This window comes from Phenylobacterium sp., from assembly GCF_036821595.1.
Taxonomy (GTDB): Bacteria; Pseudomonadota; Alphaproteobacteria; order Caulobacterales; family Caulobacteraceae; genus Phenylobacterium.
This window is the reverse complement of sequence record NZ_DAISJG010000018.1, coordinates 1-54052: the sequence shown is the minus strand read 5'-3', so window position 1 is coordinate 54052 and position 54052 is coordinate 1. Positions and strand designations below refer to the sequence as shown.

At 71.7% G+C, this 54052-nt stretch carries 53 protein-coding genes and 1 pseudogene (1 of these 54 cut by a window edge); 24 read left to right on the top strand and 30 right to left on the bottom strand.

Features of this window, described 5'->3' with window-relative positions:
• A protein-coding gene (locus V7Z97_RS10885; RefSeq protein WP_334163442.1) for a YybH family protein crosses the window boundary here: on the bottom strand, window positions 1-247 show its 5' portion. It extends 119 nt beyond the left edge of the window; the window shows 247 of its 366 coding nt (coding positions 1-247); it begins with the start codon at window positions 245-247; its stop codon lies beyond the left edge, outside the window.
• Window positions 244-1491 carry an FAD-dependent oxidoreductase gene (locus tag V7Z97_RS10880; protein ID WP_334163441.1) on the bottom strand — a complete coding sequence of 416 codons (1248 nt, stop codon included), beginning with the start codon at window positions 1489-1491 and terminating at the stop codon, window positions 244-246. Before V7Z97_RS10880 ends, V7Z97_RS10885 begins: the two co-directional genes overlap by 4 nt.
• 114 nt (window positions 1492-1605) lie before the next feature.
• Here V7Z97_RS10880 and V7Z97_RS10875 point away from each other — a divergent pair, with 114 nt between their 5' ends.
• A complete protein-coding gene (locus V7Z97_RS10875) occupies window positions 1606-2583 on the top strand; it encodes a LysR family transcriptional regulator (protein ID WP_334163440.1) in 978 nt (325 codons plus the stop codon).
• 3 nt (window positions 2584-2586) lie between these two features.
• Here V7Z97_RS10875 and V7Z97_RS10870 read toward each other — a convergent pair whose 3' ends face one another.
• Complete coding sequence (locus tag V7Z97_RS10870; protein WP_334163439.1) at window positions 2587-2994, bottom strand: MerR family transcriptional regulator; 408 nt, start codon at window positions 2992-2994, stop codon at window positions 2587-2589.
• Between the two features lie 173 nt (window positions 2995-3167).
• Here V7Z97_RS10870 and V7Z97_RS10865 point away from each other — a divergent pair, with 173 nt between their 5' ends.
• From V7Z97_RS10865 to V7Z97_RS10850, 4 genes are all read left to right on the top strand, one after another.
• Window positions 3168-3596, top strand: a complete 429-nt coding sequence (locus V7Z97_RS10865) for a hypothetical protein (protein ID WP_334163438.1) — start codon at window positions 3168-3170, stop codon at window positions 3594-3596.
• Window positions 3597-3958: 362 nt separating this feature from the next.
• Window positions 3959-5671: a DEAD/DEAH box helicase gene (locus tag V7Z97_RS10860; protein ID WP_334163437.1), complete on the top strand. Its 1713-nt coding sequence runs from the start codon at window positions 3959-3961 to the stop codon at window positions 5669-5671.
• Window positions 5672-5864: 193 nt separating this feature from the next.
• Window positions 5865-6917, top strand: coding sequence for a GGDEF domain-containing protein (locus V7Z97_RS10855; protein WP_334163436.1), 1053 nt, complete (start codon window positions 5865-5867; stop codon window positions 6915-6917).
• Between the two features lie 76 nt (window positions 6918-6993).
• Complete coding sequence (locus tag V7Z97_RS10850; protein WP_334163435.1) at window positions 6994-7794, top strand: enoyl-CoA hydratase/isomerase; 801 nt, start codon at window positions 6994-6996, stop codon at window positions 7792-7794.
• Here V7Z97_RS10850 and V7Z97_RS10845 read toward each other — a convergent pair.
• From V7Z97_RS10845 to V7Z97_RS10800, 10 genes are read right to left on the bottom strand one after another with little or no spacing between them, the layout of a single operon-like run.
• Window positions 7791-8063 carry a 2TM domain-containing protein gene (locus V7Z97_RS10845; protein ID WP_334163434.1) on the bottom strand — a complete coding sequence of 91 codons (273 nt, stop codon included), beginning with the start codon at window positions 8061-8063 and terminating at the stop codon, window positions 7791-7793. The two genes, V7Z97_RS10850 and V7Z97_RS10845, sit on opposite strands and share 4 nt — an antisense overlap.
• 55 nt (window positions 8064-8118) lie before the next feature.
• Window positions 8119-8520 (bottom strand): HesB/IscA family protein, encoded by a 402-nt coding sequence (locus V7Z97_RS10840; protein WP_334163433.1) that lies wholly within the window; start codon window positions 8518-8520, stop codon window positions 8119-8121.
• Complete coding sequence (locus tag V7Z97_RS10835; protein WP_334163432.1) at window positions 8520-8882, bottom strand: SUF system Fe-S cluster assembly protein; 363 nt, start codon at window positions 8880-8882, stop codon at window positions 8520-8522. The genes V7Z97_RS10840 and V7Z97_RS10835 overlap by 1 nt, the downstream gene beginning before the upstream one ends.
• A gap of 9 nt (window positions 8883-8891) precedes the next feature.
• Complete coding sequence (locus tag V7Z97_RS10830; RefSeq protein ID WP_334163431.1) at window positions 8892-10106, bottom strand: cysteine desulfurase; 1215 nt, start codon at window positions 10104-10106, stop codon at window positions 8892-8894.
• Between the two features lie 2 nt (window positions 10107-10108).
• Window positions 10109-11134 (bottom strand): Fe-S cluster assembly protein SufD, encoded by a 1026-nt coding sequence (sufD, locus tag V7Z97_RS10825; protein WP_334163430.1) that lies wholly within the window; start codon window positions 11132-11134, stop codon window positions 10109-10111.
• Complete coding sequence (gene sufC, locus V7Z97_RS10820) at window positions 11131-11877, bottom strand: Fe-S cluster assembly ATPase SufC (RefSeq protein ID WP_334163429.1); 747 nt, start codon at window positions 11875-11877, stop codon at window positions 11131-11133. The genes sufD and sufC overlap by 4 nt, the downstream gene beginning before the upstream one ends.
• Window positions 11877-12287, bottom strand: coding sequence for a hypothetical protein (locus V7Z97_RS10815; protein WP_334163428.1), 411 nt, complete (start codon window positions 12285-12287; stop codon window positions 11877-11879). The genes sufC and V7Z97_RS10815 overlap by 1 nt, the downstream gene beginning before the upstream one ends.
• Entirely contained in the window at window positions 12284-13753 is a 1470-nt protein-coding gene (gene sufB, locus V7Z97_RS10810) for a Fe-S cluster assembly protein SufB (RefSeq protein WP_334163427.1), read from the bottom strand. Before sufB ends, V7Z97_RS10815 begins: the two co-directional genes overlap by 4 nt.
• Entirely contained in the window at window positions 13753-14901 is a 1149-nt protein-coding gene (locus V7Z97_RS10805; protein ID WP_334163426.1) for a cysteine desulfurase family protein, read from the bottom strand. The genes sufB and V7Z97_RS10805 overlap by 1 nt, the downstream gene beginning before the upstream one ends.
• The gene (locus V7Z97_RS10800; protein WP_334163425.1) at window positions 14898-15341 is read right to left on the bottom strand and encodes an Rrf2 family transcriptional regulator; all 444 of its coding nucleotides are present in this window, start codon (window positions 15339-15341) and stop codon (window positions 14898-14900) included. Before V7Z97_RS10800 ends, V7Z97_RS10805 begins: the two co-directional genes overlap by 4 nt.
• A 155-nt stretch (window positions 15342-15496) precedes the next feature.
• Between V7Z97_RS10800 and V7Z97_RS10795 the strand changes: the two genes are divergently transcribed.
• Both V7Z97_RS10795 and V7Z97_RS10790 read left to right on the top strand, forming a co-directional pair.
• Window positions 15497-16147: an alpha/beta hydrolase gene (locus V7Z97_RS10795; protein ID WP_334163424.1), complete on the top strand. Its 651-nt coding sequence runs from the start codon at window positions 15497-15499 to the stop codon at window positions 16145-16147.
• Between the two features lie 5 nt (window positions 16148-16152).
• Window positions 16153-16530: a YybH family protein gene (locus tag V7Z97_RS10790; protein ID WP_334163423.1), complete on the top strand. Its 378-nt coding sequence runs from the start codon at window positions 16153-16155 to the stop codon at window positions 16528-16530.
• On the opposite strand, the gene V7Z97_RS10785 is transcribed toward V7Z97_RS10790, so the two are convergent.
• The 6 genes from V7Z97_RS10785 to V7Z97_RS10760 all read right to left on the bottom strand — a co-directional run bounded on the left by V7Z97_RS10785 (window position 16527) and on the right by V7Z97_RS10760 (window position 22546).
• The gene (locus V7Z97_RS10785) at window positions 16527-16730 is read right to left on the bottom strand and encodes a hypothetical protein (RefSeq protein WP_334163422.1); all 204 of its coding nucleotides are present in this window, start codon (window positions 16728-16730) and stop codon (window positions 16527-16529) included. The genes V7Z97_RS10790 and V7Z97_RS10785 overlap by 4 nt on opposite strands.
• Window positions 16731-16818: 88 nt before the next feature.
• Entirely contained in the window at window positions 16819-18390 is a 1572-nt protein-coding gene (locus tag V7Z97_RS10780) for a sensor histidine kinase (RefSeq protein WP_334163421.1), read from the bottom strand.
• The gene (locus tag V7Z97_RS10775; RefSeq protein WP_334163420.1) at window positions 18387-19097 is read right to left on the bottom strand and encodes a response regulator transcription factor; all 711 of its coding nucleotides are present in this window, start codon (window positions 19095-19097) and stop codon (window positions 18387-18389) included. The genes V7Z97_RS10780 and V7Z97_RS10775 overlap by 4 nt, the downstream gene beginning before the upstream one ends.
• Window positions 19098-19121: 24 nt before the next feature.
• The gene (locus V7Z97_RS10770) at window positions 19122-20642 is read right to left on the bottom strand and encodes a DUF4153 domain-containing protein (protein WP_334163419.1); all 1521 of its coding nucleotides are present in this window, start codon (window positions 20640-20642) and stop codon (window positions 19122-19124) included.
• A gap of 108 nt (window positions 20643-20750) precedes the next feature.
• The gene (locus tag V7Z97_RS10765; RefSeq protein WP_334163418.1) at window positions 20751-21506 is read right to left on the bottom strand and encodes a pseudouridine synthase; all 756 of its coding nucleotides are present in this window, start codon (window positions 21504-21506) and stop codon (window positions 20751-20753) included.
• Window positions 21506-22546 carry a lysine-2,3-aminomutase-like protein gene (locus V7Z97_RS10760; RefSeq protein WP_334163417.1) on the bottom strand — a complete coding sequence of 347 codons (1041 nt, stop codon included), beginning with the start codon at window positions 22544-22546 and terminating at the stop codon, window positions 21506-21508. The genes V7Z97_RS10765 and V7Z97_RS10760 overlap by 1 nt, the downstream gene beginning before the upstream one ends.
• A 69-nt stretch (window positions 22547-22615) precedes the next feature.
• On the opposite strand from V7Z97_RS10760, the gene V7Z97_RS10755 reads away from it, so the two are divergent.
• Window positions 22616-23509, top strand: coding sequence for an alpha/beta fold hydrolase (locus tag V7Z97_RS10755; protein WP_334163416.1), 894 nt, complete (start codon window positions 22616-22618; stop codon window positions 23507-23509).
• Here V7Z97_RS10755 and epmA read toward each other — a convergent pair.
• Window positions 23445-24449 carry an EF-P lysine aminoacylase EpmA gene (gene epmA / locus V7Z97_RS10750; protein ID WP_334163415.1) on the bottom strand — a complete coding sequence of 335 codons (1005 nt, stop codon included), beginning with the start codon at window positions 24447-24449 and terminating at the stop codon, window positions 23445-23447. The two genes, V7Z97_RS10755 and epmA, sit on opposite strands and share 65 nt — an antisense overlap.
• A 165-nt stretch (window positions 24450-24614) precedes the next feature.
• Between epmA and efp the strand changes: the two genes are divergently transcribed.
• The 3 genes from efp (at window position 24615) to V7Z97_RS10735 (ending at window position 27463) form a co-directional block, all read left to right on the top strand.
• Entirely contained in the window at window positions 24615-25181 is a 567-nt protein-coding gene (gene efp / locus V7Z97_RS10745; RefSeq protein ID WP_334163450.1) for an elongation factor P, read from the top strand.
• A 76-nt stretch (window positions 25182-25257) separates the two neighbouring features.
• Complete coding sequence (locus tag V7Z97_RS10740) at window positions 25258-26376, top strand: NAD(P)/FAD-dependent oxidoreductase (protein WP_442958025.1); 1119 nt, start codon at window positions 25258-25260, stop codon at window positions 26374-26376.
• A 49-nt stretch (window positions 26377-26425) separates the two neighbouring features.
• Complete coding sequence (locus tag V7Z97_RS10735) at window positions 26426-27463, top strand: mechanosensitive ion channel family protein (RefSeq protein ID WP_334163413.1); 1038 nt, start codon at window positions 26426-26428, stop codon at window positions 27461-27463.
• On the opposite strand, the gene V7Z97_RS10730 is transcribed toward V7Z97_RS10735, so the two are convergent.
• Together V7Z97_RS10730 and V7Z97_RS10725 are read right to left on the bottom strand one after the other, a co-directional pair.
• Window positions 27420-28730 (bottom strand): amidohydrolase, encoded by a 1311-nt coding sequence (locus V7Z97_RS10730; RefSeq protein WP_334163412.1) that lies wholly within the window; start codon window positions 28728-28730, stop codon window positions 27420-27422. The two genes, V7Z97_RS10735 and V7Z97_RS10730, sit on opposite strands and share 44 nt — an antisense overlap.
• The gene (locus tag V7Z97_RS10725; protein WP_334163411.1) at window positions 28723-29853 is read right to left on the bottom strand and encodes an anhydro-N-acetylmuramic acid kinase; all 1131 of its coding nucleotides are present in this window, start codon (window positions 29851-29853) and stop codon (window positions 28723-28725) included. The genes V7Z97_RS10730 and V7Z97_RS10725 overlap by 8 nt, the downstream gene beginning before the upstream one ends.
• A gap of 244 nt (window positions 29854-30097) precedes the next feature.
• On the opposite strand from V7Z97_RS10725, the gene tyrS reads away from it, so the two are divergent.
• The 4 genes from tyrS to V7Z97_RS10705 all read left to right on the top strand — a co-directional run bounded on the left by tyrS (window position 30098) and on the right by V7Z97_RS10705 (window position 33632).
• Entirely contained in the window at window positions 30098-31354 is a 1257-nt protein-coding gene (tyrS, locus tag V7Z97_RS10720; protein ID WP_334163410.1) for a tyrosine--tRNA ligase, read from the top strand.
• Window positions 31355-31365: 11 nt separating this feature from the next.
• Complete coding sequence (locus V7Z97_RS10715; RefSeq protein ID WP_334163409.1) at window positions 31366-31827, top strand: peroxiredoxin; 462 nt, start codon at window positions 31366-31368, stop codon at window positions 31825-31827.
• A gap of 232 nt (window positions 31828-32059) precedes the next feature.
• Complete coding sequence (locus V7Z97_RS10710; protein ID WP_334163408.1) at window positions 32060-33214, top strand: M23 family metallopeptidase; 1155 nt, start codon at window positions 32060-32062, stop codon at window positions 33212-33214.
• A complete protein-coding gene (locus tag V7Z97_RS10705) occupies window positions 33195-33632 on the top strand; it encodes a bactofilin family protein (RefSeq protein ID WP_334163407.1) in 438 nt (145 codons plus the stop codon). Before V7Z97_RS10710 ends, V7Z97_RS10705 begins: the two co-directional genes overlap by 20 nt.
• A gap of 3 nt (window positions 33633-33635) precedes the next feature.
• Here the strand turns inward: V7Z97_RS10705 and prfB are convergent.
• The 3 genes from prfB to V7Z97_RS10690 form a co-directional block, all read right to left on the bottom strand.
• Window positions 33636-34761 (bottom strand): peptide chain release factor 2 gene (gene prfB, locus V7Z97_RS10700; RefSeq protein WP_334163406.1). Its coding sequence is split into 2 segments (ribosomal slippage): window positions 33636-34691 and window positions 34693-34761, totalling 1125 coding nucleotides; the frame shifts between segments, so codons are not numbered across the junction.
• 48 nt (window positions 34762-34809) lie between these two features.
• Entirely contained in the window at window positions 34810-37191 is a 2382-nt protein-coding gene (locus V7Z97_RS10695; RefSeq protein ID WP_334163449.1) for a penicillin-binding protein 1A, read from the bottom strand.
• A gap of 131 nt (window positions 37192-37322) precedes the next feature.
• Window positions 37323-38510, bottom strand: a complete 1188-nt coding sequence (locus tag V7Z97_RS10690) for an N-acetylmuramoyl-L-alanine amidase family protein (protein WP_334163448.1) — start codon at window positions 38508-38510, stop codon at window positions 37323-37325.
• 416 nt (window positions 38511-38926) lie between these two features.
• Between V7Z97_RS10690 and V7Z97_RS10685 the strand changes: the two genes are divergently transcribed.
• The 4 genes from V7Z97_RS10685 (at window position 38927) to V7Z97_RS10670 (ending at window position 45370) form a co-directional block, all read left to right on the top strand.
• A complete protein-coding gene (locus V7Z97_RS10685; protein WP_334163405.1) occupies window positions 38927-41584 on the top strand; it encodes an Rne/Rng family ribonuclease in 2658 nt (885 codons plus the stop codon).
• A gap of 47 nt (window positions 41585-41631) precedes the next feature.
• Window positions 41632-43038: a M48 family metalloprotease gene (locus tag V7Z97_RS10680; RefSeq protein WP_334163404.1), complete on the top strand. Its 1407-nt coding sequence runs from the start codon at window positions 41632-41634 to the stop codon at window positions 43036-43038.
• A gap of 32 nt (window positions 43039-43070) precedes the next feature.
• Window positions 43071-43799 carry a DsbA family protein gene (locus V7Z97_RS10675; protein ID WP_334163403.1) on the top strand — a complete coding sequence of 243 codons (729 nt, stop codon included), beginning with the start codon at window positions 43071-43073 and terminating at the stop codon, window positions 43797-43799.
• 83 nt (window positions 43800-43882) lie between these two features.
• Window positions 43883-45370: an FAD-dependent oxidoreductase gene (locus V7Z97_RS10670; protein WP_334163402.1), complete on the top strand. Its 1488-nt coding sequence runs from the start codon at window positions 43883-43885 to the stop codon at window positions 45368-45370.
• On the opposite strand, the gene V7Z97_RS10665 is transcribed toward V7Z97_RS10670, so the two are convergent.
• The 3 genes from V7Z97_RS10665 to thiS are packed head-to-tail and all read right to left on the bottom strand — an operon-like array spanning window position 45367 to window position 47149.
• Window positions 45367-46155, bottom strand: a complete 789-nt coding sequence (locus V7Z97_RS10665) for an SDR family oxidoreductase (protein WP_334163401.1) — start codon at window positions 46153-46155, stop codon at window positions 45367-45369. The two genes, V7Z97_RS10670 and V7Z97_RS10665, sit on opposite strands and share 4 nt — an antisense overlap.
• 3 nt (window positions 46156-46158) lie before the next feature.
• Window positions 46159-46947, bottom strand: a complete 789-nt coding sequence (locus tag V7Z97_RS10660; protein ID WP_334163400.1) for a thiazole synthase — start codon at window positions 46945-46947, stop codon at window positions 46159-46161.
• A gap of 1 nt (window position 46948) precedes the next feature.
• Window positions 46949-47149 (bottom strand): sulfur carrier protein ThiS, encoded by a 201-nt coding sequence (gene thiS / locus V7Z97_RS10655; RefSeq protein WP_334163399.1) that lies wholly within the window; start codon window positions 47147-47149, stop codon window positions 46949-46951.
• A 253-nt stretch (window positions 47150-47402) separates the two neighbouring features.
• Here thiS and accB point away from each other — a divergent pair, with 253 nt between their 5' ends.
• The 4 genes and pseudogenes from accB to aat all read left to right on the top strand — a co-directional run.
• Complete coding sequence (gene accB / locus V7Z97_RS10650) at window positions 47403-47888, top strand: acetyl-CoA carboxylase biotin carboxyl carrier protein (protein ID WP_334163398.1); 486 nt, start codon at window positions 47403-47405, stop codon at window positions 47886-47888.
• A 5-nt stretch (window positions 47889-47893) separates the two neighbouring features.
• Complete coding sequence (accC, locus tag V7Z97_RS10645) at window positions 47894-49243, top strand: acetyl-CoA carboxylase biotin carboxylase subunit (protein WP_334163397.1); 1350 nt, start codon at window positions 47894-47896, stop codon at window positions 49241-49243.
• Between the two features lie 10 nt (window positions 49244-49253).
• Window positions 49254-50075 (top strand): alpha/beta fold hydrolase, encoded by an 822-nt coding sequence (locus V7Z97_RS10640; RefSeq protein ID WP_334163396.1) that lies wholly within the window; start codon window positions 49254-49256, stop codon window positions 50073-50075.
• Window positions 50072-50689: pseudogene (gene aat, locus V7Z97_RS10635) on the top strand (leucyl/phenylalanyl-tRNA--protein transferase); the annotation flags it as partial. The gene V7Z97_RS10640 and the pseudogene aat, both read left to right, overlap by 4 nt.
• On the opposite strand, the gene V7Z97_RS10630 reads toward aat, so the two are convergent.
• Together V7Z97_RS10630 and V7Z97_RS10625 are read right to left on the bottom strand one after the other, a co-directional pair.
• On the bottom strand, window positions 50662-51312 hold the full coding sequence (locus V7Z97_RS10630; protein WP_334163447.1) for a DUF2155 domain-containing protein: 651 nt from the start codon (window positions 51310-51312) through the stop codon (window positions 50662-50664). The pseudogene aat and the gene V7Z97_RS10630 sit on opposite strands and share 28 nt — an antisense overlap.
• 206 nt (window positions 51313-51518) lie before the next feature.
• Window positions 51519-51926 (bottom strand): NADH:ubiquinone oxidoreductase subunit NDUFA12, encoded by a 408-nt coding sequence (locus V7Z97_RS10625; protein WP_334163395.1) that lies wholly within the window; start codon window positions 51924-51926, stop codon window positions 51519-51521.
• Between the two features lie 187 nt (window positions 51927-52113).
• On the opposite strand from V7Z97_RS10625, the gene V7Z97_RS10620 reads away from it, so the two are divergent.
• Window positions 52114-54052 (top strand): hypothetical protein (locus V7Z97_RS10620; protein WP_334163394.1); only part of this gene is annotated, 1939 nt, incomplete at its 3' end.

Here is a 54052-nt window from a genome sequence, read left to right as displayed (position 1 = left end):
ATCCGCCGCGGATCGGCCAGACCTCGTCGGGCGTATAGGTCATGGCCGGCGTCGCGGCGAAGAGCCCCTCCAGGTAGCTGCGCAGGGCGGCCCGGCCGTTGAGGCCCTGGGCCGTCTGCGGATCCCTGTAGACGCAGGTCTCGGCGTAGAAGGCCGTCAGGCGCTCCACGTCCTTGTCGCTCCAGGCCGCCAGCCAGCGGGCGTTGAAGTCGGCGATGTCCAGGCGCGCGGCCCCGGCGACGCTCATGGCTTTTCCTCCTGGGCGCCCAGGACGCGGGCGCGGTGGTCCTCGGTGAACATCTCGGGCGGCAGGGTCTCCGGCCCGGCCATCACCGCGAAGGCGTGGGCCTTCAGGCCGGGGTCGGCGGCGGCGCGCTCGAAGAGGCTGCGCCGGCGCGCGCGGGCCGCCTCGCCGAACTCCATGTCCAGGGCCGCCTGGATCCGGGCCACGAAGCGCAGGCGCCGCATGCGCTCGGCGCGCTCCTCCCCGTAGGGTGCGAAGTCGAGCGCGGACGAGTCGTCCGCCGCCTTCAGGATGTCGCTGACCATGCGCACGTCGCGGTAGGTGATCGAGAGGCCGAGCCCGAGGATCGGGTCGTTCCAGCCGGCCGCATCGCCCACCAGCACCGCGCCGGGGGCATAGGGCCGGTCGGTCCAGGAATCGGCGTTGATGTAGCTGAACAGCGGACCGGCGGGGCGGCCCGCCACCAGGGCGCGGTTGTTCGGGCTGCAGTCCATGGCGAAGGCGTCGAGGAAGCGGCGCGCGCCGCCCTCCCCCCTGAACCGCCTGGTCTCGGACAGCGGATAGCCGCCGTAGATGCGCACGCGGCCCCCACCCTGCGGGAACGCCAGGAAGCCGAACTCGCCCTCGGTGCCGATCGCCTGGAGTTCGGGATCCCAGCCGTCGACGCCGTCGACGAGCAGGCCCGCGAACCAGTGGTGCGGGGTGTCCTGGTGCAGCTCTATGCCGAGCGTCTCGCGCACGTGGGACGTGCGTCCGTCGGCGCCGACCAGAAGGCGGCCGCCCGCGGCGCGCGCCCTGCCCTCGTGTTCGAAGCGCACCCGCGGCTCGGGGCCCGCCTCGAGCTCCAGGATCCGCACGCCCCGCAGCGCCGTCGCCCCGGAGGCCGCGGCCGCGTCGAACAGGGTCTGGCAATGGCGAGGGTGGCCGAGGCAGAGCGGCCCCGGCACCCCTTCCCGGAAGATCCCCAGCGGCAGGGGCGAGGCCTCCGCCTGCGAGGGATCGAGGGTCTCGTCATAGGTGACGTGGCGGGTGATGTGATGGCCGCCCGCGCCCATCAGCAGATCGTAGAGCCCCAGCCGCTGGACCTCGGCCACGCCCCAGGGCGCGATCCACTCGCCGCGCACCCGGTCCTCGTAGGCCTCTGTCTGCTCCAGGAGCAGGACGGACCGCCCGGCGCGCGCCATGACGGTCGCCAGGGCCGAGCCCCCGATGCCGCCGCCCACGATGATCAGGTCGTAAGCGTCCACGCCTGTCTCCTCCGGACGGTCTCCCGCCGCCTGGGACGAACGTTGGTTGGCGCGCCGCGCAGGGTCCAATCAATAGGCTTGGTCGATCTATAGGCGGGACTTATCAATCCCCCCATGGAGCGGAGGGACGCCATCGAGCTGCGCCTGCTGCGGGCCTTCGTGGTGCTCGCCGAGGAGCTGAACTTCGGCCGCGCCGCCGAGCGGCTGCACATGACCCAGCCGGCGCTGTCCGCCCAGATCCGGCAGGTGGAGACCCGGCTCGGCTTTTCCCTGTTCGAGCGCAGCACCCGGCGGGTGGCGCTCACCGCCCAGGGCGCGGCCCTGCTGCCGCCGGCTCAGGCCCTGATGGCCGAGAGCGGCCGCTTCTCGGAGGCGGTGGCGCGGGCGCAGGGCCGGCGGGAACGGCGCGTCGTCTTCGGGGCCGCGCTCTACACCCTGGAGATCCGGCAGCGGCAGACCCTTCTGGAGGCCTTCTTCCGACGATATCCGGACCGGCCCCTCACCGTCTCCCCCCTCTGGCAGCGCGAGGTCGTGCGGGCCCTGCTGCGCGACGAGGCTGACCTGGCGCTGATGCTGGGCGTGCCCGTGCCGCTCGACCAGTGGCATGCCGAGCCGATCGCCGAGGTCATGTTCCCCGACACCCTGCCGCGCATGGTGCTGGGCGAGGCGCGGACGGAGCTGCTGGTTCCCATGGAGTCGCCGCTCGCGGCTTACGACGTGATCCCGCCGGAGGCGCTGCGCGACCTGCCGGTGGCGATGGTCGGGGGGACCCACGGCAACCCGATCCTCGGGCCGCTGCGCGGCGTGCTCGGGCGGGCCGGAGCGCGGCTCATCGTGCCGCCCGAGCCGCACGCGATCGGCGTCGAGCGCTACGGCCGCCAGTTCCGCATGGCGGCGGTGTCCCTGGGCTGGTTCAACACCGGCGAGGCGAGCGATCCCGACATGGTGCGGCGACCGCTCGCCGGCCTCGACCTCACGACACAGCTCGCGCTCGTGCGCGCGCCGGGCCGCGGCAACCCCGCCGCCGAGCCGTTCTGGCAGGAGGCCCGCCTGCAGTTCCCCGACGCGCGCCTCGTGGGCGCGGCGGAGTAGCGGTCAGGCGGCGGCCTGGCCCATGGGCGGACCGCCGGCCAGCCGCTCGCACGCGGCGGACAGGGTCTGCATGGCGTCGTCCAGACGCGAGCGTTCGGCCTGCAGCGCGGCCAGCCGCGCCTTGAAGACCTTCAGCGCGACCGCGTTCTGGGCCTGCTCGCCCCCGTCCTCGTAGGTGTCGAGGATGTCGCGGATCTCTGCGAGGGAGAGGCCCACCTTGCGGCCGCGGACGATCAACTGGAGGCGCGCGCGGTCCTTGTAGGAATAGACGCGCTGCATCTGGTGCCGGCGGGGGAACAGCAGCCCCTGCTCCTCGTAGAACCGCAGGGCGCGGGCCGTGCAGCCGAACTCCCGGCAGAGTTGGGTGATCGAATAGGTGCGGAACGGCGCGAGGCGACGCAGCTTTTCCATGGGCGCTCCTCCTGTGCGTTATTGATGGCCCGATGCCAGAGTGCGGGCCCGCCGGTCGCCCGTCCAATCGATCTCTGCGAAGGATTGATCAGCAATCGTTATCAGTCACTGCATCCCGCCCTGGAACATCGCCAAGGCCAAGCACGTTGCAGGTTCGGATTCCGGAGACCGCCATGGCCAAGAAGAAGCGCAAGTCGAAGAGCCTGCTTCCCAAGCGGATCGCCGGGGTGAAGGTGCCCAAGGCGGTGCGCAAGGGCCGGTTCGGCGAGCTTCTGGCCTCGCGGACCGGCCAGGTGCTGATCGCCGAGGCGATCATGGCGGGCGGCGCCATCGCGGGCGCCAAGAAGGCCGGCGAAAGCCCGAAAGCCCGCCGTCTGGCCCACGAGACGGCCGAACGCGTGCGCCACGCAGGCGACAGCGGCAGCCGTGAGGTCGGCGCCGCGGGCGCCACCCTGGCCTTTGCGCTGGGCGAGGCGGCCCGCTCCTTCGCCGACGCCCTTCGGCACGGCGACGGCGACCACCAGCCGCCCTGGCGCGACACTCCGGACGACGGGGACGCGGAAAAAAAAAGACAGCCGGCTTCAAAGGCGGCCCCTCCCTGACGGCGCCGCCTGCCCTGCCCTACGATCCGCTCCGGCCGACGCTGGCCGGCAGGCTCGCCGCGGTGGGAACGCGAGGCCTCGTGCGGGTCGCCCAGTGGCGCGGCCGGCGCCAGGCTCAGGCGGCCTTCGCCCGTCCGCAGGAGCACGTCTTCCGCGGCTTCATCCAGATCAACCTGATCCGTCCCGGATGATCTCGGCGACAACGGAACGGGCCCGCATGAACTGCTGGGGCGGGAACGCGTTGACTTGAGCGTTGCTGATCGTATCTTCCGCGCGCGCAAGCGATCTCCGCTCGCGCCGCCGCGGTACGCCAGCCTTCTTCTCTCACTGGGATCGGCGGGCCCCCGCTTTATTCGTATGAAATGACAGAATTTTCCGAACTGGGCCTTTCGCCTGCGACCCTGCAGGCCGTCGCCGAAACCGGCTACACCACCGCGACCCCTATCCAGGCCGAGGCCATTCCCGTCGCCCTGCAGGGGCGTGACGTCCTGGGCATCGCCCAGACCGGCACCGGCAAGACCGCCGCCTTCACCCTTCCGATGATCGACCGGCTGAAGGCCGGCCGGGCCAAGGCGCGGATGCCGCGCGCCCTCGTCATCGCCCCGACCCGCGAGCTCGCCGACCAGGTCTCCGCCTCCTTCGAGAAGTACGCCAAGGGCCAGAAGCTCTCCTGGGCGCTGCTGATCGGCGGCGTCTCCTTCTCCGACCAGGAGCAGAAGCTCGACCGCGGCGTGGACGTGCTGATCGCCACCCCGGGCCGCCTGCTCGACCACTTCGAGCGCGGCAAGCTCCTGATGACCGGCGTCAACATCATGGTCGTCGACGAAGCCGACCGGATGCTCGACATGGGCTTCATCCCGGACCTCGAGCGGATCTTCAAGCTGACGCCGGCCGCCAAGCAGACGCTGTTCTTCTCGGCCACCATGCCGCCGGAGATCACCCGGCTGACCAAGCAGTTCCTGCGTGACCCGGTGCGGATCGAGGCCTCGCGCCCGGCGACCACGGCCGAGACCATCACCCAGTACATGGCCAGGCTGCCGGTTTCGGACCCGAAGGCCAAGCGGACCGCCCTGCGCGCGCTGATCGAGCGCGGCGAGGTCGTGAACGGCATCGTCTTCTGCAACCGCAAGTCGGAAGTGGACATCGTCGCCAAGTCGCTGAAGACCCACGGCTTCGACGCCGCCCCGATCCACGGCGACCTGGACCAGCAGACCCGGATGCGGACCCTGGAGAGCTTCCGGAAGGGCGAGCTGAAGCTGCTGGTCGCCTCCGACGTGGCCGCGCGCGGTCTGGACATCCCGGCCGTCGGCCATGTGTTCAACTACGACGTGCCGCACCACGCCGACGACTACGTCCACCGGATCGGCCGCACCGGCCGCGCGGGCCGCACCGGCGAGGCCTTCATGCTGGTGACCCCGGCCGATGCGAAGAACATCGACAAGGTCATCAAGCTGATCGGCAAGACTCCCGAGGAGATCGTGCTCGATCTCGACTGGGCGAGCCTGAAGGACGAGCCCCGCGCGCGCCGCGACGGCGACCGTGGCCGCAGCCGTGAACGCTCCGGCGCCCGCGACCGCGACCGCCGCCCGCGGGAGATCAAGGAGCACGGCCAGCGCGCCTCGATGGAGCCGTTCCAGCCGTCCGCCGAGGCGCAGGCCCCGGCCGGCGACGCTGAGGCGGCCAAGCCGGCCCGCCGTTCGCGCAGCCGCAAGGCGGCCGAGCCCGCTCCCGCGCCCGCCGCGGAGGCTGCGTCCGTCGCCGCCCCGGCAGCCGAGATGCACGCCCCGCGCGAGGACCGGCCGCAGCGGGAGGATCGTCCCCGCCGCGAGGATCGTCCCCGCCGCGACGAACGTCCGCGCGGCGAGCGTCCCGAGCGTGAGGCGCGCGCCGAGCGGCCCGAGGGCGAGCGCGGCCGGGACCGTGACCGCGGCCCCCGTCCGGAGCGGGACCGCGGCGACCGGCGCGATCGTGGGCGCGACCGCGAACGCGGCGACGGCGAGCGCGTGGTGGGCTTCGGCGACGAGACGCCGGCCTTCCTGATGCGGGCCCCCGCCCCCCGTCCCGCGGACGACTGAGGCGCTCGCCTTCCAGGGGAACGGCGGCGCGCGACTGGCGCGCCGCGGCTGGCCGCCCTCGCCTGCGGCGCGAGGACGGCGGGTCTTAACCGCCCCTCTTAACCGGCCGTTTGGCCTTCCCGACTAGGCTTCCTCCACGGAAGAGGGCTGGCCGCTCCGGCAGCGGAAACGGCCCGGTGTGGGAAAGAAGCGAATGTCCGCCGACGTCGAGACCGTCCTTCGCGCGCCGCAGGCCTACGCCATGGCGCGCAAGGCCATCCAGGCCATGGAGGCGCACAAGGTCTGGCCGACGCCGGTGAACTTCGAACTCTGGGTCCACTACCTCTGCGACAAGGAAAGCCCGCTGGCGGCCGAGATCGACCAGCTGATCGAGTCCGGCGAGGCCTTCACCGACGCCGTGGGCGAGCAGCTCGCCGCGCAGTACCTGCCCAAGGCCAAGCTCGACGGCGAGATCATGCAGGCCGGCGACGCCCTGGCCCAGGAACTGGACAGCGTGTCCCGCGCCATCGAGAGCGCCCGCGAGACCAGCGAGGCCTATGGCCAGCAGCTGGCCACCGCCCACAAGTCGCTGGAGGCCGAGGACGCCACGGCGATCAAGGCCATGGTCGAGACCCTGACCACGGCCACCCAGCGCGTGCAGCGCGAGAACCGGACGCTGGAGACCCAGCTCGCCGACACCACCGCCGAAGTCAGCCGCCTGCGTGAGCACCTGGAGCTGGTGCGCCGCGACGCCATGACCGACGCGCTCACCAACCTCGCCAACCGCAAGGCCTTCGACGAGGCTCTGGAACGCACCTGCGCCCAGGCCGAGGCCGACGGACAGGTGATGACGCTGGCGGTGATCGACATCGACCACTTCAAGAGCTTCAACGACACCTGGGGCCACCAGACCGGCGACCAGGTGATCCGCTACGTGGCCAGCGTGATCGGCCGCGCCGGCCATCCGCCCCGCCTCTCCGCCCGCTACGGCGGCGAGGAGTTCGCGATCATCTTCCCGGGCGAAGGCGCCGCCACCGCGCTCGCCACCCTCGAGGAGATCCGCGAGGAGGTCTCCTCCCGCGTGCTGAAGCGCCGCTCCACCAACGAGGATCTGGGCGCGATCACCATCTCGGCGGGCCTGGCCGAACGCCGCCCCGGCGAGGCCGTGTCCGGCCTCGTGGAACGGGCCGACGCGGCGCTCTACGCCTCCAAGCGCGGCGGCCGCAACCGCACCTCGACCGCCGACCCGGTGGCCGCGGCCGCCTGACGCGGATTTCCGCTGGCCTGACGCCGGGGTATCCTTGTTTCCATCGGACCCAAGAGAGTTCGAGGGAGGACACCTCATGGACGGCGCCCAGACGGCAGCGAAGGTGAAGACCGCGGTCGAGGACCGCATCGGCATCATCACCCTCTCCGACCCCGGCACGCTGAACGCCGCCGGGCTCGACCTCATGGAAGAGCTGCAGAGCGCGTTCGAGGACTTCGCCTACGGCGACAAGGTCCGCGCGATCGTGATCACGGGCGAGGGCCGCGGCTTCTGCTCCGGCGCCAACCTGAGCGGCGGACGGGCCGGCTCGCAGCCCAATCCGAACGGGCCGAACGAGTCCCTGCTGCGCACCTACAACCCGTTCGTCAGCATGGTGCGCAAGTCGCCCAAGCCGCTGGTCTCGGCGGTGAACGGGGTGGCCGCCGGCGTCGGCGTCTCCCTGGCCCTGATGGGCGACCTGATCGTCGCCGCCGAGAGCGCCTACTTCCTGCTGGCCTTCCGCCGCATCGGCCTGGTGCCGGACGGCGGCGCGACCTGGATGCTGCCCCGCCACCTGGGCAAGGCGCGCGCCATGGAGCTGATGCTGCTGGGCGAGAAGCTGCCGGCCAAGACGGCGCTCGACTGGGGCATGATCAACAAGTGCGTGCCCGACGCCGAGCTGATGGACGCGGCCATGGCCTACGCCCGGGCGCTGGCCGACGGCCCGGCCTCGCTGGGGCTGACCCGCAACCTCGTGTGGGAGGCGCTGGACGCCCCCTGGCACCTGCAGCTCGAGGCCGAGGCCTACGCCCAGGGCCAGGCCGGCCGCACCGAGGACGCCCGCGAAGGGATCATGGCCTTCGTCCAGAAGCGTCCCGCGGAGTTCAAGGGCCGCTAGCGGCGCTCGCGAAGCTTCCGCAGCTCGGCCTCGATGAGCTTCTCACGGGTGGCGACCGGATCCGCGAAGGTCACCACCGCGTGGGAAGCCAGGCCCAGGCCCCAGCCGATCGCCGGCCAGAAGGCCCAGTCGATGCCCGGCGAGGTCACCCAGTCGATGGCGAACAGGCCGGCGTTGACGATCAGATAGGCGGTCAGGTGGCTGCGGAAGGCGAGCTTCATATCGGCCCGGCGCTCCGCCAGCCGGCGCAGTTCGACGTCGTCGGTCATCTGGTTCTCCCCGATCCCTGCGGCAGCATAACGCCGGTCGGCGGGGAGCGCGACGTCAGACCTCGCGGTCCTCGGCGGGCTGGATGGTGACGCTCTCGCCGCAGCCGCAGGCGTCCGTCTCGTTGGGATTGTGGAAGACGAACTTGGCCGACAGCTTGTTGACCTCGTAGTCGATCTCCGAGCCCACCAGGAACAGCACCGCCTTGGGCTCCACCAGGATGGTGACGCCCTTGTCCTCGACCACCTCGTCGAGCGGGTCGGCGGTCTCGGCATACTCCAGCACGTACTCCTGGCCGGCGCAGCCGCCGTTCTTCACGCCGACGCGCAGGCCGGCATAGGGCTTTTCGGCCTTGGCCATGATCTCGCGGACGCGCTCGGCGGCCCGTTCGGTCAGGGTGACGACCTTCGGGCGCGGACGGCGCGTGCGGGGGGCCGGGGTGAATTCCAGGTTCGCCATCAGAACATGTTCAGCTGCAGCTTGGCCTCGTCGGACATCCGCGACGGGTCCCACGGCGGGTCGAACACCAGCTCGACCTTGCACGACTTGATCTCGGGGATTTCCCTCACCGCGTCCTCGACCCAGCCCGGCATCTCGCCGGCCACCGGGCAGCCGGGGGCGGTCAGGGTCATGTCGATGGCCACGTCCTTGTCGTCCGAGACGTCGACCTTGTAGATCAGGCCGAGCTCGTAGATGTCGACCGGGATCTCCGGGTCGTAGACGGTCTTCAGCTTCTCGATGAGCTGGTCGGTCAGGACGTCGAGCTCCGCCTGGGTGAGCGGGGTCGTGGTCTTCGTCTCGATGGAGGTGGCGTCGTCCATGGGTCCCGTCTACGCGAAGAAGGCTTGGGTCTTGGTCAGGGCGTCGACGAAGGCGTCGGCCTCCGCCTCGGTATTATATAGGGCGAAGGACGCCCGGGCGCTCGAGGTCACCCCGAACCGGCGCATCAGCGGCTCGGCGCAGTGGGTCCCCGCCCGCACGGCGATCCCGTAGCGGTCGAGGATCTGGGCCACGTCGTGGGCATGGGCGCCTTCGACGGTGAAGGAGAGGATGGCCCCCTTCCCCGGCGCGTCGCCGATCACCTTCAGCCAGTTGGCGCCGTTCAGCCCCTCGCGCACCCGCTCGTAGAGCTGGTGCTCGTGGGCGGCGATCGCGGTGCGGTCCAGGCCGGAAAGCCAGTCGATGGCCGCGCCCAGGCCGATCGCCTCCAGGATCGGCGGCGTGCCGGCCTCGAAGCGGTGCGGCGGGTCGGCGTAGGTGATCTCGTCGAGCGTGACCGTGCCGATCATCTCGCCGCCGCCCTGGTAGGGCGGCAGCGCGGCCAGGCGCTCGGGTTTGCCGTAGAGGATGCCGATGCCGGTCGGGCCGTACAGCTTGTGGCCGGAGAAGGCGTAGAAGTCGACGTCGAGCGCCTTCACGTCCACCGGCTTGTGGACCACGGCCTGGCAGCCGTCGAGCAGCACCACCGCGCCGGCCTCATGGGCCATGCGGGTGAGCTCCATCGCCGGGTTGATGGTGCCCAGCACATTCGACATGTGGCTCAGCGCCACGACCCTGGTCTTCGGGCCCAGCAGCCGCTGGAAGGCCTCCAGGTCGAGCTGGCCGTCGTCGGTGACGGGGACGAACCTGAGCACCACGCCCTTGCGCTCGCGCAGGAAGTGCCAGGGGACGATGTTCGCGTGGTGCTCCATCTCCGAGAGCACGATCTCGTCCCCCGCCTGAAGGCTCGCGCCCAGGCCGGAGGCCACCAGGTTGATCGCCTCGGTGCCGCCCTTGGTGAACACCACCTCGGTCTCGGCCGCGCCGATGAAGGCGGCGGTCTTGCGGCGCGCGGCCTCGTAGGCGTCGGTGGTCTCGTTCGCGAGCGTGTGCAGGCCGCGGTGGACGTTGGCGTAGGAGTGCTCCATCGCCCGGGTCATGGCCTCGATCACGGCCCGGGGCTTCTGGGCCGAGGCGGCGCTGTCGAGATAGACCAGCGGCTTGCCGTTCACCTGGCGCTGCAGGATCGGGAACTCGGCGCGAACGGCTTCGACGTCGAAGGCCATGCTCAAGCCCTAAGCCTTTCCGCCGCCCAGGCGCGCACGGCCTCGCGGACGCCCTCGTGGCCGATCCGGTCGATCACTTCGCCGATGAAGGCTTCGGTGAGCAGGGCCCTGGCGTCGGCCTCGGGCATGCCGCGCTGGCGAGCGTAGAACAGGGCGTCCTCGTCGAGGGCGCCCACCGTGTTGCCGTGGGCGCAGGAGACGTCGTCGGCGTAGATTTCCAGCTCGGGCTTGGCGTCCACCTCGGCCCGGTCGGAGAGGATCAGAGCGTGATGGCCCATCCGCGCGTCCGTCCGGTCGGCCCCCTCGGCGACCACGATGCGCCCCTGGAAGACCCCGCGGGCCTGATCGCGGACCACGCCCTTGGTGAGTTGCTCGGTCGTCCCGTCGAGCCCTTCGTGGGTGACGACGGTGGTGAGGTCGGCGTGGCGCTTGTCGGCCAGCAGGTAGACGCCGTCCAGACGCAGGGCCGCGTGGCCGCCCGGATGGGTCACCCGCGTCTCGACCCGCTGCCGGCGGCCGCCGGAGACCAGCGCCGTCTGGGCGAAGCTTGCGCCGGGCGCCAGCCGCACCTCGGCATGGCTGACGCTCACCGCGTCAGGGCCCTCGTCGGCCAGCACGATCCGCTCGGCGCTCGCGCCCGCGGCCAGATGGATGGCGAGCGAGGTCTGGGCGAGATAGCCGCCCTCGCCCTCGTAGCTTTCCAGCAGCGTCAGGCGGCCGCCCTCGGCGACCTCGATCCGCACGCCTGCCGCATGGGCGCCGTCGCCGCGGCCAAGGATGCGGAGCGCCACGGCGGCCGTCTCGCCGGCGCCGACGCTGATCGTCTGCTCGTCGCGGCCGTTGGCGACGGTCAGCACCCGCTCCGCGAGGCCGTCGAACGGCCCGGCGCCCAGGTCGCCGGAGACCGGCGCGGAGGGTTCCGGCAGGACGCGGATCAGGCCGCGCAGGTCGGTCCAGCGCCAGTCCTCGTGGCGCTTGCCGGGCAGGTCGGCGACGTCGCGCGTCTTCAGGGCGAGGGCGAGGCTCAAGCGGCCCTCGCGTACTTGTCGTAGCCTTCGCGCTCCAGCTCGAGCGCCAGCTCCGGCCCGCCGGAGGCGACGATGCGGCCCGCCGAGAGCACGTGCACCCGGTCGGGTTTGATGTAGTCCAGGAGCCGCTGGTAGTGGGTGATCACCAGCATGCCGCGGTCCGGCGCGCGCAGGGCGTTCACCCCGTCGGCGACGATGCGCAGGGCGTCGATATCCAGCCCGCTGTCGGTCTCGTCAAGGATGAGGAAGCGCGGCGAAAGCACAGCCATCTGAAGGATTTCCATCCGCTTCTTCTCACCGCCGGAGAAGCCGACGTTGAGCGCGCGCTTCAGCATCTCGAAGTCGATCTTCAGCTCCGCGGCCTTGGCGCGGATCAGCTTCAGGAACTCCGGCGCGGAGGCCTCCGGCTCGCCGCGCGCCTTGCGCTGGGCGTTGAGCGCGGTGCGGATGAAGGTCAGCGCCGGCACGCCGGGAATCTCCAGCGGGTACTGGAACGACAGGAAGACGCCCCGGGCGGCCCGCTCGTTGGGCTCCAGCGCCAGCAGGTCCTCGCCGTTGAGGGTCGCCGACCCTTCCGTGACCTCGTAGCCCTCGCGGCCGGTCAGCACGTAGGACAGCGTCGACTTGCCCGCCCCGTTCGGCCCCATGATGGCGTGCACCTCGCCGGCCGGGACCTCGAGGGACAGGCCCCTGAGGATCTCCTTGCCGTCGACGGCGGCGTGCAGGTTCTGGACGGAAAGCATCAGCGGGTCTCGTCTACGAGGAACTGGGCCATGACCCGAAGGGCGTCCTCGACGCTCTCCACGGTCTCTTGCTTGCGGGGCGCGGCCGACCCCGGAAGGGTGCTGCGCTTGTCGGAGGAGGTGACGCTGCCCTTGCCGGCTTCCCAGTAGGCGGCGATCCGGAAGTTCTGGTGGTCGAGCGACACCGTGTAGCGGCGCCGGTCGACGGTCAGGTCGCGGGCGGCGAGGAAGGCCGGGTCCGCCGACAGGGCGGCGTGCAGAGTCTCGGCGTTGGCGAGGTCGGCCTCCTGCTGCCGGCGCTCGGCCTCGTCGCGGGCGCGGCGCTCCATCTCGCGGCGGGCATGCTCGACCTCGAAGGCGTCCTTCAGGGTGAGCGCCTTCACGGCGTCCTTCTTGGTCCTCGACGTCATCCGACGCTCCCCTCCAGCGAGATAGCCACCAGCTTCTGGGCTTCCACGGCGAACTCCATGGGAAGCTCCTGCAGCACGTCCTTCACGAAGCCGTTCACCAGCAGCTGCACGGCCTCCTCCTGGGAGAGGCCGCGCTGCATGGCGTAGAACAGCTGGTCTTCCGACAGGCGGGTCGTGGTCGCCTCGTGCTCGAACTTCGCCTGGCCGTTGCGCGCCTCGATGTAGGGCACGGTGTGGGCCGCGCAGTGCTTGCCGATCAGCAGGCTGTCGCATTGGGTGAAGTTGCGCGCGCCCTTCGCCTTCGGGTGGGCCGAGACGAGCCCGCGGTAGGTGTTGGTGCTCCGCCCCGCGCTGATCCCCTTGGAGATGATCCGCGAGCGGGTGTTGGCGCCCAGGTGGATCATCTTGGTGCCGGTGTCGGCCTGCTGGCGGCCGTTGGTGATGGCGATGGAGTAGAACTCGCCCGAGCTCCCCTCTCCGCGCAGCACGCAGGACGGATACTTCCAGGTGATCGCCGAGCCGGTCTCCACCTGGGTCCAGGAGACCTTGGAGCGGTCGCCGCGGCAGTCGGCGCGCTTGGTGACGAAGTTGTAGATGCCGCCCTTCCCGGTCTCCGGGTCGCCCGGGTACCAGTTCTGCACCGTGGAGTACTTGATCTCGGCGTCGTCGAGGGCGACCAGTTCCACCACCGCGGCGTGCAGCTGGTTCTCGTCGCGCATCGGCGCGGTGCAGCCCTCCAGGTAGGAGACGTAGGCGCCCTTGTCGGCGATGATCAGGGTGCGCTCGAACTGGCCGGAATTCTCGGCGTTGATTCGGAAATAGGTGGAGAGCTCCATCGGGCACCGCACGCCCGGGGGCACGTAGACGAAGCTGCCGTCGGAAAAGACCGCCGAGTTCAGGCAGGCGAAGTAGTTGTCGGAGACCGGCACCACCGAGCCCAGGTACTTGCGCACCAGGTCGCCGTGCTCGCGGATCGCCTCGCTCATGGAGCAGAAGATGACCCCGGCCTGGGCCAGCTCCTTCTTGAAGGTGGTGACCACGCTGACGCTGTCGAACACCGCGTCGACCGCGTACTTCGGCGCGCCCTGGACGCCCGCCAGCACCTCCTGCTCGCGCAGCGGGATGCCGAGCTTCTTGTAGGTCTCCAGCAACTCCGGATCGACCTCGTCGAGGCTCTTGGGGCCCTCCTTCTGCTTGGGCGCGGCGTAGTAGTAGGAGTCCTGGTAGTCGATGCGCGGGAAGGAGACCTTGGCCCACCCCGGCTCCTCCATCGCCTGCCAGCGCTCGAAGGCGTCCAGTCGCCAGGCCAGCATCCAGGCGGGCTCCTCCTTCTTGGCCGAGATGAAGCGGACGATGTCCGCGTTCAGGCCCTTGGGCGCGAAGTCCTGCTCAATGTCGGTGACGAAGCCGTGCTTGTACTTCTCCAGGCTCTGGACGTGCTCGACGGTCTGTTTGACGGCGGCCATTACTCAACTCCAACGGCGGCGGGCGCGCGACGCGCCGCATGCCGGGCATGGGCTTCGAACCAGGCCTCTGCGAACCTGTTCCAGTCGGACTCGGACGTGTTCCACCCGCCGCTCACCCGGATGGCGCAGGCGGCGAGGTCCCCCTGCCCCATGGCGATGAGCACGGGGCTCGGCTTCACCTTGCCCGAAGAGCAGGCGGAGCCGGCGCTGACCATGACGCCGGTCAAGTCGAGGCCCATCACCTGCAACTCCGAGGAGAAGCCGGGGGTGGCGAAGCAGAGGGTGTTGGGCAGGCGCGGCGCGCCCTCGCCCATGATCGTGCAGCCGCCGGCCTTCAGCCGGGCGGCGACCGCGTCACGCCAGGCGGCCTGGGCCGCCAACTCGCGCGGATTGGCGGCCCGGGCGGCGGCGCCGAAGCCGGCGATGCCGGGGACGTTCTCGGTGCCGGCGCGCCGGCCGCGCTCCTGGCCGCCGCCGTGCAGGCGGCGGGACAGGGTGGCGCGGGGGCCGAAGGTCAAGGCGCCCACGCCCTGCGGTCCGCCCAGCTTGTGGGCCGAGACGCTGAGGGTGTCGGCGCCCATTCCGCGGCTGTCGATGACGATCTTGCCGGCCGCCTGGATGGCGTCCACGTGCAGCCAGCCGTCGGCGGCGCGGACGATCTCCGAGGCTTCCTTCACCGGCTGGATGACGCCGGTCTCGTTGTTGGCCAGCATCAGGGCGACGAAAGGCTTGCCGTCGGCGGCGTCCCAGCGGCCGAGCCGCTCGGCCAACCAGGCCAGATCGGCGACGCCGTCGGCGTCCACCGGCAGGACTTCCACCGCCGCGCCCGTGGCCCGGGCGCTCTCCAGCACGCTGTCGTGCTCGATGGCGGAGACGATCAGCCGCCGCGCGCCCGCCGCCACGGCGCTCTCGACGGCCAGCGCATTGGCTTCCGTGCCGCCGGAGGTGAACACCACCGTCGAGGCCGGGGCGGCGATCAGGTCGGCCACGGCGCTGCGCGCCTGCTCGACCGTGGCCCGCGCGGCGCGGCCGGCGGCGTGGACGGAAGACGGATTGCCGCCCGCCTCGAGCGCGCGCGCGACCGCGGCGGCGGCCTCGGGCCGCACCGGGGCGGTGGCGTTGTAGTCGAGGTAGACGGCGCGGCTCATGCGGCGACCTGCCGGTTCGGTCCGACGCGGCCGCCGACCACGTCGGCGAGGCTCACCGAGGCGAGATAGGTCTCGATCTGCTGGCCGAGGTCCTCCCACAGGTCGTGGGTCAGGCAGCGCTCGCCCTTCAGCATGCAGCCCTTGCTCTGATTGCCGCCGCAGCGGGTGGCGCGCAGGGGCTCGTCCACGGCGTGGACGATCTCGGCGATGGAGGTCGCCTCGGCGGTCCGCGCCAGACGGTAGCCGCCGCCGGGGCCCCGGGCGCTCTTCACCAGCCCCTTGCGGCGCAGGCGCGCGAAGAGCTGCTCCAGGTAGGAGAGCGAGATCTCCTGCCGCGCGGCGATGTCCGCGAGCGCCACGGCGCGCTCGGCGTCGGTCTGGCGTCGCGCGAGGTCCGCCATCGCCATCACGGCGTAGCGGCCTTTGGTGGAGAGGCGCATGGCTTTGACCCAATGCAGTTTTCGCGCGCATCCGGGCTCGCCTGTGCTACAAGCCGCCGCCTTGCGCGCGGGCTCTAGCCCGGTTCGGCCGGATGGACCGGACTTAGGAAGACCCAGCGCGGCAGTCAAGTATTTGGGCTGGGAAGAGGGATCTTATGCCAGAGGTGGTTCTGACCGGCGCGGCCGGGCGGATCGAAGGCCGTTACACGCAGGGCAAGAGCGAGACCGCGCCGGTCGCGCTGATCCTGCATCCCCACCCGAAGGCGGGCGGCCAGATGAACAATCCGGTCACCGTGCAGCTCTTCCACCTGTTCATGAAGCGCGGCTTCTCGGTCCTGCGGTTCAACTTCCGCGGCGTCGGCCGCTCCCAGGGGGAGTTCGACGCGGGCATCGGCGAGCTGGCCGACGCGGCGACCGCGCTCGACTGGCTGCAGTCCACCAACCCGGCGGCCTCCCAGTGCTGGGTCGCGGGCTATTCCTTCGGCGCCTGGGTCGGCATGCAGCTGCTGATGCGCCGGCCGGAGACGGACGGCTTCATCTCGGTCTCGCCGCCGACCAACGCCTACGACTTCTCCTTCCTCGCCCCCTGCCCGGCCTCGGGCCTGATCCTGCACGGCGGCGCGGACACCGTGGTCCCGCCGGTCGAGGTGGAGCGCGTGGTCTCCAAGCTGCGCACCCAGAAGGGCATCGTCATCGACTACGAGGTGATCGAGGGCGCGTCCCACTTCTGGATGGAGAACCTGCCGGACGTGGAGGCCCGCGTCGGCGCCTATCTCGACAAGCGCCTGGCCGCCGAGCCGGCCTGACGCCCGTGACGGCGCCGGAAGACGCCATCCGCGCGCGCCGGCGGCTGACCAACAAGCTGATCGCGGCGCACGAGGCCGCGCGGCTGAAGCCCTTCTTCGCCCCCGACGCCCGGCTGATCGCCGGCGACGGCGCTTTGATCCTGGGCGCGGACGCCATCGTCGACGCCTTCGCGGGCCAGTTCCGCGACCCGGACTTCGGGACCTATGTGCGCACGCCGGAGACGGTGGAGCTCGACGCGGCGGGCGAGCGCGCCGCCGAGACCGGCCGCTGGGTGGCGCGGTGGAAATCCGGCGAGATGGCCGGCGCCTACATGGCCGCGTGGCGGAAGCAGACCGGTCAGTGGGTGATCGAAAGCGAGCTGTTCGTCACCCTCGCGGGCTAGACGCGCCGGGCTGCGGCCCGTTCAAGGGCGCTCAGGGTGAAGGCCGCGAAGGCGGCGCAGCGTTTCGCGCTCGCCTCGTCCGGGGCGAAGCCGCCCGCGTCGCGGCCGGCCGGCGTGGTCAGCCGCCAGAGCCAGGCCTCGCCGGCCTCCGTCACCGCCACCCGGTAGCCGCTCGAGATCGCATACTGCACGTCGTCCATGGCCGTCCTCCTGCTGCCGGGGCCGAGCTTCGGCGGGGCGCGCGCAGGCAGGTCGGCGACACCCGAGGAGTTCCGGTGCAGACCCGGCTCAGGCCAGCGGCAGGGCCGCCTCGAACCGCGCGCCACGGGATGAGTCCGCCAGGGTGAGCCGGCCGTGGCTGGCCGTCAGCAGCGAGCGGGCGATGGAAAGGCCGAGACCCGTGCCGCCCTCGGCGCGGCGGCTGGTGAAGAAGGGCTCGAACAGCCGCTCGCGGTCGGCCGCGGGAACGCCCGGCCCGTCGTCGGTCACCGCCAGCACCAGTTCCGTGGCCCCCGCCTCCGCCGTGACGCGGGCGAGCGACGCGCCGGCCTGCCGCGCGTTCTGCAGCAGGACGGTCAGCACGGTCTCGATGGTCGCCTCCGGCACGGCGACGGCGGGCAGCGTCCCCGGCAGGTTCGCCTCGATCCGGAATCCCGTCCCCGCCTGCCCGTCGGCGGCCCGGCGCACCGCGGGCTCCACCGCCACCGCCACCCCGGCTTCGGGCGTGGCCATGTCGGCCCGCGCCAGGTCGAGGAGCCGTCCGACGAGCTGGGAAAGCCGCTCGGCGTCGGCCTCGATGTTCGAGAGGAACCGCCGGCGCTCGTCCGGGCTCATGGTCTCCAGGTGGTCCTGCAGCAGCTCCACCGCCCCGCGGATGCCGGCCAGCGGCGTCTTGAACTCGTGGCTGACGGCGGCGGCGAAGTCGCGCAGGTAGCCGCTGCGGCGCTCGATCCGCTCGGCCATGGCCCGGAAGTCCTCGTAGAGCGCCTGGATCTCCACCGCCGCCGTGGCCGGGGTCTCGGGGATGCCGCCGCCGCCGGCCGCCACCTGCCGCGAGGCCGCGCTCAGCGCCTCGATCGGCCGGGTCACGCCCCGGGACACCAGGCCCGCCATCAGCACCAGCAGGCCGAAGATCACGCCCACCCCGATCAGGATCTTGCCCCGGTCCTCGTAGAGGCCGCGGAACAGGGCGCGCGGCGAGCGCGAGAGCAGCAGCACGCCCACCACCTCTCCGTCCGCGACGATGGGGCGGGCATGGTGCAGGCGCAGCGCCGAGGCGCGGCTCAACCACTCGAAGGAGTAGGTCGGCTTGTAGTCGCCGTTGCGCCGGAACACCGTCCGCGCCTCGCCGGCGAGCGCGTCGCGCACCTCCGGCAGCATGGAGAGCTCGCGGCCGAAGCCGCGGCCGCGCACGATCACGCCGTTGCGGTCGAGCAGCAGGATGGAGGCCAGCGTCGTGCGCGTGGTGCGCTCGATCACCGGGTCCATGCGCCAGGCGACGGTGAGCGCGGCCGGATCGGCCGGGCGCCGCGTGCGCCGCGGCGGCGGCCGCTCGGGCAGCACCGGCGAGCGGGACAGGTCGATCGTGGTCCGCTCGGGCACATAGTAGTTCAGGGCGCGGCGGTTGAACGGCCGCCGGTCCGGAGTCGTCCCGGGCCACTGGGCCGAGGCCGCGGCGGCGAGCGCCGCCCCCTGGGCCTGGAGCTCGGCCTCGGTCTGGCGCACCAGGGTGTTCTCGTAGACCCGAAGCGAAATGGCGGCGACGCCCGGCAGGGCCGCCACGAGCAGCAGCACGCCGAACAGGATCACCCGCAGCCGCAGCGGCGGCCAGTGGCGGCGGACGAGCCCCTTCAGGCTCACGCCGCCTGGCCGAGGCAGGCCCCGAGCCGATAGCCGACGCCGGCTCGGGTCTCGATGACGTCGTGGCCGCCGAGGCTGGCGAACTTGCCGCGCAGGTTGCGGACGTGGCTGTCGATGGTCCGGTCGGTGATGGCGAAGCCGGGGCCGTGCAGCCGGTCGATGATGGCGTCGCGGGTGAACACCCGGGACGGGGCGCCCATCAGGGTCTTGAGGATGGTGAACTCGGTCACCGTCAGCGGCGCCTCCTGGCCGCCCCAGCGGGCGGTCCAGCTGTCGGGGTCCAGCGTCAGCCGGCCGTGGGTGAGCAGGCCGTTCATCGCCGAGCCCGGGGGCTCCGCCGGGCCGCGGGCGCGCCGCAGGATCGCCTGCACGCGGGCCACCACCTCACGCGGGCTGAACGGCTTGACCACATAGTCGTCACCGCCGAGCTCGATGCCCAGCACCCGGTCGATCTCGTCGTCGCGGGACGACAGGAACAGGATCGGCAGCTCGCCCTGCGCCCGCAGGCGGCGGCAGACGTCGAGGCCGTTCAGCTTGGGCATGTTGATGTCGAGGATGACCAGGTCCGGCGGGCCTTCCGCGACCGCCGCCAGCGCCGCCTCCCCGTCGTCGGCCTCCCGCGTGGCGAGGCCGGCCTTCTCCAGGGCGAAGACGAGGAGCTGGCGGATATGCGGGTCGTCGTCGACGACGAGGACGGTCTGGGACATCGGGCTCATGTTCTCGGTTGCGCCTCAGGCGTCAACGGGCGGTACGCGCACCGGCCGCGCGGGCAGGCCGTCGCAGCCGAGCTCTTCGGCGGGCGGGACGGCCGGGACAGCGGCCGCCAGCCGCTCGGCGCGGGCCAGGCGGCGGGCGGCCCGGAAGGTCCAGGTCCGCCAGTCCGACTGGCGGCCGCGCACCCTTTCCTGCATGGCGACGCGCCCGCCGTACACCCGCCGGCGCAGCTCGTAGGGGATCGGCCGCCGCTCCAGCTCGACGAGGGACACCAGCGACGGCTCGCCCCGGGCCAGCAGGTAGCACACGTCCAGCGGCGCGCCCCGGCCGCCGACCTCGCGGGCGTGGCGGACGTTCCAGGCCGCGGCGACCGCGCTCAGGTCGAAGACGGTGCAGGCCGCCAGCACCACGCCGGCCGCCGCGACATTGGCGTTGACCAGCCAGGCGGCGCTGCGGCCCCGCAGCAGCCGGAAGCCGATCAGCCCCAGGCCGACCGCCACCAGCCCCATCCAGGCCAGGGCCGCGATCCGAAGCGCGGTCAGGGAATAGGCGTCCACATAGGCCAGGGTCCGCAGGATGGTGGAGGCGACCAGGAACAGGTTCTGCGCCACCCACAGCGCCACGAGCCGCCGCACCAGGGGGGAGCCGGCCGTCGCCGATCCGGGCCGCAGGAAGACCACCACGAACAGCCCCGCCAGCAGGGCGGTGACGATCAGCGGATAGGCCCCCCGGTGGGCGTACTCCGCATAGGTCATGCCCTCGGGGAGGCTCGCCCCGCTCCAGAGGAAGGCCAGGTCGAGGCCGTTCTGCAGGGCGAAGACCGCGTTGAACACCGCCAGCGAGGCGGTGATCGAGGCCGGGGTGACCCCCGGCAGGTCGAGGTCGCCGCGGGCCTCCGGCAGCCGCCACGGCCGGCGCAGGAAGCGGGGCCGCAGGATGCCCCAGACGGCCAGCAGCACCACGCCCAGGAAGAAGGCCCGGGCCGGGTCGAAACGCGGCAGGTCCAGCGCCGGCAGCGCCTTCTCGATCATCGGGTTGGCGACGGCGAACAGGGCCAGGAAGACCAGCCCGCCCGCCACGGGGAGCACGGCTGACAGCGCGGCGACGCGCAGCTGCGGCGCCCGACGACGAAGCTTCGGGTTCTGCAGCCGACCCAGGTCCAGGAGCGGCCCGACGATCCCCTTGAGGCCCTGCACGACGATCCGCTGGGTCCAGCGCCAGGCGTCGTCGCGGCGGGCGCGCGGGGCCATGGCCGCCACGCCCAGGGCGATCCCGAACATCAGCCAGCCGACAAGGGTCGGCCGCTCGATCTGGAGGGCGGCGAAGAACACCGCGGCCAGCAGGGCCCAGCGCCCCATCGGGTCGCGCCGCACGGCCGGCGTCGCCACCGCCGCGGCGGCGACCCAGGCGAGCGCGAAGACGCCGAGGTTGGCCCCCGGCCCTTCGCTCTGGAACAGCAGTCCGTCGGCGAGCGCGACCAGTCCTGCCGCGAGCAGGACCTTGGTCCAGAAGGTCGGCGCGCGGACGGCGGCGGGCATGGGCGATACTCCGGTACGAGCCGCCACACTCCTGGAGTCGCATCCACCCCGATGGGACGCCTCATGCACCGCCCGACCCGCTGGCGTGCAGGTCCGGTGCAGACCGGCTCAGCCCCGGCCGATCAGCGCCGCGCGCTCCTCGGGCGTCAGCACCCGCCAGCGGCCCTCGGCCAGGTCCCCCAGCCGCAGCGGCCCGATGCGGATACGCACCAGGTCCATGACGTGCATGCCCACGAGCTCGCACATCCGCCGGATCTGGCGGTTGCGGCCCTCCTTGAGGATGAAGCGGAGCTGCTGGCCCTCGACGACGCTGACCTTGGCGGGCTTCAGCTCGCGGCCGTCCATCCTCAGGCCGTGGCAGAGCAGCCTGATCTTCTCCGGCGTGATCTTGCCGGTGACCCGGACGAGGTACTCCTTCTCCAGGTCGCTCTCCGGGCCGATGATCGCCTTGGCCAGGACCCCGTCCTCCGAGAGGATGAGGAGCCCGCGGGAATCCATGTCCAGCCGGCCGAGCGGCGCGAGGCGGGTGTCGCGGCCCGGGATCACCGGGCTGTCGCCGACCAGGGCCTCGCGGGTCAGCAGCCGCACGGCCGGGACCTGGCCGGGCTCCGGCTGGGCCGAGACGATCCCCATGGGCTTGTGCAGCACGACACTGAGCGGGCCCGCCCCGCCGGCGTCGGCGAGCGTCAGGGTCTGGCCGGGCTGGATCTTGCGGCCGGCGTCCTCGACCACCTCCCCGTCGATGGAGACCCGGCCCTCGGCGATCAGGGTCTCCGCCTCGCGGCGCGAGCAGACGCCGTTCTGGGCCAGCCACTTGTTGACCCGCTGCGGCTCGGCCTCGTCGTAGCGCTTCGTCCAGGCCATCAGCCGGCTTTCGGCGGATAGGGGTGGCGCACGCCCCGGAAGTCCTCGACCTCCCCGTCCTCCAGGAAGGCGGGGCCGACCGGCGCCTTGCCGTGGCCGCCAGGAATGTCGAGGACGTAGGTCGGCTGGCAGAGGCCCGAGACATCGCCCCGCAGGCTGCGCATCAGGGCCTGCCCGTCTTCGATGCTGGTGCGCAGGTGGCCGGTGCCGGGCGCGAGGTCGGCGTGGTGCAGATAGTAGGGCTTGATCCGCGTCTCCACGAAGGCCCGCATCAGCGCGGCCAGCGACTCGGGCTCGTCGTTGACCCCCTTCAGCAGCACCGTCTGGCCCAGCATCGGGATTCCGGCGTCCACCAGTCTCGCGCAGGCCGCCCGCGCCGCCGGCGTCAGCTCGCGGGCGTGGTTGGCGTGCAGGGCGACGTAGACGGCCTTCCCCGACCCCTTCAGCGCGGCCACCAGCCCGTCGGTCACCGTCTCCGGCTCGACGGCGGGCACGCGGGTGTGGAAGCGGACCACCTTCACGTGCCCGATCGCGTCCAGACGGGCCATCAGGTCGGCCAGCCTGCGCGGCGACAGCACGAAGGGATCCCCGCCGGTGACGATCACCTCCCAGACCTCCGGCCGGCCGGCGATATAGGCCATGGCCGCATCCAGCGCCTCGGGCGACAGCGGCCGCAGGCCGTCGGGCCCCACCATCTCGCGCCGGAAGCAGAAGCGGCAGTAGACCGCGCAGTTGTGGTTGACCTTCAGGAGCACCCGGTCGGGGTAGCGGTGGACGATCCCTTCCACCGGGCTGTGCGCCTCGTCACCGATGGGGTCTGCGCTCTCCTCCGGCGCCTGGACCAGTTCGGCGGCGGTGGGGACGAACTGGCGCGCGATCGGGTCGGCCGGGTCGGCAGCCTCGACGAGGTCGGCCATGGCCGGGGTGATCGCCACCGCGTACTGCGCCGCCACCCGCTCCAGGGCCGGCAGGCGCTCGGCCGCGACCAGTCCCGCCTCGGCGAGGTCCGGCAGGCGTCGGAGGGTGCGCGCGGCGGTCATGGCGGGGGCATATGGCCCATGCGGCCCGCAGGGGCAACGCGGCAGGCCGTTCTGCGCGTTACCCCTCCCATGACCATCTCCCGGACGATCCCCCTCGGCGCCCAGCGCAGCCTGCACCTCCTCGAGGCAGGGGACGGCCAGCCCATTGTCCTCATCCACGGCGCGCTCGCCACGCACGTGGACTGGCTGGACGCCCCGCTCGCCGCCTTCGCCGCCCGCGGCCGAGCCATCGCCGTCGACCGCCCCGGCCACAGCGGCAGCGCCCGCCCGCGCTACGACGCCACGCCGCGCACCCAGGCAGGGCAGATCCGCGACGGCCTGGCTGCGCTCGGGATCACGGGCCGCGTCCGGATCGTCGCCCACTCCTTCGGCGGCATCGTGGGCCTCGCCTGGGCCGCCGAATGGCCGGACGAGGTGGAGAGCCTGCTGCTGCTCGCGCCCATCACGCGGCCGGAGTTCCGCGCCGTCGAGCACACCTTCCTGGGCCCGCGCGCCGCGCCCCTGCTCGGGCCGGTGCTGTCGGAAGCGGCGCGGTGGACGGTCGACCGGCCCTTCCTGCGGATGGTGCAGAAGCTGATGTTCTCGCCGGACGAGCCGCCGGCCGACTGGCTGGGCCGCTACCCCGAGGAGACGGTGCTGCGCCCCTCGCAGATGGTGGAGGAAGGCGAGGACTCCGCCGCCCTCCTGCCGGGCTCGCCGGCCGGCCTCGTGGACTTCCGCGCCATCCGCTGTCCGGTGGCCGTCCTCAACGGCGCCGACGACCGCATCGTGGATCACAGGCAGCACGCCGACCTCCTGCCGACCCTCCTGCCCCAGGCCGAGGTCACGATCCTCGAGGGCGTGGGCCACATGGTCCACCACCAGGCCCTGCCGGCCGTGCTCGCCGCCTTCGACCGGCTCAGCCTCCGGGAACCGGCGTCCACAGGACCTGCTCGATCCGCCGGGCCCCCGTCGCCAGCATGACCAGCCGGTCGAAGCCCAGGGCCGCGCCGGAGGCGGGCGGCATGATCGCGAGCGCGTCGAGGAAGTCCTCGTCCACCGGATAGCGCTCGCCGTAGATCCGCGCCTTCTCGGCCATCTCGGCCTCGAAGCGGCGGCGCTGCTCGGCCGGGTCGGTCAGCTCGCCGAAGCAGTTGGCCAGTTCCACGCCGCAGGCATAGAGCTCGAACCGCTCTGCGACCCTGGCGTCGCGCGGGGCCGGCCGCGCCAGCGCCGCCTCCGCGGTCGGGTATTCGTAGAGGATGGTCGGCCGGCCAAAGCCCAGTTCCGGCTCCACCTTCTCGACGATGATCTTGCTGAACACGTCGGCCCAGGTGTCGTCGGCGGCCACCCGCACCGGCGCCTGGGCGGCCAAGGCGTCGCGGTCCGTGGATCCGTCGGCTGCGACGCTGCCCAGGAGGTCGACGTCCGCGTAACGTTCGAACGCCTCGGCAACCGTCAGCCGCTCCGGCTCGGCGAAGGGATCGGCCTCGCGCCCGTTCCAGGTGAGCGCCCTGGCGCCGGCCGTCTCCGCCGCCAGCGCCAGCAGCGCCGCGCAGTCGTCCATCAGGATCTCGTACGGCTCTTCGGCCCGGTACCACTCGAGCATGGTGAACTCGGGATGGTGCAGCGGCCCGCGCTCACGGTTGCGCCAGACCTTGCCCAGGTTGAAGATCCGCGTCTCCCCGGCCGCCAGCAGCTTCTTGGCCGCGAACTCAGGCGAGGTGTGCAGGTAGAGGGTGGAGGCCTCGCCCGCCGTGGTGAGGGCCTCGGTGGCGAAGGCGTGCAGGTGCGCCTCGTTGCCCGGCGACACCGCCAGCGCCGCGGCCTCCACCTCGGTGAAGCCGCGGTCCTCGAACCACCGCCGCACGGCGCGGGTGACCGCGTTGCGCGCCGTCAGGAACGGCCGGCGGTCGGCGTGCATGTCAGGCGCCCACCAGGGCGAAGGTCGGGGATCTGGCAAATGGGTGCGACCCGGCGTGGGGCTGGCGATTTCGGCGAAGGTCGCTATAGGGGCGCGACAACAATTCGATCAATGGAATCGCGCAGGACCACCCTGCCCGCTTCCCTGCATCTTCGAGGACTCTACGTGAAGGTCATCGCCAGCTCGCTCCGCAAGGGCAACGTCGTCGATCTGGAAGGCAAGCTCTACGTGGTGCTGAGCGCCCAGAACATCCACCCGGGCAAGGGCACCCCCGTCACCCAGCTGGACATGCGCCGCATCTCCGACGGCGTGAAGATCTCCGAGCGCTACCGCACCACCGAGACCGTGGAGCGGGCCGTGGTCGACGACCGCCCCTACCAGTTCCTCTACCAGGACGGCGAAGGCTTCCACTTCATGAACCCGGAGAACTACGACCAGCTCGTGGCCTCGCCGGACGTGATCGGCGACGCCGCGCCCTATCTGACCGACGGCTGCACCGTGTCGCTGTCGACCCACGAGGGCGTGCCGATCGCCATCGACCTGCCGCGCCTGGCGACCTTCGAGGTGGTCGAGACCGAGCCCTCCGTGAAGGGCCAGACGGCGTCGTCGTCCTACAAGCCGGCGATCCTGTCGAACGGCCTGAAGACCATGGTCCCGCCCTACATCACCGTGGGCACCAAGATCGTGGTGCTGACCGAGGACGGCTCCTACCAGGAACGCGCCAAGGACTAACCCCAGAGTCCCGGGAGGCCGGGTGAGCGCCCGCGAGCACTTCGACGTCGTCATCGTCGGCGCGGGCGCGGCGGGGATGTTCTGCGCCATCGAGGCGGGCCGGCGCGGCCGCCGCGTGCTCGTGCTCGACCACGCCAAGGCCCCCGGCGAGAAGATCCGCATCTCCGGCGGCGGGCGCTGCAACTTCACCAACATCCACGCCGGACCCGCGAACTTCCTGTCGCGGAACCCGAAGTTCGCCGTCTCGGCCCTGCGCCGCTACCGGCCGGCCGACTTCGTCGCCTGGGTGGAGCGCCACGGCATCGCCTGGCATGAGAAGACCCTGGGCCAGCTGTTCTGCGACGGCTCGGCGAAGGAGATCATCCAGGGCCTGCTCGACGACATGGCGGCCGCCGGCGTGGTCCTGCGGCTCGGCCAGACCGTGGAGCGGATCGAGAAGACCGGCACGGGATTCCGGCTGAACGGCTCGCTGGACTGCGCCTCCCTGGTGATCGCCACCGGAGGCAAGTCTATCCCGAAGATGGGCGCCACCGGCTTCGGCTATGACGTCGCCCGCCAGTTCGGCCTGGCGCTCACCGAGACGCGGCCGGCCCTCGTCCCCCTCACCTTCGATGTCTCCCTGCTGGAGCGGCTGAAGCCGCTGGCCGGCGTCGCCGTGGACGTGCGGGTCTCCTGCGGCAAGGCGCGCTTCGAGGAGGCCATGCTGTTCACCCACCGGGGGATCTCCGGACCGGCGATCCTGCAGATCTCGTCCTACTGGCGCGAGGGGCAGGAGATCGAGATCGACATGGCCCCCGGCGTCGACGTGTTCGACGAGCTGCGCCGCGCCCGCACCGCGCAGGGCAAGCAGGCCGTGGCGACCGTGCTCGGGCGGTTCGTGCCGCAGCGCCTCGCCCAGCTGCTGGCGGGGGACTTCCCCGGCAACGTCGCCGACGCGTCCGACAAGGTGCTGCGGCGGGTGGCGGACAGCGTGAGCCGCTGGCGGGTGAAGCCGGTGGGCTCGGAGGGCTACCGCACGGCCGAGGTGACCCTGGGCGGGGTGGACACCGACGGCCTGGACAGCCGGACCATGGCGGCCAAGGCCGTCCCCGGCCTGTACTTCATAGGCGAGGTGGTGGACGTCACCGGCTGGCTGGGCGGCTACAATTTCCAGTGGGCCTGGGCCAGCGGCTGGTGCGCCGGTCAGGCCTGCTGAGGCGCCGGCGCCCGGAACGACAGCTTGGCCGCGGGCGTTCGCGGCGGTGATGGACAACATCGAAGACCTGGAGGGGTTCGTCCTGTTCGCCATCGGCCGCACGCCGGTGACCCTCGGCGGCGTGGTGACGGGCGTCGTCATCATCCTGGCCGGCTTCCTCGCGGCGCGGATCTTGCGGCTGACCATCGCGCGCATGCGCGGCCGCACCCGCCACGGCAAGGCCGCCCTCTATATCGCCGAGAAGCTGATCACCTACGGCGTCGTGATCGTGGCGCTGGTCGTGGGCGTCACGACCGTCGGCATCAACCTGTCCTCCCTGGCGGTGTTCGCAGGCGCCCTGGGCGTCGGCGTGGGCCTCGGTCTGCAGGGGGTGGTGAAGGAGTTCGTCTCCGGCCTGGTGCTGATCTTCGATCGCGTGCTGAACGTCGGCGACTACATCGAGCTGGCGGACGGACGGCGAGGCCTGGTGCAGGAGATCGGGCCCCGGGCCGTCCGGGTCCGCACCAACGACAACATCGACCTGGTGGTGCCCAACTCGAAGTTCATCGAGGGGCCGGTGGTCAACTGGACCCTGCGCGACAGCAGCAGCCGCATCCACATCCCGTTCCGCGTGGCCTACGGCGCCGACCGCAACCGGGTCCGCGAGGTGGTGCTGGAAGCGGCCCGCAGCGTCCCCTTCACCCTGCCCGAGACCGAAACGGAGCGCAGCCAGGTCTGGCTGGTCGGCTTCGGCGAGTCCGGCCTCGACTTCGAGCTGCTGGTCTGGCCGACGCTGGAGGCGGTGAAGCGGCCCGCCACCATGCACGCCGCCTACACCTGGGCCATCGCCGAGGCCCTGGAGTGCGCCGGGATCGAGGTGCCGTTCGCCCAGATGGACGTGCGCTTGCGCGGCCTGTTCGGCCACGAGGGCGACGACGCCCTCACCGCGCTGCGGCTGGACCATCCGGCTGCCGCGGCCCGGCGGGCCGCTCCGCCCCACCCGATGACGGCGAACGACGCGGCGGAGGACCTCGCCCGGCCGCTGCCGCCGCCGGACGAGCCGGTCATGGAGCGGGAGCCACACTCCTCAGGAAATCGAGCGCCGTGAGAGCCTGGGCGCGCACGCCCACCTCCAGCGCCCGCTCGTCGATGGTGAAGAAGGGCGAGTGGTTCACGCCCGGCGGATTGCCGACGCCGAGGTCGTAGAACAGGCCCGGGACCTTCAGCTGGTAGTAGGAGAAGTCCTCGGCGCCGGTGATGTAGTCGATGTCGTCCTTGATGTTCCCGCCCTCGGCCGCACGCTGGAGGGTGGGCTTCATCTGCGCCGAGAGCTCGCGGTTGTTGTTGGTGACCGGGTTGGGGGTGCCCCAGGTGAGCTTGGCGCTCGCGCCGTAGCGCTCGGCGATCGAGGTGACCGTCTTTTCGATCCGCCCCATGACGTCCTTGCGCATGTCGGGATCGAAGGTCCGGAGCGTGCCGGCCATCTCCAGGTCTTCGGGGATGATGTTGTAGCGCAGGCCGCCGTGGATGGTGCCGACGGTCAGCACCGTCGGCGACCTGGCGACGTTCACCTGCCGCGCGGCGATCTGGTTGAAGGCGGTGACGATGTCGGCGGCCACGGAGGCCATGTCGATGCCGGACCAGGGCTGGGCGCCGTGGGTCTGCTTGCCCTTCAGGGCGAGCTCGTAGCGGTCGGAGGCGGCCATCATCGGGCCGGGCCGCCAGAACAGCGCCCCGACGGGTCCGGGCACCACGTGCAGGCCGAACACCGCGTCGACCTTGGGATTCTGGAGGACTCCTTCCTCGACCATCACCTTGGCGCCGCCCTCCTCGCCCGCGGGCGCGCCCTCCTCGGCCGGCTGGAAGATCAGCACCACCGTGCCGGGGATGTCCGCCTTCATGGAGGCCAGCACCTCGGCGGCGCCCATCAGGATGGCCACGTGGGCGTCGTGGCCGCAGGCGTGCATCACCGGCACCGTCTGGCCGTTGTACTGGGCGGTCGCCTTCGAGGCGAAAGGCAGGCCGGTCTTCTCGGCCACGGGCAGGGCGTCCATGTCAGCGCGCAGGGCCACCACCCCCCCGGGCTTGCCCCCCTTCAGCACGGCGACGACTCCGGTCTTGGCGACGCCGGTCTTCACCTCATAGCCCAGCTTCCGCAGGTGGTCGGCGACCAGCTTGGACGTGCGCACCTCGCGGTTGCCGAGCTCCGGGTTCTGGTGGATGTCCCGTCGCCAGGCGACCACCTTCGGCTGCAGCGCCTTGGCCTTGGCGAACACGGCCGCGTCGTAGGGCCCCGCCGCCGGCGCCTGGGCCGCGGCCGGGGCGGCGACGGACACCGCGACGGCGGCGCTGGCCGCCAGGAACATCTTACGCATCGGAAGCCCCCTCACTGCTAGGTCTGGCGATCCGGCCGCCGGTCATCGGCTCCGCAACGCCCGTGGTCTTCGGGAAAGAGATCGGAAGGCCGCGCAGGATGCGCGCCGCCAGGTAGGCGCTGGCTTCGGCCTCAATGGAGTCGCCGCGCCAGCCGTGGTCCTCGGCCGTGGTCACCGGGCACGGCAGGCGGGCCGCCAGCGCCTTCATGATCTCGGGATTGTGCCGCCCGCCGCCCGTGACGATCACCTCGCGCGGCGTCTCGCCGACCAGCTCCAAGCCGAGCCGGACCGCCTCGGCGGTGAAGGCCACCAGGGTCGCGGCGGCGTCCTCCAGCTCGCACTTGGCCAGCGGCTCCAGCGAGAAGTCGTAGCGGTCCAGCGACTTCGGCGCCGGCGCCTCGAAATAGGGATGGGCCAGCAGCGCCCGCAGCACCGCTTCCTGAGGCTTGCCGACGCTGGCGTAGCGGCCCTTGTCGTCGAACCGGCCTGCGCCGCGGTCCTGCACCAGGAGATCGATCATGCCGTTGCCGGGGCCGGTGTCGAAGGCCGAGATCGCCTCGCCGCCCGACCAGAAGGTGATGTTCGCCACCCCGCCCAGGTTCAGCACCGCCAGCGGCGGCTCAAGGCCCGAGGCCCTCGCCCGGGCGAGGTGGTAGACCGGCGCGAGCGGCGCGCCCTCCCCGCCCGCCGCCACGTCGGCCGAGCGGAAATCCCAGGCCACCGGCACGCCGGTGCGGTCCGCCAGCCACTGGGCGTCGCCCAACTGCACCGAGCGCCCGATCGCGCCGTTGTCCGGGCGCTCGTGGAGCACGGTCTGGCCGTGCATGCCGATCAGATCGAGCTCGGCCCAGGTCAGCCCGTGCGCCGCCAGGAAATCCTCGGCCGCGGCCAGGTGCTCCTCGGCGACGGCGCGGGCCGTCTCCGCGAAGATCTCGGGCGGCGGGGCGCCACGCTCCCACTTCAGCGCCTGCAGTGTGGCCTCGACGACCAGGTCGCGGACCGGCTCGCCGAGCTTGCGCTCGCCGGCCGGCCCGAAGGCCTGGATCGCCTCGCCGTCGGTCTCCAGCACCGCCATGTCGACGGCGTCGAGGGAGGTCCCGGTCATGAATCCGAGCACGCGCATGCGGCTTGACTGCCACGGCTCCGGCTCGGTAGCTAGCCGCATGATCGGACGCGACGCCCGCTTCGGCCGCTATTACCGCCTGCCCTCCTAGCAGGCGTCCGATCCCACGCGCCTGCCCTCCCGGCCGGCGCCCATCCTGACAAGACGACGCCGGCCTCCCCAGTCTCAAGGAGCCGCCATGTCCCTCGAAATCCCCGGCGCCGCCGTGCTAGAGCCCGGCCACCGAAGTCCCGGGAATCCCCAGATGTCCGACGCGCCGTTCAAGTCCGAGTTCCTGAAGACCCTGCAGGCGCGCGGCTACATCCACCAGATCACCCATCCGGAGGAGCTGGACGAAGCCGCCGCGGCCGGGACCATCGCCGCCTACATCGGGTTCGACGCCACCGCGCCCAGCCTGCACGTGGGCAGCCTTATCCAGATCATGCTGCTGCGACGACTGCAGCAGGCGGGCCACAAGCCGATCGTCCTGATGGGCGGCGGCACGACCAAGGTGGGGGATCCCACGGGCAAGGACGAGGCCCGCAAGCTGCTCAGCGAGGCCGACATCCAGGCCAACATCGCCTCGATCAAGACCGTCTTCGCCAAGTTCCTGACGTTCGGCGACGGCCCCACCGACGCGGTGATGGTCGACAACGACGAGTGGCTGTCGAAGTTCGGCTACGTCCAGTTCCTGCGCGACTACGGGGTCCACTTCACGATCAACCGGATGCTGGCCTTCGACTCGGTGAAGCTGAGGCTGGAACGCGAGCAGCCGATGACCTTCCTCGAGTTCAACTACATGCTGATGCAGTCGGTGGACTTCCTCGAGCTGCACCGCACCCGCAACTGCGTGCTCCAGATGGGCGGCTCCGACCAGTGGGGGAACATCCTGAACGGCGTGGAGCTGATCCGCCGCGTCGAGCAGAAGCCGGCCTTCGGCCTGACCACCCCCCTCCTCTCGACCGCCTCCGGCCAGAAGATGGGCAAGACCATGTCGGGCGCGGTCTGGCTGAACGCCGACATGCGCAGCCCCTACGACTACTGGCAGTTCTGGCGGAACACCGAGGACGCCGACGTGGGCCGGTTCATGCGCCTGTTCACCGACCTGCCGCTGGGCGAGATCGACCGGCTGGAGTCGCTGCCCGGCGCGCAGATCAACGAGGCCAAGAAGGTGCTCGCCAACGAGGCCACGCGGATGCTGCACGGGGCGGAGGAAGCGGCCAGGGCCGCCGCCGCGGCGGAGGCCGCCTTCGAGAAGGGCCAGCTCTCGGCCGACCTGCCCACCCACGAGGTCCCGGCGGCGGAGCTGGAGGCCGGCATCGTGCTGGCGACGCTGGCGGCGGACGCAGGGCTCGCGGCCTCGCGCGGCGAGGCGCGGCGGCTGGCCCAGGGCGGCGGCCTGCGAGTCAACGACAAGGCCGAGGCGGACGCCAACCGCGCCGTGACCACCGCCGACCTGGTGGACGGCGCGGTGAAGCTGGCGGCCGGCAAGAAGAAGATCGTGCTCGTGAAGCCGGTCTGACGGAGGGACGGATGGCTGACGTGACCGAGGGCGCCCAGGCGCCCGACTTCGAGCTGGAGACGGCGGAGGGGCCCGTGCGCCTCTCCGACTTCGCGGGCAAGACGCTGGTGCTCTATTTCTACCCGAAGGACGACACCCCCGGCTGCACCCGCGAAGCGCAGGATTTCTCGGCCCTGGCGCCGGAGTTCGCCGCCGCGGGCGCGACGGTGATCGGCGTCTCCAAGGACAGCGTGAAGAAGCACCAGAGCTTCGCGAAGAAGTACGACCTCGCCGTGCGGCTCGGCGCCGACCCCGAGGGGGCGGTGATCGAGCGCTACGGGAGCTGGGTGGAGAAGAGCCTTTACGGCCGCCAATACATGGGCATCGACCGCTCCACCTTCCTCATTCGGGACGGGGTGATCCGGAAGATCTGGCGCAAGGTGAAGGTCCCGGGTCACGCCCAGCAGGTGCTGGACGCCGCAAAAGCCCTCTGAGCCGCCGTCCGGCGGCCTGTTGCAGCTTTGCCGCGCCGCCCGCCTTTGTGCGCGGCGGGCGCGGCCGGCGATGGACGGAGACCTTAACGCCGTTCAGGCTGCGTTAACCGAAGCCGCGAATATTTGCAGCGTGCCGGACTGCGTCCTTTTGGGACGTCAAAGCGCCTTGCGCGCTCCAAAAATCTCGTTGCATATCTCCAGCGTCCATGGGGCTGGGGACCTAGCGAAAAGCATGCAACGCATAGCGCGCCTACGCCGCTCGCTCGAAGACCTGTTTCCGGAACGCCACCTCTATGTCCGTTCGGGCGGCGAGATGAAGGCGTTCGTTCTCACCGCGAAGAAGCAGATGGCCGCCGCCGGCGTCGTCGCCGGGGCCGCGCTGTGGATGGGGGTGGCCACCGCCGCCATGCTGGTGAACGTGTTCTCGGCCTCGGCCGCGGATCGCGAGATCGCCCGCACCCAGGCCAAGTACGAGCGCTGGATCGCCGACCGGCAGGCCCGCCTGAACTCGGCCGTGGCGCAGCTGAACGCCGCCTCGGGCTCGAACGAGGACCTCGCCACCACCATCGAGAAGCGTCACGCGGCGCTCGCCCTCCTGCTCACCGACATGAAGGGCGCGCCCGGCGCCGCCGAGGCCCTGACGCCCGCCATCAACCGGGCGCTCGCCGCCCAGGACACCAATCCGGTCCGCCGGGTGGAGATGGTGCGGATCAGCCAGGAGCAGCTCCTGGACGCCGCCGACACCTTCGCCAAGAGCCGCGCCGACCGGCTGCGCCTGGCCTTCCGCCTCGCCGGGCTGACGCCCAACGCCTACGTGCCGAAGGGCGGCTCGCTCGGCGGACCGCTGATCGAGTCCAAGGATCCCCGCGCGCTCGCCGCGGTGCTGGACGTGGACGAGGACTTCGCCGAGCGGATCCAGCACGCCGCCACCGACCTGGGCGAGGCCCGGGCGCTGGCCACGGCGGTCGAGAAGCTGCCGCTGGCCCGCCCCACCGCGGGCACGCCCCAGACCAGCCGCTTCGGCGTCCGCTTCGACCCCTTCACCCGTCGGCCGGCCTTCCATTCGGGGCTGGACTTCGGCGGCGGCCACATGACCCCAATCTATGCGACCGGGCCCGGGGTGGTGTCCTTCACCGGCGTGCGCTCCGGCTACGGCAATGTGGTGGAGATCGACCACGGGCGGGGCCTGAAAACCCGCTACGCCCACCTGCACGCCATCGGCGTGCGGACGGGCCAGCCGGTGGCCGTGGGAACCCGCGTCGGCGGCATGGGCTCCACCGGGCGCTCCACGGGCACCCACCTGCACTACGAGGTGTGGGTGAACGGCCGCGCCCAGAACCCCGACCGTTTCCTCAAGGCAGGCGCCTATGTTCTCCAAGCCGGCTAAGCCCACGAAGTCCACGTCCGCGCGGGCCGAGGCGCCTGACGCCCAGCCCGCCCGCAAGCCCATCGCCGCCTCCCTGATCGCCGAGAACGTGACCGTGAACGGCGACCTCGCCAGCGACGGCGACGTGCAGCTCGACGGCATGGTCCGCGGCGACCTGCGGGTCGGCCGCCTGACCATCGGCGAGAGCGGCCAGGTGGAAGGCGCCATCGAGGCCGAGGCCGTCGACATCCGCGGCCGCGTCACCGGCTCGATCACCGCCCAGCAGGTGCGCCTGCACGCCTCGGCCCAGGTGATCGGCGACGTCACCCACACCCAGCTCGCCGTCGACGCCGGCGCCCGCTTCGAAGGCCGCAGCCTGCGCTTCGAGGCCCCGGCCGCCGTGGCCGAGCCCGTCCCGCTCGCCGAGGCGGCGGAGTAGGCCCTAGGCCCCTTCCTTCGCGTCGCGGGTCGCGCCCACGCGCTGGGCCAGGGCCGCGCCCATGAACTCGTCGAGATCGCCGTCCAGGACGCCCTGGGTGTCGGAGGTCTCCACGTCGGTGCGCAGGTCCTTCACCATCTGGTACGGCTGCAGGACGTAGCTGCGGATCTGGTGGCCCCAGCCGATGTCGGTCTTCTGGTCCTCGATGGCCGCCTGGGCGGCCTCGCGCTTCTCCAGCTCCAGCTCGTAGAGGCGGGCGCGCAGCATCTTCCAGGCCTGCTCGCGGTTCTGGTGCTGCGAGCGCTGGGTCTGGCAGGCCACGGCGATGCCGGTGGGGATGTGGGTCAGGCGCACGGCCGAGTCGGTCTTGTTGACGTGCTGGCCGCCGGCTCCGGAGGCCCGGTAGGTGTCGGTGCGCACGTCCGACGGATTGATCTCGATCTCGATGTTGTCGTCGATCACCGGATAGACCCATACCGAGGCGAAGCTGGTGTGGCGCCGGGCGCTGGAGTCGTAGGGGCTGATCCGCACCAGGCGGTGGACGCCGGCCTCGGTCTTCAGCCAGCCGTAGGCGTTGGCCCCCTTGACCTGCAGGGTGACGGACTTGATCCCCGCCTGTTCGCCCGGCGTCTCCTCGATCACGTCCACGGTCATGCCGTGGGCCCCGGCCCAGCGGGTGTACATGCGCAGCAGCATGCCGGCCCAGTCGTTGGACTCGGTGCCGCCGGCCCCGGAGTTGATCTCGACATAGGCGTCGTTGCCGTCGGCCTCGCCGGACAGCAGGGCCTCGAGCTCGGCGCGGCCGGCGCGTTCCTTGATGGCCTTCAGTTGGGCGCGGGCCTCCTCGAGGGACGCCTCGTCGCCCTCCTCGTCCGCCAGCTCGGCATAGCCGATGGCGTCCGCGAGCCCGGTCTCCAGCGCTTTGACGGCGTCCACCTGGGCGGCCAGCCGCGAGCGCTCGCGGCTCACCGCCTGGGCCTCGTCAGGATTGTTCCACAGGCTCGGGTCCTCGACCCGGGCGTTCAGCTCATCGAGCTTTCGGAGTGCTGGCTCCCAGTCAAAGACGCCTCCTGAGCAGTTCGATCGACTGCTCGATGTCGGCCTTGGCGGCCTCGACATCCGCTCTCATGTGAGAAGCTCCAACGGTAAGGGCGCGGCAGATAGCCCGCGCCGGGGCTCAGTACAAGCCGGCGGTGTCGTCCGGCGGTCGCTTCGGCGGCGGCGGCGGAGCCACGGCGGCGCCCGCGCTGGGCGCCCCGGTGACGCCGTTCTTCCAGACCTGGTTGTAGGGCTGCGGCCCGCTGCGCAGCAGGCCCCCTTCCCCGCCGATCGGCGCGGTGGCGACCCGGGGCTCGGTGCCGGGCCGGAAGGCCTCGCGGATTCCGCGGACCATGGCGAACTTGGCGTTCTTGGGCGCCTTGAACTCCTTCTTCTCCACGCCCTCCAGCGCCACCTTCATGAAGTCGATGAAGATCGGCACGGCCGACTGGCTGCCGGTCTCGCCCTCCCCCAGGCTCCGGTTGTCGTCGAAGCCGACGTAGATGCCGACCACCAGGTCCGGCGAGAAGCCCATGAACCAGGCCGAGCGGTAGTCGTTGGTCGTGCCGGTCTTTCCGCCGAGCGGATAGCCGAGCGAAGAGGCGGAGGCCGCCGTGCCGCGCTGGACCACGCCCTGCAGCATGGAGGTGATCTGGTAGGCGGTGATGGGATCCATCACCTGGCCGCCGGCCGGGGCGATGCGCGGACTCTCCCCGCCGTTGAAGCCCACGCCGCAGCGGTCGCAGTCGCGCCGGTCGTGGCGGTAGATGGTCTTGCCCTCGCGATCCTGCACCAGCTCGATCAGGTGCGGCTCGACCTTGCGCCCGCCGTTGACGAAGGCCGAATAGGCGCCGGCCATGCGGAAGACCGTGCTCTCGCCGGAACCGAGCGCCATGGCCAGCACCCGGTCCATCTTCTTGGTGACGCCCATGTTCTCGGCGAGGCCGGAGATCTTGGTCATCCCCACGCCCTGGGCCAGGCGCACGGTCATGGCGTTGCGGGACAGTTCCAGGCCTTTCCGCAGCTGCAGCGGCCCGTAGTACTTCCGCTCGTAGTTCTCTGGGCTCCAGGCCTGGCCGCCGGCCCCGGCCAGGGTAATCGGAGCGTCCATCACCACGCTGGCCGGCGTGTAGCCGTTCTCCAGCGCCGCGGCGTAGACGATGGGCTTGATGGCGGAGCCCGGCTGCCGCTCGGCCTGGGTGGCCCTGTTGAAGCTGGAGAGCGAGAACGAATAGCCGCCGACCATGGCCAGCACGCGGCCCGAGTGCGGCTCCATCGCCACCAGGGCGCCGTTGACGGCCGGAACCTGCTTCAGGCGGAAGCCCGCGGCCCCGTCCTCCCTGGGCGCGACGAAGACCAGGTCGCCCGCGCCGATGCCCTTGCCCCGGCGGGCCCAGGCGACGTCCTCGGACGCCAGGGCGCCGGCCTGGCCTTCTATGGTGCGGACCTGGACGTTGCCGCCGGCCACGTCGGTGACCACGGCCTGGCGCCAGCTGCGGCGCTCGGCGGGTCGGGATTCCTTGCGGGCCACGTCTTCCCAGCCGGCCAGGGTGGTCACATGCCCCCAGGCCCCGCGCCAGCCGTGGCGGCGGTCGTAGGCCTCGAGGCCGTTCATCAGCGCCAGCCGCGCGGCGCTCTGCAGCCGCGGGTCGAGGGTCGTGCGCATGTAGTAGCCGCCCTCGGTGAGCTTCTCGCCCAGGGTGGAGAGGCCGCGGCGGCGCACCTCCTCCACGAAATAGTCCGCGTCGCGGTACTTGGCGCGGGTGGGCTCGGCCTGGACCTTCAGGTCCTCGGCCTTGGCGGCCTCGGCCTCGGCGCGGGTGATCCAGCCGTGCCCGGCCATCTGGTCGATGACCCAGTTGCGGCGCGCGAGCGCCTGCTGCTTGCGGCGGACCGGATGGTAGTTGTCCGGCCCCTTTGGCACGGCCGCCAGGTAGGCCGCCTCGGCGATGCTGAGTTCGGAGATCGACTTGCCGAAATAGTTGTAGGCCGCCGCGCCGACGCCGTAGGAGCGGTAGCCCAGCCAGATCTCGTTCAGATAGAGCTCGAGGATCCGCTCCTTCGAGAGGGTCTGCTCCAGCCGCCCGGCGAGGATCGCCTCCTTCAGCTTGCGGCCGATGGTCTGGTCGTTCGTCAGCAGGATGTTCTTGGCCACCTGCTGGGTGATCGTGGAGCCGCCCTCGAGGCGCCGGCCCTGGGCGACGTTGATCACGTTCTTGGCCATGGCCCGGCCGAAGCCGCCCACGTCGACGCCGCTGTGCTTGAAGAAGTTGTGATCCTCCGCCGCCAGGAAGGCCTGCGCCAGCCGCGACGGGATCGCGTCGTAGGGCACGTAGATCCGGCGCTCGCGGGAGAACTCGCCGATCAGGGTGCCGTCCCAGGCGTAGGCGCGGGTGGCGGTGGGCGGATGGTAGTCGGCCAGGTCCGCGGCGTCCGGCATGCTCTTGAACAGCCAGGCCGCCCAGATGGCCGTGGCGAATCCCGCCACCGCGATGGCGCTCAGCACCACCACGCCGACCATCGCGACCCAACGTTCGGGTCTGCTCTCCTGGGGATTCAACTTAGGACCCTGCCTCCGGGGCGATGGCGCCCCTCGGGACCTCGTCTAGCGTGCGTCGGGGCGGGCGCCAACGGCCCGCCGCCCCTGCCGCGTCAGCGCGCCGCAAGCCGGGTGGCTTCGGCGAAGTAGTCGTCGATGGCGTCGCCGACGGCGTTCATCAGCGCCCCGCGGCGCTGGACGTCGCGCAGCAGCTGCTCGTCCTCGGGGTTGGAGACGAAGCCCATCTCCAGCAGCACGGCCGGCACGTCGGGCGCCAGCAGCACCATGAAGCCGGCGTCGCGGTGGCTGCGGCGCAGTAGGGGCGCCTCGCCCTCGATGTTGGCGACCAGGGTCTGGGCGAAGGCGGCCGAGCGGTTGCGGGTCGCCCGCTGGGTGAGGTCCAGCAGGATGTCGCTGACGCCGCGGTCGCCGGACAGGCTGGCCTTCATGAACCAGTCGTCCTTGCTGACGAACTGGGCGGCGCGCGCGCTCGCCTTGTCGGAGAGGGTGTAGACGCTGGCGCCGCGCAGGCCGGGCTCCGGCCCGGAATCGGCGTGCAGGGAGATGAACAGGTCGGCGTCGGCCCGCTGGGCGATGCGCACGCGGCTGGCGAGGCCGACATAGGCGTCGGTCTCGCGGGTCATGATGACCTTGTAGCGGCCGCTCCGCTCCAGCCGCGCCTTCAGCTGCTTGGCGGCGGCGAGGTTCAGGTCCTTCTCGAAGCCCTCCGCGCCGCGGGCGCCGGGGTCGCTTCCGCCGTGGCCGGCGTCGATCACCACCACCTTCTTGAGCGACAGCTCGTCGCGGACCGGCAGCAGCCGGGGCCGGAGCTTCGGCGCGCTCGCCTTGGCGAGCTTCACCTCGGCCGGCGGCAGGGGCGCGACGTCCACCACATAGCGGTAGTGGTCCACCCCGTCGGCCGGCGGCAGCAGGAAGCGGCGCTTCACCTTGGCGTCGGCGGCGAGGTCCAGCTGCAGCCGCGCGCCGGCGGCGGTCTGGTCGACCATCCACGCCCGCACCAGGCCGTGCCCCCCGCCCTGCAGGCCGCCGGAGGCGGTGACGCCCGGCAGCACGACGGTGACGCGGCGGTCGGCGGCGCCGTCGGAGACCAGCTTGGCGCTGGCCGAGCGGTCGAGATCGATGACGATGCGGGTCTGGGCGGCGTCCCCGCCCAGGCGGACTTTCAGCAGGTCGGCGGAAGCGGCGGCGGCGTGGCCCACGGCGACGCCGGCCAGGCACAGCACCGCGGCGGCCGAACCGATCGCGGCCCAGCCCTTATGCCTCCACAAACCCTGCCCCATACGCGCCAGCATTTTTGCGGGCTCCAGCCTACGGACTTCGAAAAGAGGAATGAAGGGCCATATAGCCGCGGGGTCGGTGGACAATCGGTTAACAAGACCTTTCGCCCGGCGGGGGCGGGTTCGGCTTTCCTTTTCCTGCCCGGTGTTGCAAAGTCCCGCCCGCCGCGCCGAACCGGCCTCGCCAGGAGCGCGCGACATCAAGCCCGCGTCGGCTTCGACCGAACCCTCGGTGACGACGCATCATCCGATCCGCGCCCAATCAAGGACGCGCCTGGGAACACACCTGATGGGCTGCGCAGCTCACGCCGATACTGGCCCAATGGCCTCCCGAGACGCCGACTCCGGCGTCTTCCCGGGCGGCGCGCGCGCCTATTCCATTTGCCGGCAGCGCTCAGCGCGCCGTGGAGATTCACTTAATGCCCAAGAACATGCTGATCGACGCAGCGCACGCGGAAGAAACGCGTGTGGTGGTCGTCGACGGGACCCGCGTTGAAGAGTTCGATTTCGAGAGCCAGAACCGCAAGCAGCTCAGAGGGAACATTTATCTCGCCAAGGTGACGCGCGTTGAGCCGTCGCTGCAGGCGGCCTTCATCGAGTACGGCGGCAACCGCCACGGCTTTCTCGCCTTCAACGAGATCCACCCCGACTACTACCAGATCCCGGTCGCCGACCGCGAAGCCCTGCTGCGCGAGGAGGCCGAGGAGGACGAGGAGGACGAACGTCCCGCCCGCGGCCGCCGCGCGGCCGTCTCGGAGGAACCCTCCGAGGATGGCGACGACGAGGACGCCGCCACCGCCTCCGAGGACGACGACGACGTCATGGAGGAGGAGCTTGCGCGCCGCCGCCGCCGGCTGATGCGCAAGTACAAGATCCAGGAGGTGATCCGCCGCCGGCAGATCATGCTGGTGCAGGTCGTCAAGGAAGAGCGCGGCAACAAGGGCGCGGCCCTGACCACCTACCTGTCGCTCGCCGGCCGCTACGGCGTCCTGATGCCGAACACCGCCCGCGGCGGCGGGATCAGCCGCAAGATCACCACGGCCACCGACCGCAAGCGCCTGAAGACCATCGTCCAGAGCCTCGACGTGCCGCAGGGCATGGGCCTGATCGTCCGCACGGCGGGCGCCAAGCGCACCAAGGCCGAGCTGAAGCGCGACTACGACTATCTGCTGCGCCTCTGGGAGAACATCCGCGAGACGACGCTGCACTCGATCGCGCCGGCCCTGATCTACGAGGAAGAGGACCTCGTGAAGCGGGCGATCCGCGACCTCTACGACAAGGACATCGACGGGGTGTTCGTCGAGGGCGAGAGCGCCTTCAAGGAAGCGCGCGACTTCATGCGCATGCTGATGCCCAGCCAGGCGAAGAAGGTGCAGCTCTACCGCGAGCCGACCCCGCTCTTCGTCAAGCACCGGGTCGAGGACCACCTCAGCCAGATCTACTCGCCCGTGGTCCCGCTGCGCAGCGGCGGCTATCTGGTGATCAACCAGACCGAGGCGCTGGTCGCCGTCGACGTGAACTCCGGCCGCTCGACCCGCGAGCGGAACATCGAAGCCACGGCGATGAAGACCAACATGGAGGCCGCCGAGGAGGCCGCCCGGCAGCTCCGGCTGCGCGACCTGGCCGGCCTGATCGTCATCGACTTCATCGACATGGATGAGGCGAAGAACAACCGGGCGGTCGAGAAGAAGCTGAAGGACTGCCTGAAGGACGACCGCGCCCGCGTGCAGATGGGCAAGATCAGTCCGTTCGGCCTGATGGAGATCAGCCGCCAGCGCCGCCGCACCGGCGTGCTGGAAGGCACCACCCACGTCTGCGAGCACTGCGCCGGCACCGGCCGGGTGCGCTCGGTGGAATCGAGCGCGCTGGCGTCCCTGCGGGCGCTGGAGATCGAGGCGCTGAAGGGCGGCGGCGAGGCGACGCTGACCGTGCCCCGCGCCGTGGGCCTCTACATCCTCAACGAGAAGCGCGCGCATCTGGCGCGCCTGCACCAGGCGTTCGGCCTGTTCGTGACCGTCGTCATCGACGACGACATGGCGCACGCCGACCACCAGATCGAGCGGACGGCGACGGAGACCCGCGCCGAGCACGCCGCCATCGTCCACGCCCCGGTCCAGGCCTACGAGCCGCCGGCCGACGACGGCTATGACGACGAGGCGTACGAGGACGAGGAAGAGGAAGACGAGGACGGCGAGGAAGCCGAAGAGGACGGGGAGCCGACCTCCGCCGAGCCGCGCCGTCCGCGTGAAGAGGACCGCCACGACGACGCCGAGGGCCGCCGCGGCGGACGCCGCCGCCGCCGCCGCGGTCGCCGCGGGGACGAACCCCGCGAGGCCCGCGAGCCGCGCGAAGCCGGCGAGGCCCCGCCCCGCCCGGTGGAAGCCCAGGACGACGAGGAAGGCGGGCACGGCGGACGCCGCCGCCGCCGGGGCCGCCGCGGCGGTCGCCGGATGCGCGACGACGCCCGGCCGCAGGACGCCTTCGCCTGGACCCGTCCGTGGGTGCCCTACGGCGACGATCCGTTCGTCTGGTACGACCCGGCCGAGGACCTGAGGCGCGCCCAGGCTTCTGCGCCGACCCCGACGCCCGCCAACGACGAGCGGCCGGCGCCGGCGCCCGCTCCCGTGGCGGCGGAAGCGGTCGAGGCGGCCCCGTCGGTTTCCGCCGCGCCGGCTCCGGCCGCCGAGGAGGAGATCTGGGTCGAACTGCCCGCGCTGGAGGAGAAGCCGAAGCGGGCCCGCCGCAGCCGCAGCCGCAAGGCGGACGTCGCCACCGAGGCGCAGACCGAGACCGTGGTCGCCGAAGCGCCGGCGGCGGAGGCCTCTCCGGCGGTCGAGACCGCCCCGGAACCGGTTGCAGCGCCGGAGCCCGAGCCCCAGCCGGTCGCCGTCGCGGCCGAGCGCGCGCCCCGGGCCAGCCGTCGCAGGGCGACCGCCTCTGCGCCGGCGCCTGAGCCTGAGGCGGTTTCCGCGCCCGAACCGGCAGCTGCGCCAGCTCCCGTCCCGGCCACGCCGGATCCGGCGGAGATCTCCGCGCCGCCGGCCGCGCCGCGCCGAGGCTGGTGGCGACGCGGCTGACGCGTTAGGGTTCCGACGGGGACGAGGGGCGTGACAGGACGTTGAGCATGGTGTCCCTTTCCCGGTCGGTTCGCTGTTTCGCCCTGGCCCTGACGGCCGCGGCGAGCCTGGTGATCCACCCGGCTCCCGCGGTCGCCCAGGGCGAGGGCATCTCCCTCATCCGCGACACCGAGATCGAGGAGATCCTGCGCAAGGACTCCGCGCCGATCTTCGACGCCGCCGGGATCGACTCGAAGACGATCGACATCCTGCTGATCGGCGGCAAGGACCTGCAGGCCTTCGCGGCGCCCCGCACCATGGGCGTCTACACGGGCCTGATCCTGGAATCGAAGACGCCCAACGAGTTGCAGGGCGTCATCGGGCACGAAGTGGCCCACCTGGCCGCCGGCCACAGCGCCCGCTCGGGCGACATGAACCGGGCGGGCATGCGGCCGTTCCTGCTGACCATGGGCCTGGGCGTGCTCGCCGCCCTGGCCGGCTCTCCCGAGGCCGCCGCGGGCCTCGCCGGGTCGGCCAGCTACTTCGGGACGCTGGGCGCGCTGGGTTACAGCCGCGAGCAGGAAAGCCGCGCCGACCAGGCCGGCGCCACCCTGCTCGAGAAGGCCGGCATCTCGGGCAAGGGCCTGGCCGATTTCTTCGACAACTTCCGCTACCAGGAGGTCTTCAGCGAAAGCCGCCGGTACGCCTACTTCCGCAGCCACCCGCTCTCGTCCGACCGGATCGAGGCCCTGCGCCGTCGGGTCGAGGCCCTGCCCAACTACGACAAGGTCGACACGCCCGAGGCGATGGCCGAGCACGCGGTCATGAAGGCCAAGCTGGACGGCTTCCTGAACCCGCAGGTCGCGATCGTGAAGTACGCCGAGACCGACAGGTCCTATCCGGCCCGCTACGCCCGCGCGATCGCCTACTACCAGCTCAAGGAGCCCGACCGGGCGCTGAAGCTGATCGACGCCCTGCTGCAGGAGCAGCCGGACAATCCGTACCTCTGGGAACTGAAGGGCCAGGTGCTGTTCGAGTTCGGCCGCGCGGCCGAGGCCGAGCAGCCGCAGCGCCGTTCCGTGGAGCTGAAGCCGGACGCCCCGCTCCTGCGGGTGAACCTGGGGCAGACGCTGATCGCCCTGGACGACAAGGCCAAGGTCGAGGAAGGCATCGCCGAGCTGAAGAAGGCGCTGACCCAGGAGGACGACAACGCCGTCGCCTGGCGCCTGCTCGCCGAGGCCTACGACCGGCAGGGACAGGACGGCCTCGCCCGGCTCGCCACCGCCGAGTACAACTTCAACGTCGGCGACAAGCGGCAGGCCCGGGTGTTCGCCATGCGGGCCCGAGAGATGCTGGACCGGGGCTCGCCTCAGTGGCGGCGGGCCACCGACATCGTGCTCGCCTCCAGCCCCGACCGCGAGGATCTGAAGGACCTGGCGCGCGAAGGCTCCATCTCCGCCCGCCAGACCCGCTAGGCGCCGCGGCGCCCAGGCCCTATCTGAGCCCCATGCTGTCCCCTCCCCGCGTCGTCCTGGCGCTCTCCGCCGCCCTCGCCCTCTCCGCCTGCGACAAGCCGCAGGACGCCGCCTTCGGCGAGCGCGTGCGCGCCTACCTCCTGGAGCACCCGGAGGTGCTGGAGGAGGTGGCGATGAAGCTGAACGAGAAGAAGCAGGCGGAGGCGATCAAGGCCTCCACCGCCGCCATCGACAAGCACCGGGCGGCGCTGGAACGCGATCCGCGCGACTTCGTGGCCAACCCCAACGGCAAGTACACGGTGGTGGAGTTCTACGACTACCGCTGCAGCTACTGTAAGGTGGTCGCCCCCGAGGTGACCAAGCTGATCCGGGAGAACCCCGACGTCCGCTTCGTCTTCAAGGAGCTGCCGATCTTCGGCGAGGTGTCGGACTCCGCCGCCCGGCTCGCCCTGACCCAGCCCGTGAAGGCCAAGGGCCTCGACGTCTACGGCCGCTGGATGGCCGACAAGGCGCTGACCGAGGCCGCCCTGGACCGCCACCTGCGCGAGGTCGGGATCGACCCGGCCCAGGCCCGCCGGGCGGCGCAGGCCCCCGCCATCGCCCGCCACATCTCCGACACCCGGGCGCTCGCCCAGGCGCTCAACATCGAGGGCACGCCGGCCTTCGTGGTCGGCGACGTCATGATCCCGGGCGCCGACGTCAACGCCCTGCGCGCCGCCATCCTGCAGGTGAAGGGCAAGGACCTGAAGCGCATCAGCTAGACCGCGCCCCGCGGATCCGCTTGACCGCCCCTGCGGCAAGCACGGACCCTGCCGCCATCGAGAGGCCGAGGCGGAGCCCGGGAATGTCCGAGAAGGTGCTGGTGATCGGCGCGGGCATGGCCGGGCTGTGGACGGCGCTGGCGCTGGCGCCCACAGGCCGCGAGGTCATGCTGCTGGAGCGCGATCCCGGGCCGCCGGCGGGCGGTCCCGACGCCGCCTTCGCCGACTGGAGCCGCCGCGGCGTCGGCCAGCTCCGCCACAGTCACGCCTTCCTGGCCCGCCTGCGCAACCTGATCCGGGACGAGCACCCCGCCCTGCTGGCCGAACTGCTGGCCGCCGGCTGCCGCGAGCTGACCTTCGAGGAGGGCCTGACCCCCGTCCACCGGCGCGCCTACTCACCCAAGCCCGTGGACGCGGACCTGGCCATCCTCACCAGCCGCCGCACGACCCTGGAGCTGGTGATCCGCGGCTATGTGGAACGGCTGCCGGGCGTCACCCTGCGGGCCGAGACCTTCGTGCGCGAACTGGTGATCGCGTCCGGAACGCCGCCCCGCGTCACCGGCGTGCGGCTGGAGGACGGTTCGGAGCTCTCCGGCGACATGGTCGTCGACGCGGGCGGCCGCACCTCCGACGCCGTCGCGACCCTGGTGGCCGCGGGGGCCACCGTGGCGACCGACACCGAGCCGACCGGCGTCCTCTACTTCACCCGCCACTACCGCCTTCTTCCCGGCGCGGCCGAGCCGCCGCGCGGCGGCCCACCGTCCACCGGCGATCTCGACTACCTGAAGTTCGGCGTCTTCCCCGGCGACAACGGCTGCTTCTCGATCACGCTCTGCCTGCCCGAGGTCGAGGAGGAGCTGCGCCGGGCGATCATGGCCCCGGAAACCTTCGACGCCATCTGCCGGGCGCTGCCAGGCGTGGCGCCCTGGATCGCGCCGGAGCGGGCGCAGGGCGTGGGCCGCGTCTACGGCATGGGCGACCTGCAGAACCGCTGGCACGACCTGGCGCCGGGCGGCCGGGCCGCCGTCCTCGGCTTCTTCCCCGTCGGCGACAGCCACGTGCGCACCAACCCGCTCTACGGCCGTGGCTGCTCGGTGGCGGCGGTCAGCGCCACCCTGCTGCGCCAGGCTCTGGAGGAGGCCGCCGATCCCGCCGATCGTCTGGTGCGCTACCAGGCGAAGGTGACCGCCGAGATCCGGCCCTACTATGACGTGATGCGCGATTCCGACCGGCGCGGGATCGCCCGCGCCCGGCAGGCGCTGACCCCCGGCTACCGTCCCGGCCTGCGTCAGAAGCTCGGCAAGGCCTTCTTGGAGGACGGGGTGACGGTCGCCATCCGTTCCGACCCCGACCTGCTCCGCGCCTTCCTGCGCGGCTTCCACATGCTGGAGCATCCGGAGGCCTGGCTGAAGCGTCCGGCGAACCTCGCCAAGGTGCTGGGCTACTGGGCGCGCGGCAGGAAGGCCAACGCCGCCGCCTACCGGCCCAAGGCCGGGCCCGGCCGCACCGAGATGCTGGCCATGCTCGGTCTCTCCCCCGACGCCGACCTGCGCCGCCTCGAAGCCGCCTAGTCGCGCTTCCCGAACAGCGACTGCTGGGCCATCTGGTCGCGGGTCGCCTCGGGCGCCAGCGTCGCCATCCTGTCCAGTTCGGCGATCTCCTCCGGCACGTACCAGTGCAGCTTCTCGGAGTGGTAGGCCTCCCAGACCACCTCGGCCACGGCGCTCGCCGGCATGGCCCTGAACATGCCCTCCTTGGGCGCGTTCTCCAGCGCCTCGCGGGGCAGGATCGGCGTGTCGATCAGGCCGGGCAGGACGTCGGCGACGCGGACGCCATAGGCCTTGAACTCCACCGACAGCGCCTCGGTCAGGCCCTTAACGGCGTGCTTGGTCGCCGAATAGACCGCGATCCCCGGCATGCCGAACGTCGCCGAGGAGGACGAGGTGGTGAAGCAGAGCGAGCCGGGCGTGGCCTTGAGCAGCGGGATCGCCTCGTAGATACCGATCAGCACGCCGACCAGGTTCACCTGCACCACCGCCAGGATGTCCTCGAACGGCTGCTGGTCGAACGGCCCGCCCTTGCCGATGCCGGCGTTGTTGAACAGCAGGTCGAGCCGCCCGCCGGCCACGGGCCCAAAGGCGTCGAGCGCGGCGCGGTAGTCGGCGCGGTCGGTGACGTCCAGGCGCCGGATCAGGCAGTTCTCCGCGCCGAGCTCGGTCTGCAGGTCCTTCAGCCCGCCCTCGTTGACGTCATAGGCGCCCACGAACCAGCCCTTGCCGGCGAACAGCCGCGCCGTCTCCCGGCCCATGCCGGAGGCGGCTCCGGTGATGAAGATCGACTTCCGCGCCCCCGCCATGGCTCAGATCAGCCCCGAGAGCGGCGAGGACGGCTCGGCGTACATCCGCTTCGACATCCGCCCGGCGAGAAAGGCCTCGCGCCCGGCGATGACGGCGTGCCTCATCGCCCGGGCCATGCGGATCGGATCCTTGGCGCCGGCGATCGCGGTGTTCATCAGCACGGCGTCGCATCCGATCTCCATGGCCAGCACGGCGTCGGAGGCCGTGCCGACGCCCGCGTCGACCAGGACCGGGACCTTCGCCTGCTCGATGATCAGGCCGAGGTTGAGGAAGTTCTGGATGCCGCGCCCCGAGCCGATCGGGGCCGCCGCCGGCATGATCGCCGAGGCCCCTGCGTCCTCCAGCTTCTGGGCGTAGACCGGATCGTCCGAGCAGTAGACCATCACCTGGAAGCCCTCTGCCACGAGCATCTTCAGCGCCCGCAGCGTCTCCTCCATGTCCGGCAGCAGATGCTTGGTGTCGGAGAGCACCTCCAGCTTCACCAGGTCCCAGCCGCCGGCCTCCCGGGCCAGGCGCAGGGTCCGCACCGCGTCCTCGCCGGTGTAGCAGCCGGCGGTGTTGGGCAGGAAGGTGAAGCGGTCGGGCTTCACATGGTCCACCAGCATCGGCTGGCTGCGGTCAGAGAGGTTCACCCGGCGCAGCGCCACGGTGACGATCTCGGCTCCGGCGGCCTCGGCCGCGGCGGCGTTCTGGGCGTAGTCCTTGTACTTGCCGGTGCCGATGATCAGCCGGGAGCGGAAGGTCCGGCCCGCCACCGACCAGGTGTCCTCGACCTGCGCGTTGCCGTCCATCTCAGCCGCCTCCGATAAAATGCACGATCTCGATCCGGTCGCCGTCCGAAAGCGCGGTCTGCGCATAGGCCGAGCGGGGGACGATTTCCAGGTTCCGCTCCACGGCCACCTTGCGCGCGTCCAGGCCCAGTTCCGCCACCAGACCCGCGACGTCGGCCACGCCCTGGAAGGCGCGCGCTTCGCCGTTGAGGATCAGGTTCATGCAGGCCTCCGGTTGGGATGCTTGTGACCCGCCGCCCTGCCCGTTACAAGACGCCGGAATCGACGGCGGAGCCGAATGTCGAAACCGATCTATGTGCTGAGCGGCCCCATTTCCAACGTCCGCGCGGGTCGCGAGCCGGAGACCTGCGGGGCCGAGCCCCCTCGACCGCGCCACCGTCGCCACACCGAAACCGAACACTGAGGCTGCGCCGGGCGTTACCGGCACATCCCCTTTGCTGAACAAGGGCTATTCCATGGCTAGCAGTCCCAAGGCTCCCGCCGATCCGTTCGACGCGCGCCTGGTGCGCAAACTGGCCGACATCCTCACCGACACCGGCCTGTCCGAGATCGAGGTGGAGCACGGGGAGCTGAAGATCCGTGTGGCCAAGACCCTGACCGCGGCGCCCGTGCACTACGCCGCCGCCCCGGCCCCCGTCGCACACGCGCCGGCCCATGCTCCGGCGGCCGCCGGTCCTGCCGAGGCCGCTCCGGCCGAGCGCATCCGCGGGGACGCGGTGAATTCGCCGATGGTCGGCACCGTCTACCTGCAGCCGCAGCCGGGCGCCGATCCCTTCGTGAAGGTGGGCGACACGGTCAGCGCCGGCCAGACGATGATGATCGTCGAGGCCATGAAGACCATGAACCCGATCCCCGCGCCGAAGGCCGGCAAGATCGTGGAGATCCTCGTGGCCGACGGCCAGCCGGTGGAGTTCGGCGAGCCGCTCGCGGTCATCGAGTAGATTCGATGTTCGAGAAGATCCTGATCGCCAACCGAGGCGAGATCGCGCTCCGCGTCCACCGGGCGTGCAAGGAGATGGGCATCTCCACCGTCGCCGTGCACTCGGAGGCCGATTCCGGCGCCATGTGGGTGCGGCTGGCCGACGAGAGCGTCTGCATCGGGCCCGCGCCTGCGGCGAAGAGCTACCTGAACATCCCCTCGATCATCGCCGCGGCCGAGATCACGGGCGCCCAGGCCATCCATCCGGGCTACGGCTTCCTGTCCGAGAACGCCCGCTTCGCCGAGATCGTGAACGCCCACGGCTTCACCTTCATCGGGCCGAAGCCGGAGCACATCCGGATCATGGGCGACAAGATCACCGCCAAGCAGACGGTGAAGGAAGCCGGCATCCCCGTCGTCCCCGGCTCCGACGGCGGCGTGACCACCGAGGAGGAAGCCTTCGCGGCGGCCCGCGAGATCGGCTTCCCGGTCCTGATCAAGGCCGCCGCCGGCGGCGGCGGGCGCGGCATGAAGGTCGCCAAGACCGAGGCCGACCTCGCCGAGGCGGTCGGCACCGCTCGCTCCGAGGCCAAGGCGGCTTTCGGCGACGACGCGGTCTACATGGAACGCTACCTCCAGCGGCCCCGCCACATCGAGCTGCAGGTCGTGGCCGACAGCCACGGCAACGTCGTGCACCTGGGCGAACGCGACTGCTCGCTGCAGCGTCGGCACCAGAAGGTGCTGGAGGAAGCCCCCTCCCCGGTCATCGACGCCGCCGCCCGCGCCAAGATCGGCAAGGTGGTGGTCGATGCGGTCCGCGCCATAGGCTATCTCGGCGTCGGCACTATCGAGTTCCTGTACGAGGACGGCGAGTTCTTCTTCATCGAGATGAACACCCGCCTGCAGGTGGAACACCCGGTCACCGAGGCGATCACCGGCATCGACCTGGTGAGGGAGCAGATCCGCATCGCCGCGGGCGAGCCGCTGTCGTTCCGGCAGGAGGAGGTGGTCTTCGAGGGCCACGCCATCGAATGCCGGATCAACGCCGAGAACCCGAAGACCTTCGCCCCTTCGCCCGGCCTGGTGACCGACTTCCACGCGCCCGGCGGCCTGGGCGTGCGGATGGATAGCGCGCTCTACGCCGGCTATTCGATCCCGCCCTACTACGACAGCCTGATCGGCAAGCTGATCGTCCACGGCCGGGACCGCGAGGAGTGCATCGCGAGGCTCTGCCGCTGCCTGAACGAGGTGGTGGTGGCCGGCATCGACACCAACATCCCGCTCTTCCAGGAGCTGATGTCCAATCCGGACATCATCAAGGGCGATTACAACATCCACTGGCTCGAAAACTGGATGAAGGCCCAGGCGGCGGCCTGACGGGGAGCTCTTGCGCGGCGTCCTGATCCTCCTGTTCGTCGCGTTCCTCGGCGGGGCGGCCCACGCCCAGGCCCCGGCCTCGAAGTTCGCCACCGTCTCGGATGGCGTGAGAATTCACTACCTGGAAGCGGGCGCCGGCACGCCGGTGATCCTGCTGCACGGCAGCACCGGGACGGCGGAGTCCAACTACGTCGCCACCGGCATCCTGCCGGCGCTGGCGGCCGAGCACCGCGTCCTCGCCCTGGACTTCCGCGGCCAGGGGCGGAGCGACCGCCCGACAGCCCCGAAGCGCTACGCCTCGGACCGCTTCCCGCAGGACGTGCTCGAGATCATGGACCAGCTCGGGATCGAGAAGGCCCATATGGCGGGCTATTCCATGGGCGGGGAGATGATGGCCCCGCTCCTGGCCCTGGCCCCCGGGCGGATCATCACCGCCACCTTTGGCGGCTCGGGCCTGCTGGAGCCCGACCGTCGGGCGGACGCGGCCGCCCTGGCGCAGGATCCGAAAGGCCGCGACCGCGAGCCGCCGCCCCTGGCACGCAAACTCTGGGTCGAGCGCAACCTGGAGGCCCTTCGCGCCATGGAGCAGGGCCGCCGGGCGCAGCCGGCCACCACCCCCGCCATCGATCCGCGCAGGGTGTCCTTCCCGGTGCTGGCGATCATCGGCGAGTACGACACCCCCACCCGCTTCACCGCACTGATGAGGCGCAGCCTGCCCGACTTCCGGCTCGTGGTGCTGAAGGGCCGCGACCACGCGACGGCCCTGGCCGATCCCGGCTACAAGGAAGCCCTGGTGGAGTTCATCAACGCCCACGATCCCAAGGCTCCATGAGCACCGGCTTCGGACCTCGCGACCTCCTGGCCTGCTACGCCCGCGGGGTCTTCCCCATGGCCGACGCGCGGGAGGACATGCGGGTCTTCCTGATCGACCCGGAGCGGCGCGGGGTGATCCCGCTGGACCGCTTCCACGTGTCGAAGCGGCTGGCGCGCACGGTGCGCTCAGACGTCTTCGAGGTGCGCGTGGACACCGCCTTCCGCGACGTGGTCCAGGCCTGCGCCGAATCCAAGCCCGGCCGCACGGAGACCTGGATCAACCACCCGATCGAGCGCCTCTACGTCGGCCTCCATGACCAGGGCTTCGCCCACAGCGTCGAATGCTGGCAGGACGGCGTCCTCGTCGGTGGCCTCTACGGCGTGGCGCTGAGGGGCGCCTTCTTCGGCGAGAGCATGTTCAGTCGGGCGCGCGACGCCTCCAAGGTGGCCCTGGTCCACCTGGTGGCGCGGCTGATCGCCGGGGGGTTCAGGCTGCTGGACGCCCAGTTCATGACCGAGCATCTCGCCCAGTTCGGCGCGGAGGAAATCCCCCGCCGGGAGTACCTGAAGCGTCTAGACCGGGCGCTTGCCGTCGACGGCGACTTCTACGTGATCGGCTCTTCGGCCGGGGGTGGAGCGGCCGCGGCCTTGGGCGCCGGCGCGGGTGGCGTCGCCGCCTTGGGCGCGGGAGTTGGCGCCGCCTTCGGCGCAGGCGAGGCGGATGCCTTGGCCGCCGGCGCCGGCTCCGCCTTGGGGGGCGGAGCCGCGGGCCTCGCCGCCGGTGGGACGGCGGCGGCGGAACGGGACGCCCCGGCGGCCGGAGCCGGCGTCAGCGGTCGCGCGGCCCTGCAGGTGATCAGCCAGGCGTCGTAGCTCGGGTGCTGCAGCGGGTTCAGGCCCGGCGAGGACGCGTACATCCAGCCGCGGAAGGCCTGGCGGGCCGGCGGCGCGGGCTTGCCCGGGGCTGGCCTGGGCTGGGAATCCACCGTCAGGTAGGCGATGGAGTCCTCGACCGGCTCGTCCGGCGCCGAGCGCTCGCAGGCGCGCACCGTGAACACCAGGTTCTTGTAGCGCACGGGCCGGCCCACGGCGGCTTCGAACCGGAGGGATTCGGCGGTCACCTTGTCCAGGGCCTGCAGGATGGCGACGTCGTAGCGGGCGCGGCGCACCGGCGTCTCGGCCGGCGTCTCGACCACCTGCGCCCTGGGCGCCGGGGCGGGCGCGACCTCCTTCTCGGAGATCGGCGGCACGACCATGGGCGCCGGCGGCGGGACGTCGATCGGCGGCGCCTCCTCGGGCACCTGAGCGCCCGGACCGGGGGTCGGGAGCGGTGCGGGCGGCGGGCCCTGCTGCGGCGCCGGCTGGGCCGAGACCAGGCCGCCGGCCGTCATCCCCGTCAGCGCCAGGGCCCAGACGGCGCGCTTCAGCAGACGGGATGGGGCGAGTCGGGTCACGGCCGCGATTATTCCGGCGTCCAGGCCTCGTAGTCGCCTGTGGCCCTTTGGCGCTCCCCGCCGCGGGCCAGCGAGCCCTTGGGGCGGTAGGCGTAGATGGTGCCCGAGAGGTTCGGCCGGTGCTCCTTCTCCCACGCCTTGCGCGGCAGCGGGATCTCGGTGGGCGGCTCGTCGAAGGTGTAGTGCAGCCAGCCGTGCCAGTCGGGCGGGACCTTGGAAGCCTCGGCGTAGCCGTTGAAGATCACCCAGCGCCGGCGACGGTTCTTGTCGTAGCTGTCGCGGTCGTCCTTCGCCTCGTAATAGCGGTTGCCGTACTCGTCCTTGCCCACCAGCCGCGCGCGGCGGGCGATGGTGAAGTGGATGCCCGGCGTGGCGCCGTTCCACCAGGTGAAGAGGGTCTTGAGAAGGTTCGACAAAGGACGGCTCGACTGCTCTGGGGAGGCTTGAACGCGCGCGGACTATAGGCGGCGCCCCATGGGGCGTCCAGCCGCGCGGAGCGCCGCGCCAAATGGCAAGATGTTGGGGATGAACGGCCTTGTGACCGCAACATCTATTGCTAGCACCTGAATCGCCCGCCTACCCTTCCGCGATGGGAGTCGGATGATGGGCGAAGGTGCGTGGCGGGCGGGAATCGAAGGCCGGGTGCTGGAGCTCTCGAGCGGCCTTGTCGAGCTGCAGGCGCCCACCGCCTGGACCGACGCGCGCGCCGAAGCCTGGCTGGACTGGGCGGACGGGGAGGCGAACATGACCGAGGCCATCACCCACTATGTTGAGGCGCTGGCGCTGCAGGCGCAGGCCCGCGGCATCGTGAAGGACGCGCGCGGCCGGGGCCGCTTCCGCGACGAGCTGGCCGAAGCGCTGGCCCGCGGGGTGCTGGCGATCGCCCCGCCGCCGCAGGGGCCTCGCCCGCTGGTCCTGGCCGCCACCGCCCCGCATCTGAGCTCCGCGCTCGCCGCCTTGACGGCCCAGCACCGCGGCCAGGCGGCCGCGCGCGCGTCGGCTCGCACGCTCACCGAGAAGCTTCAGGCGGTGATGGACGCCATCCTGCGCTGCGAGGGCGACGCCGAGGCCTGCGCCGACCCGCAGAAGAACGCGAGCCTCGCCCGCGCCGCCGAGGCGGCCCGGGCGGCCGGGGCCGACGACCCCATGATCCTCGAGGCGGTGGCGCTCGCCCAGGCCAGCGAGACCGCCTGGACCGCCGAACCGCCGGCCGAGGACGCGCAGCGCCTGCGCCTCGCCGTCGCCGCGTCCAAGCGCGACCTGAAGGGTAATCTGGGCCGCGAGATCGCGCTGGCCGCCTGGGCGACCGGCGCCGTGGCCGTGGCGCCCGGCCCGGACGCCGCCGAGCAGGCGGCGGCGCAGGAGGCGGGCCTACGCGGCGGCGTCAACCTGATGGCCCTGTGGTCCGACGACGCCTTCGACATCGAGGCCTTCGAGGCCGCCGTGCGGCTCCTCGGCCAGGCGCTCGCCGCCGCGGCCGACGGGCCGGCGCTGCTCGGCCTCGCCGGCCTGCACGAGTGGCTCGTGGCCCACGGTCTCGACTACGACAGTCCCGAGGGCCGCGAGACGGCGCGCGAGCTCTACCTCGCGGCCGCCAAGGCGCTGGAGGGCGTCCCCCTGGAGGGCGGCCTCGCGGTCTTCTCCGATCCCGAGCTGTCGCTCCGCCTGGGCGGCGGCGGCCTGGCCGGCGCGCCCTGGGCGGGCCCGGTCACCTCCGCCGAGACCGCCGATGGCGAGGCGGTCCGCGTGGTGTCCGACGCCGCCCTGCGCGGCCTGACGGCCATGGGCGCGGACCTCGGGGAGGCGCGCGCCGTGCTTCTGGGCGCAGGCGACCTCGCCGCCGCGCCGGCCGTCGACCATCGGGCGCTCGCCGCCCGCGGCTTCACTGACCACGAGATCGCCGCGGCGGAAGCCGCCCTGCCCTTCGTGTCGCGACTGGAAGACGCCTTCGTCCCGGCCGTGGTCGGCGAAGGTTTCGTGCGCGACGTACTCGGCGCGACGGCCGAGCAGCTGGCCAACCCGCGGCTCGACGTCCTGGCCCTGGCCGGCTTCGGCAAGGCCGAGGTGACCCAGGCCCAGGCCTACGCCTTGGGCGCGGAGACGCTCGCGGAAGCCGCGCTCCTCGCCCCGGCCCAGCGCCGGGCGTTCCGCACCGCCGACGAGCTCGGCGAGGCGCCTGCGCGGGCCATGCTGACGATCCTGCAGCCGGTGCTCGCCTTCGCGCCGGTGCTGGAGACTACCCTGCCCTGGGCCGCCACGGTGGATGACGTGATGGCCGCCTTCGCCGCGCCGCTGCCCGTCCGTGTCCGGCGCACGGCGCCGCCCGCCGACCTGGCGCTCGACATCCCGGCCGTGGCCGAGGCCCGCGCCACGCGCGAGGCGTCGCCGGCGCCGGAAGAACGGATCGTCGAGCGCGTGGTCGAGCGCGAGCGCGTCCGCCGCAAGCTGCCGGACCGCCGCAAGGGCTACATCCAGAAGGCGGCGGTCGGCGGCCACAAGGTCTACATCCACACCGGCGAGTACGACGACGGCGAGCTCGGCG

What these genes read in the sequence shown, in the direction of transcription:
- V7Z97_RS10875 (WP_334163440.1), top strand. Translation starts at nt 1,606, where the DNA reads ATGGAGCGGAGGGACGCCATCGAGCTGCGCCTGCTGCGGGCCTTCGTG.
- V7Z97_RS10870 (WP_334163439.1), bottom strand. Translation starts at nt 2,994, where the DNA reads ATGGAAAAGCTGCGTCGCCTCGCGCCGTTCCGCACCTATTCGATCACC.
- V7Z97_RS10865 (WP_334163438.1), top strand. Translation starts at nt 3,168, where the DNA reads ATGGCCAAGAAGAAGCGCAAGTCGAAGAGCCTGCTTCCCAAGCGGATC.
- V7Z97_RS10860 (WP_334163437.1), top strand. Translation starts at nt 3,959, where the DNA reads ATGACAGAATTTTCCGAACTGGGCCTTTCGCCTGCGACCCTGCAGGCC.
- V7Z97_RS10855 (WP_334163436.1), top strand. Translation starts at nt 5,865, where the DNA reads ATGTCCGCCGACGTCGAGACCGTCCTTCGCGCGCCGCAGGCCTACGCC.
- V7Z97_RS10850 (WP_334163435.1), top strand. Translation starts at nt 6,994, where the DNA reads ATGGACGGCGCCCAGACGGCAGCGAAGGTGAAGACCGCGGTCGAGGAC.
- V7Z97_RS10845 (WP_334163434.1), bottom strand. Translation starts at nt 8,063, where the DNA reads ATGACCGACGACGTCGAACTGCGCCGGCTGGCGGAGCGCCGGGCCGAT.
- V7Z97_RS10840 (WP_334163433.1), bottom strand. Translation starts at nt 8,520, where the DNA reads ATGGCGAACCTGGAATTCACCCCGGCCCCCCGCACGCGCCGTCCGCGC.
- V7Z97_RS10835 (WP_334163432.1), bottom strand. Translation starts at nt 8,882, where the DNA reads ATGGACGACGCCACCTCCATCGAGACGAAGACCACGACCCCGCTCACC.
- V7Z97_RS10830 (WP_334163431.1), bottom strand. Translation starts at nt 10,106, where the DNA reads ATGGCCTTCGACGTCGAAGCCGTTCGCGCCGAGTTCCCGATCCTGCAG.
- sufC (WP_334163429.1), bottom strand. Translation starts at nt 11,877, where the DNA reads ATGCTTTCCGTCCAGAACCTGCACGCCGCCGTCGACGGCAAGGAGATC.
- V7Z97_RS10815 (WP_334163428.1), bottom strand. Translation starts at nt 12,287, where the DNA reads ATGACGTCGAGGACCAAGAAGGACGCCGTGAAGGCGCTCACCCTGAAG.
- sufB (WP_334163427.1), bottom strand. Translation starts at nt 13,753, where the DNA reads ATGGCCGCCGTCAAACAGACCGTCGAGCACGTCCAGAGCCTGGAGAAG.
- V7Z97_RS10805 (WP_334163426.1), bottom strand. Translation starts at nt 14,901, where the DNA reads ATGAGCCGCGCCGTCTACCTCGACTACAACGCCACCGCCCCGGTGCGG.
- V7Z97_RS10800 (WP_334163425.1), bottom strand. Translation starts at nt 15,341, where the DNA reads ATGCGCCTCTCCACCAAAGGCCGCTACGCCGTGATGGCGATGGCGGAC.
- V7Z97_RS10795 (WP_334163424.1), top strand. Translation starts at nt 15,497, where the DNA reads ATGCCAGAGGTGGTTCTGACCGGCGCGGCCGGGCGGATCGAAGGCCGT.
- V7Z97_RS10785 (WP_334163422.1), bottom strand. Translation starts at nt 16,730, where the DNA reads ATGGACGACGTGCAGTATGCGATCTCGAGCGGCTACCGGGTGGCGGTG.
- V7Z97_RS10775 (WP_334163420.1), bottom strand. Translation starts at nt 19,097, where the DNA reads ATGTCCCAGACCGTCCTCGTCGTCGACGACGACCCGCATATCCGCCAG.
- V7Z97_RS10770 (WP_334163419.1), bottom strand. Translation starts at nt 20,642, where the DNA reads ATGCCCGCCGCCGTCCGCGCGCCGACCTTCTGGACCAAGGTCCTGCTC.
- V7Z97_RS10765 (WP_334163418.1), bottom strand. Translation starts at nt 21,506, where the DNA reads ATGGCCTGGACGAAGCGCTACGACGAGGCCGAGCCGCAGCGGGTCAAC.
- V7Z97_RS10760 (WP_334163417.1), bottom strand. Translation starts at nt 22,546, where the DNA reads ATGACCGCCGCGCGCACCCTCCGACGCCTGCCGGACCTCGCCGAGGCG.
- V7Z97_RS10755 (WP_334163416.1), top strand. Translation starts at nt 22,616, where the DNA reads ATGACCATCTCCCGGACGATCCCCCTCGGCGCCCAGCGCAGCCTGCAC.
- epmA (WP_334163415.1), bottom strand. Translation starts at nt 24,449, where the DNA reads ATGCACGCCGACCGCCGGCCGTTCCTGACGGCGCGCAACGCGGTCACC.
- V7Z97_RS10740 (WP_442958025.1), top strand. Translation starts at nt 25,258, where the DNA reads ATGTTCTGCGCCATCGAGGCGGGCCGGCGCGGCCGCCGCGTGCTCGTG.
- V7Z97_RS10735 (WP_334163413.1), top strand. Translation starts at nt 26,426, where the DNA reads ATGGACAACATCGAAGACCTGGAGGGGTTCGTCCTGTTCGCCATCGGC.
- V7Z97_RS10730 (WP_334163412.1), bottom strand. Translation starts at nt 28,730, where the DNA reads ATGCGTAAGATGTTCCTGGCGGCCAGCGCCGCCGTCGCGGTGTCCGTC.
- V7Z97_RS10725 (WP_334163411.1), bottom strand. Translation starts at nt 29,853, where the DNA reads ATGCGCGTGCTCGGATTCATGACCGGGACCTCCCTCGACGCCGTCGAC.
- tyrS (WP_334163410.1), top strand. Translation starts at nt 30,098, where the DNA reads ATGTCCGACGCGCCGTTCAAGTCCGAGTTCCTGAAGACCCTGCAGGCG.
- V7Z97_RS10715 (WP_334163409.1), top strand. Translation starts at nt 31,366, where the DNA reads ATGGCTGACGTGACCGAGGGCGCCCAGGCGCCCGACTTCGAGCTGGAG.
- V7Z97_RS10710 (WP_334163408.1), top strand. Translation starts at nt 32,060, where the DNA reads ATGCAACGCATAGCGCGCCTACGCCGCTCGCTCGAAGACCTGTTTCCG.
- V7Z97_RS10705 (WP_334163407.1), top strand. Translation starts at nt 33,195, where the DNA reads ATGTTCTCCAAGCCGGCTAAGCCCACGAAGTCCACGTCCGCGCGGGCC.
- V7Z97_RS10695 (WP_334163449.1), bottom strand. Translation starts at nt 37,191, where the DNA reads ATGGTCGGCGTGGTGGTGCTGAGCGCCATCGCGGTGGCGGGATTCGCC.
- V7Z97_RS10690 (WP_334163448.1), bottom strand. Translation starts at nt 38,510, where the DNA reads ATGGGGCAGGGTTTGTGGAGGCATAAGGGCTGGGCCGCGATCGGTTCG.
- V7Z97_RS10685 (WP_334163405.1), top strand. Translation starts at nt 38,927, where the DNA reads ATGCCCAAGAACATGCTGATCGACGCAGCGCACGCGGAAGAAACGCGT.
- V7Z97_RS10680 (WP_334163404.1), top strand. Translation starts at nt 41,632, where the DNA reads ATGGTGTCCCTTTCCCGGTCGGTTCGCTGTTTCGCCCTGGCCCTGACG.
- V7Z97_RS10675 (WP_334163403.1), top strand. Translation starts at nt 43,071, where the DNA reads ATGCTGTCCCCTCCCCGCGTCGTCCTGGCGCTCTCCGCCGCCCTCGCC.
- V7Z97_RS10670 (WP_334163402.1), top strand. Translation starts at nt 43,883, where the DNA reads ATGTCCGAGAAGGTGCTGGTGATCGGCGCGGGCATGGCCGGGCTGTGG.
- V7Z97_RS10665 (WP_334163401.1), bottom strand. Translation starts at nt 46,155, where the DNA reads ATGGCGGGGGCGCGGAAGTCGATCTTCATCACCGGAGCCGCCTCCGGC.
- V7Z97_RS10660 (WP_334163400.1), bottom strand. Translation starts at nt 46,947, where the DNA reads ATGGACGGCAACGCGCAGGTCGAGGACACCTGGTCGGTGGCGGGCCGG.
- thiS (WP_334163399.1), bottom strand. Translation starts at nt 47,149, where the DNA reads ATGAACCTGATCCTCAACGGCGAAGCGCGCGCCTTCCAGGGCGTGGCC.
- accB (WP_334163398.1), top strand. Translation starts at nt 47,403, where the DNA reads ATGGCTAGCAGTCCCAAGGCTCCCGCCGATCCGTTCGACGCGCGCCTG.
- accC (WP_334163397.1), top strand. Translation starts at nt 47,894, where the DNA reads ATGTTCGAGAAGATCCTGATCGCCAACCGAGGCGAGATCGCGCTCCGC.
- V7Z97_RS10630 (WP_334163447.1), bottom strand. Translation starts at nt 51,312, where the DNA reads ATGGTCGTGCCGCCGATCTCCGAGAAGGAGGTCGCGCCCGCCCCGGCG.